The organism is Microbacterium sp. RURRCA19A, assembly GCF_900156455.1.
Lineage (GTDB): Bacteria > Actinomycetota > Actinomycetes > Actinomycetales > Microbacteriaceae > Microbacterium.
Genome location: NZ_FTNQ01000002.1, coordinates 400,246 through 456,765, shown reverse-complemented (window position 1 = coordinate 456,765; position 56,520 = coordinate 400,246). Strand labels below are relative to the sequence as shown.

Sequence of the window (56,520 nt, the reverse complement as noted above, 5' to 3'; positions counted from 1 at the left end):
GGACTTCATCTGGTTGTCAGCTTTGACTTCGACGATCCAGCGTTGGTCACGTGCGACGCTCACCAGGAAGTCAGGATTGTAACCTCCCCCTGTACGCCAACTGATCGGTAGATCTCCGGTCTGCAGTCGGACCCACCAGTCGACCGCGACATCGTCCTCCAGTAATAGCGCTACGTCTCGTTCTGGGGATGAATCGAACCAGTCCGCGGTCATCAACGATTTGTGGAAGCCGCGGTACGCGGTGTCTCGACCGAACACCCCTCGCGGGTCGTCGCTCTGCTGCGCGCGCGTATTCTGTCTCTGCGGCCTGAACGGACGACCAACCGCCACCTGCTCAGTTTCCGCAACGGTCGACAGTCGATGTTGTTCGTCGTTAACAAGACGGATAAGCCTCGCGGCAGCGCGCTCGAGATACGCCGACAACAGCTCCTCTGCGCCGCCGTTCAGTCCATCGAAGAAGGCGTCCAGTAATGGTTCGGCTGCAAGTCGTTCCGCGTCACGGTGCTCTCTGCGTGCGCTCACCGCGGGCGCCGCGAGCATCGCCTGCAGCAACTGTCCGCGGAGTTCAGACGAGGTCATGTGAATCGCGGTCTGAGTGACCACGCGGTCCTGAGCGGTGGCTCGAACGAGTTGGATTCGCTCGACCCCATCGATACCACGAACCTTCTTCGCGGACACGATCATACGGCGCAGCTCAGAGTCCGGGTTAACTCTAAGTCGGCGGCCCATCTCACGGAAGGGCGACTCGTCAGTGATATCTCGTAGAGAGAAGCTCGCACCGACTTTTGTGGCGCGCAAGATTGGAAGCTCTACGGCCGGCGCGTCATGACGGAGTTCGACCGGAGGTCGCTCGAAAGCCGCCGTTGTGCTGGCGCCCGTAGCAATACGAGTATCGACGTCGCCAATTTGAATTGCGGCAGAATCATCCGCATAGCCTTCGATATGCGTTGAAGCCGATTCGAGAACGCTTTGACTCACCTCTTCTTCGTCGCGAAAGAGGTAGTCCTGGCCTTGCTCGTCAGTGCGGATAGTGGCCCGCGTGCGGTAGGAAACTAGCTCCTCATTGAGGATTCCCGCACGATCCAGCAACTGACGGAACCGATCGTGAGCAATCACTTCGAGGGTGTCAAGCATTTGGACCCCCGTGTACTTTCCGAATGCTAGTCGAAGTCCGCGCCCCAGCACCTGCTCAGTCAGGACATCAGACAATGAAGGCTGCGTGGATAGAAGCACATACACGTTCTTGACATCCCAGCCCTCCTTCAACATCCGAACAGAAACGATCACGCGGATCGGCGAGTTAGGTTCCTCCACCCGAGAAAGTCGTTCCCACATTGCAGGCTCATTTTTCTCCGTGACCGACGAGTCGACTTGAATGACGGCGTTAGAGTACAGCCCGCCCCTGAAAGACGAGTCGCGCAGCAGCCCCGTGATCTTGTCGGCTTCGCCGGTGTCTCTTGCCAACACGAGCATCACCGGGTTAACGATCGCGGCGTCGCGTACTCGTGCGCGGTAGGCTCCGACGGCCCGCTCCTTTGCTTCGAGGAGGGTCGTGGCGTCGACCAGCTTGGTGAGCAGGTCCTTTCGGTCGTCTTTCCGACCGACGATGACGGGGGTCTTCACGAGCTTCGCACCGATCGCCGCTGCGAGTGGGTAGCGATAGATGACGTCTTCTTCTCTGGTCGCGCGGTGGGGCGTCGCGGTAAGACCCAGCAGCACCTTTGGATTCAAACCTCTAACTGCTTCCGAGAACCGAGGACCGTAGTAGAGGTGATGTTCATCCGCGAGTACGACCAAGTCCTGGCGACCCGCCAAGAGTCCATACAATCGACCGCCGAGCCCTTCGGTGTATTGATGCGTGCGGCGACCAATGCCCTCGTTCGGCTGAAGTAGCACCTGAACCGTCAGCACGTAAACCTTGACCGTACTCGGGTCGTTGATAGCCTGCACCATCGCGGGTGTGTTGTAGTTGTCGGCCGTGATCAAAACGGTACGTACGCCAAGCATCTTGGTGAGCGATTTCGCTGCGCCGGGGGTGAAGTTCTCGACCGTCTTCTGCCGGATCGTGGCCCCCGGCACTACTACGACAAAATCCGTCCAGCCGCGATGTTGCGCGAGATAGTCGATAACCGCGCCCATGACGTATGTTTTCCCTACACCGGTTGCCGAGACGACCACTCCTTCGAATGGCGAGGGTTCGTCCCGCACGTCGTAGTGATCTGAGACGTACGCTGCGACCGTCTCCAATGCTTGCTTGTTTGGCTCACGCAGACCCATCCGCCTACTGATCTGCTCGATCAGGGCATCGTCAATGTCAAAAATGCCGATCATGCTATTGCCTGACTGGACTCGAGAAAGTCGGATGCCCAATTCAAACCCGCCGACCGCCGACCGACTTGTCGATAGTTGGAAATGATGGCCTCCGGTATCTTCTCCAGCGACGAGCCACGGCGCATCTCGGCGAGACGCTCCTGGGCGTAGGGGTCGATTCCCGTTCCGTAAACGACGAGAAGCTGGCCTTGCGGGAGCCAGTCCAGAAGAAAATCGACGACGGCGTCGTTGACCAGACCGTCAATCACTGCGAGCCTCTCATCGCCTCGGCGGCCACAGAACGGAGTGTCCAAAGCAAAGTCGAAGTTGTACTGCGCGGCGACAGCCTCAGCGAGGCGATCACCTGCGGCCCAACTGGCAAGGAAGATCTGTCCGTCCTCCTCCTCAAACATCGATGGCCCAACGTCGAGCACGCGGAAGCCTCCGCCGCCCTTCCAATGTGAGGTTGTCCTGGTCGATGTTCGGGATAGGCGTTTCGCGGCCTTCGCGAGGATTGCAAGTTGAGCGGAAGACATCCCGAGTTCCTCGGGTGCGTCGTCCGCCCAAGCTGAAAGGAGACGCGCCGCCGCGGCTGCGTCCGATATCGTCGCTTGACCCGGGAGCTCACTCACCGGAACGGACTCTTCTGTGACGCCAACGCCGCCGGGGTCAGTACCTTCAACGACACGACAAAGTCGAGGGAGGACGAAGGCCTCGACCGTCGCACGCGACCATTCGGCAGCCAGCCACCGACGACCAAGCTTGTGCGCCACCGCCGCTGTAGTTCCCGATCCCACGAAACAATCAAGGACAATCTCGCCCGGACTCGAAGCCATCTCGATGATCCGCGCGAGAAGCTGTTCCGGCTTTGGAGTCGCGAACGGAGTCACTCCGGGAAAGAGCGCCGTGAGGTGAGCCTTGGCCTGGCGTGTAGTGGGCAAGTCCGTCCAAATGGTGGGCCAGGGCCGTACGGGGTTGATCGGAGCCCACTCGCGCGTGTAAGGCACCCATTTGCTACCGGTTGTGCCAGCGTGACGTTGTTTCCAGATGAGTTCGCCTGAACGCTCGAGCTCAGCGACCCGTCGACGGCCCAGCGACCAGTTGGCTTCGCGCCCGTCGTCGTGAATGGGCCATATCTCGACGCCGTCCGGGCCAGAAATTGGGTACCACATCGTGGGACGGTCCGCACGAAGACTGTTCTTTCCATTCTTTTTCAGAAGACGATCGCGGTACCGTCGGCCATCCGGCGCAGCGCTTCCATATGCGTTCAGGATCGATTCGTCCAGCTTGCGCGCGAACGCTGCGCCTCCTCCGGGCGCCTTGGTGTAGCACAGGATTGTCTCGTGGTCGGGTGTAACAGAGACTTTGTTGTCGTTAGGACTGTCCACTTTTCGCCACACAAATGACGTGACAAAGGACGCAGGGCCGAAAACCTCGTCAAGGACCAGCCGCGCCCGATGCACTTCGACATCATCTAGGTGCACCCATACGGATCCTTCCGGGGCCAGCAGATCGCGGATCTGCTCCAACCGATCACGCATCATCGTTAGCCAGATGGAGTGTTCTAGGTTGTCGTCGTACTGCGTGAAAGCCTGGCCGGTGTTGAACGGGGGATCGATGTAAGCGAGACGCACTTTTCCGAGGTACTCGTCCGAAAACTCCGGGATCTTCGCCACCGAAGTCAGGGCATGAAGGGCGTCGCCTCTGATGAGTAGGTTGTCGCGGGCCCTCGAAGTTCCGACTTCGCCGACCGCGGTGACGTCATGAAGGAGACGGACTTCGCTGACCCGGTAGTCGCCGCGGTCGGCCCACTGAAACGATCCGTCCTCAAACGAAAGCAGACGGCGATCCTTGTCGGTCCAGGTCAGTTCGAGACGACCAGTGTGCTGAGGTCTACCGTCCGTCGGCATGAATGCTCTCCTTAACGAAGCGTGTACCGCGACAGCCTATGGCCAGGCCCAGACATCGGACGTCACCGCGTTCCGGTCGGTCCATTACCGACGAGGGCGACGGGTCCAGACGTTCACCCAGTATGTCCAGCCGTTCGACCGCGAACCGCCTGCGTCATCTGCCCGTACGCTCGGCGCCGCTCCGGGCCGCACCGGCGCGCCCGGCACCTCCGAAGACCTGCGGCTGATGCTCGGCGCGGTCCAATACAGGGCGTTCGATCGCCCGGCCGGGGGAAGCGCGCCAATAGAGTGGGCCTTGACGGATGGGGGCGCCATGACACTCGGAGTTGCGTGGATCAGATCTACTGGCGGCGTCCGCGAGATGGTTTTCGCATCGGACAGCCGTCTCAGCGGAGGTTCTCCGGAACGCTGGGATGCATGCCCAAAGATACTCACCCTTCCGCGGTCTGACGCGCTGATCTCGTTTGCAGGGGTCACCGAGCTCGCGTACCCGGCGATGCTCCAGGTGGCCCGCGCTATCGAGGTGCATCCGGGCTTGGTGAACCGGCTGTTCGACATCACCACCCTGTCGAGCCTCGTCGAGGACGTCTTGAATCAGATGGTCAAGCTCGTGAAGACCGGATCCCGCGATTCGCTTCTGGACAGCCTCCGGCAAACGGAATTCTTACTAGGCGGATTCTCCTGGCAGTTAGGTCGCTTCAAATTGTGGCGGTTTGCCTGGAAGAATTCTGAGTCGCGGTATGTCAAGCGCCGCTGCCTTCCCACAAGACAGCTTGGCGCAGACAGGGTTTGCAAGTTCATCGGCGGTCCGTCTGGACCAGCTCGAGAGAAACTACGCGAGCTTCTCGAGTCCCGGCCTCGTGGAGAAATTGGCATGGAGCCCGTAGAGGTCCTTCAGTTGTTTATCGACGCGCCTGAGTACGACGATGTTGGCGGCGCCCCGCAAATTGTAAAGACCTATCGGCACTTGAACTCGGAGCCGTTCTCCGTCCTGTGGCCTCCGAACGGTGACGGTCAGGCGACTTTTGCTGGCCGCCCGCTTCTTCGTTATGAGAAGTCATTCACGCCTCCTCTCGACCTGCGGAAACCTGATGCTCACTCCGCGAGGTTGCAGGCAGACGAGGCCGCGATCATCATCGAGGGCCTGCCAGTTGACTCCACCACCTGACCCGAAGGCGCGATCCTACCAAGGCAAGAAAGGGGCTGACACGCCGTCCTGTCTTGGCTTCAACCTGCTGCTGGAACGAACACACATGCAGACAACAACGGCGGCCAAGGGGTTCAGGTCTTAATCTGGGCGACTCGGAACAGGTAATCGAACCGCTCTTCAATGTCCCCAGGTGCCAACATCCCTCGCTGCTTCTACGCCCGTCCGCAGTCGCCCGGACCGCCGTCGAAGAACTCCCAGCTCCCCTCGGAGACCACCCGCACGTCGGTGCCGACCACCGCGAGGGCCGTCTGGTCGTCGATCGCGTACGCCGGCCCGGCGATCTCGGCCGCCCACCGCCGTGCGTTCTCGCTCGTGTTGAACGACCACCCCGGATAGTCCAGGTGCGGAAAGATCGAGAAGTCGACGAGGTCGAGGGTCTCGTCGGTGCCGTCCGGTTGCGAGTCGACGAACTCCGGACCGATGCGGCGAGCTTCCACGCCCAGGGTAGTCGCTTGAGAATCCAAATTCGGGCTGTGCCCGCTGAGCGGGTCGCTGCGTGGAGGCCAGGTTTAGCTGTCACTTACTCGTGCAGCGGTCCCCTACGCGAGCGTCGCAGGGTCGATTGATGTTGCTGCACACATGCGGTCAGATGCTCGCCGTCGATCGCGCGCAGGAACTAGCCGGGGCTTCGGGTAGCGCGGATGTAGCGATCCGTTAGCACGGGCGCGGCGAGCCCCGTGCGGGCAGTGACACGGGCGCGTTCGCGCACGGCGCTTTGGGTCTGAGAGTGTGTCTGCGCTCCCCCGAGTTGGGGCGCACCCGAGCATTCCAGCAAGCTGCGCTACTTCGCGAACTGTAGCGCCCTCCACGTGTCCCCGTGCTGGCCAGCTGTTCCCTCGGCCGCGATGAAGTCGTCGAGGCTGACAGCCAGTGTCCACGCCTGGTGATTTCCCGATCCACGCCACTTTCGCTTCTCGACTACGCCGTGCTCGACGAGTAGTGGCATGAGTTGGCCCTCCACTGCCGTGAAGTCCCCACCGAATCGTGACCGGAGATTCTCATCGGACACGATCGTCGTGCGGTGGAACATGCGGAGTAGTTTTCGGAGCAGGCGGATGTTACTTGAGTCACTCACTTCGTCGGAATTATTGATCGGCAGTTCTTCCTCGACGAAACTGAAGCCGAACTCCTCCAGCGCGCGCTTGATTCTGGCTGGTGCGTACTCCCGAGTCTCTTCGCCATCCGCACCCTCAATACGCACGCCTTCGATTCGGCACCGCGAGATGGCAACGTTGGTGAACTTAGACTCCTGGTCGAGCAGCAACTCGCCCATGGCCATGCTCTCGAGGAGGACGTCTCGCCAGTCAACGCCGCGGAGCGACGCGTTGACGAAGGTGCCATCCCGCAAGGTGAAGTCGCTGACGGCCGAGTTCTCGAATGCAAGGCTCGAGTAGATGGCACGTCCCGTGAAGCTGGCCGGTGATGAGAAGCTCACGCCATCAACGAGGAAGGGGATGAGTGTCCCAAGGTTTTGCTGAAGGAAGGTGGGCTTCCATTCGTCAACGAGAGCCTGTTCCATCGTGGAGAGAAAGGTTTCGACCGCACCCGCGTTCCGCTCAAGCATCGAGCATACGTAGCGCGCAGTTGAGTCACTCAATTGAGAGATGCTGAGGAATCGAACAAGCTCATTTGGGCCCGCTCCGGTCATTACAGAGGCAATGCGTTCCCTGAGGGCGTAGGCGATAAAGTAGTCGCGAAACTCCGGGTGATCGAACGTCCGTTGGGTCTGGTTGCTTCCAGGCGGGGCAACCAAGAGGACGTGCATCCTCACCATCTCTATAATCTGTTGCCGGAGCCCGGTGTCTATGGACCATTGATCGAGCAGCAGCGTCGCGATCGTCTCGATGATCTCGATGTGCAGGCGATCCTTCTGGCTGCGGTGCATCTCCTCGGCGACGTCTGCGAGGAAGGCGAGGTGCTGGTCTTCGGTGAGGTAGGGCTCTCCCGTCTCTCGGACCTTCCATTTCTCAGCGACCTCGCGCTTCACAAAAGCCGAGACAACGGAGGCGACGCCGCTGTATGGGTCGTCAGGAGCTCGGAGAAAGTCCTTTGGCGCCGCCTCGTAGAGGACTGAAGCGCGAGCTATCTGGGTGACGAGGTAAGGCCGGGTAATTAGCGGGTGCGTCCTGTCGCCGCCCAAAACGCTGACGATTTCGTCGTACATCTCGCGCGGAGCTACGACGCGGGACCCTTCGAACTCGGCGCGCTCGAAGTAGGTGAGTACGTCGCTCTCCGTCCACGCATTCAGTTCCATCTGATCGAACTGGCAGGGATCTGGGACGCCGCGACGAATCATGCCACCGCGCCGAAGGTAGTCGTCGGTGTTAAAGAATGTCCGCCTGGATGCCGCAACGACCACTCCTTGACCGCCCAACTGTGACACGAGGGATGCAAGGGCTCCCAGCGCATCCGCGCCACCTTGCTCCGCAGCAAGTTCGTCAAAGCCGTCGACGCCTACGACGAGCGCTCCGCGCCGCATGAGACGAATCACCGCGGGCATCCAGAGACCGGAGAGACGCAGATCAGCAAGGTCACCCATTAGCGCCTCTGACAACCGCAACAGTTGGCGCCCCTGCAGATCCAAATGCCAGAAGAGATAGGGGGATTCGCCACGAATGAACCGACCCGCCTGCTGGATCTGATGTTGGCGCAGAAGTGCCGTCTTCCCATGACCAGCATCGGCGGTCACGAACAGCACCCGCGAGGAGAAGGGCGATGCTGTCGCGCACCGATCATCGAGAAGCGTCAGGCCGTCGCCCTGGACCACATCCTCGGCAGCCCTTTGTAGGGTGACATCCGCATTCACGAAGCCGGGGACTGCAAGTCGTCGCTCGACCAATCGTTGGGCGAGGACGTCTAGTCTCGCGAGATTGTGCGTGAGGAATCGGAGATAAGGAATCCGCGATTCATCGACGTTCACGAGCAGCTGGCCGTCCGCCCGCCGGGTGAGTACGCCAACGAGCTCCTCGCCGTTCCGTTGCAGAATGAAGCTTCCATCCGGATCGACCGCAGCCCCCGACTCGTCGTCCGCGAACGCCGACAGGTCTTCGATCACTTCTTCGAACTCGCTCATGCGCTCACCTCAACGATCTCGATACCGGCGGCAGAGAGGACCCCGGTCGCGTACTGAGACGCCTCCTCCGCACGTGGCACCAGCTGCACGAAACGCACATCGTTGGTCAGTTTCGCGGCGAGGAGCGGGGGTACGAAGTCGCTGTCTCCCGAGACGACGACGACGGCCGAGTAGGCCGTTGGGAGATGCCCAACTGTGAGGATGTCAGTTGCCAGCAAAGTATCGACCATCTTCTGCTCATGAACGACGAACGCGTCGCTTGCGACCAGTGTGCAGGACTCTACCGGGCACGCTCTGCCGGAGTGCTTCGTGAACGACTTGAGGATAGCCGCCGGGCAGGTTGCATCGATCTTGGCGCACGCGTCAGGGTATGGCTGACGACTCAACCGAATCCGCGGGAGTGATCCGCGCTGTCGATAAGTGCCCAGGAGTGGCGAAGTGTGTCCAGCAGCGAGTGGGCTGACTGCCAGTGTGATGTCTCCGCGAAGAATCCTTCCGTCGCGAAGCACGGTCGGAAACTGTGGCATCGCGGTCATAACGCGCGCTACCTCGCTTCCATGCCGACTCAGATCGCTCGCGTCATACCACCCGCCGTAGAGGCGGATATCGAACCTGCCCACTGTTTCGTGTCGCGCCGACAAGTCCCGCAGCCAACGCGAAACCTCGAGTGCGATCTCTTCGTCCGAGAGTGCGCTGCTCGGAGGGAACGCATTGTCATAGTCCACAAGAACCAAGCACGCATCACTATCGCCGTCGCCCACGGAGGAGTTCACACCTCACGATATCGAGACGAGAGCGACAGACCCGAAGATTCCGCCGACGCGCCGCAAGTCGTACCGGGCGGTTGTCTGGTCACCGCACACGTTCACGACGAGGCCGAAGCGAAGAACTGCACCGAGCGACGGAAGCCGCCCGCAAGCAGTAACCGCTGTTCCACCGCAAGGTTTGGCCTGGGTCGGAGTTTTGGTTCGATTCCAGCCGAGCGACACCTGCGACATTCTTGTTCTCGACGTTGACGATCGCGAGATTGCCCGCACTCACCCCAACAGCGCCAACGCATCCGCCGCCGCGCTCCAGACCGCCGCCGTATGCGCCAGCAACCGCTGACCGTTGCTGTCGGGCAGGTGCAGCGCCTCGTCATGCAGGTCGAGGTCGCCCACCTGCGGGTGGTGCAGCCGCTTCGTTCCGCTCGAACACAACCGCACGTCGTCCTTCGCCCACAGGCGCGCGAACTCCCGACTGTTCATCGACACCTCCCCACGAGCTCGGCGAGCGCGCGATCGTCCGGATACTGCCGCGCCACATACCGCAACGACGCGACAGCCTCCGCCGCCTCGTCCGCCCAGTCGCGGTGCAGCTCACGCGTGTGCCGGTCGAGGAACACCAGCCACCACGAGCATCCGGACCGCGGCTGCTGCCACCGTGTCAGCGAGCAGACCTGCCGTCGACTTCTCTCGGAGATCGGTCGATCACCCATGGAATGTGAGGTTCCCCCCGCACAATTCCCAGGTCGGTAGGCGCGAATGCCCCCCGACGGAGGTTGCTGATGTTGCCGCTGAGACGCAATGCAAGTTTCCGGTTCAACGCGTGTGCTGGCTCGTCCCCTGCGGCAGTGGCGCCGGCGATGTTCATGCCAGGCACTTCGTTGGCGGCTGCCGATAGCAAGGCGATTCCGGCTCCTCGACGACGGGCCGGCGGGACGACGCCGACGCGCTGAATGAACAGGTGCTCCGAGTTGTACCGTCCTACCGAGGAGACGCACAGCCCGACAGGGCAGTCATCTACTTCTGCCAGGAACACGAGGCGGTTCGCGATCTGCCGGGCATTCTCCGTGACCGACTGAATGAACAGCTCCTCGCACTCTGCCTGTATCCACCGCATGATCTGCGCGTCCCGGTCCGTCTGCTTAGCCCTGCGAACACGCAGTCCAGTTGGTGGCAGGGAGGCCAGCCGATTCCGCCACACGTCAAACCCGTCGTCCGTGTACGGCGAGAACCCTGGCATCATCCTCGAACCCTAGCGATGGACCGTGCCAGGCACATCGCGCATCCAGCTCTTGGCACACGCACGACCGCTTAGCCAGCGACGATTGCGATAACCATCGCTGATGAAGCCGCCAGTCGCCCCGGTTCGAGAGCCCACGTCAACGCTGAGCGCCTACCCCACCGGCATCCCCCATCTCGACGCCACGTCGCGACAACGCACGCGACCGCAATGCTCGGCGCGACCACATGTCGCGCATGGCGAAGTTGACAGCCGAAGGGGGTGAGTTCGAGGGTGCTTCGAGAATGGTGGCCCGCTCAGGCATAACCGTCGGCCAGCCCGGGGGCGAGAGATTGCTAGCGAGATCCCGCGTAGATGCGGCGCGTGGGAGTTCGTCGGACTGGCCGGTGCGAGCTTCACCACCAGGGCCGGACTCGCGATCACGGCCCGGCGTTCATCGGGTGATTCGGAGAATCGACCGTTACCGGTCATCTCAGCAACGACCTCACCCGAAAGGCACCGCCATGTCTCAGACACCCGACAACACCTCAGCCCTTACCCCCCCCCTGATCTGAATCGCCGCACGATCCTGCAGGGCGCCGCCTGGACCATCCCCGCCATCGCGGTCGCCACCGTCGCCCCCGCGGCATCCGCCTCCACCACCGCCGTTCTCGCCTTCAACCAGGCCAGCTACTCCGGCACCGCCTGCAGCACCATCACCGGCGCATACGTCACCGTCACCGTCGGCGGAACGCCCGCCGCCGGCCGCTCCGTCACCACGACGTTGAGCGACGGGTACACGTTTGCGGATGGAACGACCACGAACACTCAGGTCAGCGACGGCAGCGGGCGCGTGAATCTGCCTGCGATGAACGTGCCGTCGCAAGGTGGCAGCGGGGTTCTGTCCGCGAGCACAGCATCGGCGACTACCGCATCCGCTTCCACGAGTGCGGCACCGTCCTCGAGCAAGCTCGTTGGCGCCAGCTGGGGCAACACTGCCCTCCCCGCCCTCCCCGCGGGCATCACCGCAAGCGAGGTCACCATCGGTGCCCAAGGCCCCACCCTCTACTGCTACTTCGTAGGAAGCGACGGCTACCTCTACCAATCCAAGGACAAGGGCGCCTGGACCAAAGTCTCCCCCGCCGGCGTCACCCACATCAGCACCGCCTTCGAAGGCGGAGTGCTCTACAGCACCGGCACCACGGTCGGCGCCAGCTGGGGCAACACCGCATTCCCCGCCCTCCCCGCCGGCGTCACCGCAACCGACGTCACCATCGGCGCCCAAGATCCCACCCTCTACGCCTACTTCCTTGGAAGCGACGGCTACCTCTACCAATCCACCAACATGGGCGCCTGGACCAAAGTCTCCCCCGCAGGAGTCACACACATCAGCACCGCCTTCAGCGGCGGCGTTCTGTTCGCCCTCGCATCAGCCTGTTAGAGATCACCAGACACGAACACGCGGCACCCGGCGCGTTACACCGCGCCGGGTGCCGCCTAGTTCGGCCAGCCATTGCCATCTGCCTAACTCTCGGCAGCGACGCGACGGCCCACGCATACTCAAAACCGTAGGTGCCGCACGAAGACCGGCCCGGCATCCTCCCCCGCGAACGCCGGAACGCCCGTGTGCCCGCCCATGTTGGCGACGAGCGTCTTCTCGGTCGAGGCGAACGCGTCGAACAGGTCAAGGGCCGCTTGCCGATCCTTGCCCTCGTCGTCCCACTGCGGAAGGACATGGATCGGAATGCCGATCCGCCGCGCCTCGTCCATCGTTGAGCGGGGGACGTAGCTTCCGGCGAAGAGCCCCCCGGCCGCGACCCGCGGATCGACGCCCGCCAGCCGCACGCCAACGGCGATGACCCCACCGGAGAAGCCGACGCGGTCGCCTATATCAGGCAGCGCGAGCACGGCATCCATCGTCGTCTGCCAGTGCGGGGGAGCTCGATCGTCACCGACGCGAAGCCCTCGGCCGCGGCGGCTCTCGCGCGGGCGAGGAGACGCGGGTACATCCGGCGCGTGTCGAAGCCGCCGGGTTGGTTGAGGAGCGATAGCGGCACCGACGAGGACGGGGTGGCGGTGGGTGGCATCCAGAGAATGTCGGTGAAACCGGCGAGCGTGAACTCGCACTCAAGGACGCCGTCGTCGAGCAGGGTGTGAGAGGTGATGCCGTCAGAGGCCCCGCCACCAGCTCGCCCCCGAACGGATTCCACGCCAGCACGGCACTGCGCCGCCCGAGCAGTGAAAGCCAGCATCGACGCAAAGCATGCCAACACCCACGTGGGCGGGGGCCGGGTCAGCGACCCGACCCCCGGAGAGTGGCTACTTGCCCTCGGCTTCGCGGGAGACGGGCGCCCACTCGGCCCACTCGGCCAGGCGCTGCTGGTAGATGTGCGGGGCGATCTGCGTGGGCAGTTCACCGAAGAAGACACGCAGCGGCGCCTTCTCGGCGTCGACGACCTTGAGGATCGCGGATCCGAAGCCGGTCGGCGAAGGCTGCGGTCCGCCAGAGCGCTGCTTCATGGCGTCGTGCAGGTCGGCGTACTGCGGCTGCGCCTCGGCCGTCACGGCCGAGGCCGAGCTCCAGTCGGTGTCGAACCCGCCGGGCTCGACGAGGGTGACCTTGATTCCGAAGCCGGCGACCTCCTGCGCCAGGGATTCGGTGAGACCCTCCAGCGCCCACTTGGAGGCGTGGTACCCGCCGAGGGTCGGGAACGCGGCGATGCCTCCGATGGTGGAGATCTGAATGATGTGGCCCGAGCCCTGTTCACGCATGATCGGCAGAGCCGCCTGCGTGACATGGAATACGCCGAACAGGTTCGTCTCGAGCTGGTCGCGCAGCTGCTGCTCCGTGATCTCCTCGACGGTGCCGAACAGGCCATAGCCGGCGTTGTTGATCACGACATCCAACGAACCGAACGACTCGTGCGCGGTCTTGACCGCCGCGAACGCCTGGTCGCGATCGGTGACGTCGAGCTGGATCGGCAGGACGGAGTCGCCGTACTTCTCCACCAGATCGCTCAGGGTGTCGATGTTGCGAGCGGTCGCCGCAACTCTGTCTCCGCGCTCGAGGGCGGCGAGGACGAACTCGCGGCCGAAGCCCTTGGACGAACCAGTGACGAACCAAACGTTGCTCATGAATGCTCCTCGAATCAGTGTGCGCCTATCGCAGGCGTGACAGCAACTTTATGCCTAACCTGACACCCGGTGTCACCTTTTGCACGCTCGGCATATGATGGACGCATGAGCGAAGCGATGCCGGTGCCGATCAGAGAGCGCACGCGTCGCCTGGTTCAGACCGAGCTGACCTCGGTGGCTCAAGATCTCTTCGTCGCCCACGGCTACGAGAACACGACCGTGGATCAGATCGCCGCGGCAGCGGGGATGTCCAAACGCACGTTCTTCCGGTACTTCCCCTCCAAAGACGACCTGGTCATCGGCAAGTACGACCTCTTCGCCGATCGCATGGCAGAGGCACTTGATGACCGACCCATGGACGAGCCGGTCTGGGACTCCCTGCGCCGCGTGTTCGACATCACGCTCGATTACGTCCAAGACGACCGCCAGCGCGCCCGAAACGACGCCATGGACGAAATCGTTCAGAGCAGCCCCCAGCTGAAGGCGCGCTACCTCGAGAAGATGCAGCGCGTTCAAGAGCTCCTCATCGGCCGAGTCGCCACCCGCATCGCCGGCCGAGACGCCGACCCATCAGACCCCACCGCGGCCGCCATCGTCGGCGCCGCGTTCGCGTGCATGCAGGCAGCCCGGCACGCCTGGTTCGCCTCCGACCAGAGCGAGCCTTTCGGCAGCTACCTCGACAAAGCGATGGCGACCTTCCAGCTCCGGTGAGCCGCCCCGGCGGAAGGGGAGCACAGGAGATGCGGTGCCCCGGGGGGGCATGTTCGATGTCGGCGCCCGGGAGTACGGTCGGCGCCATGAACGCAGACGAGCTCTTCCTCCACGCCGATGCCGCCATTCGCGAGGTCATCGACAAGATCGATCCCGCCGACTTCTCGGCGCCCGTGCCGAAGGAGTGGAGCCAGCTCGAATCGCCGACGCTGCTCGGCATCATCGGGCGGCACGCGTACGACGAAGCGTGGATCCCCGACGTGATCGCCGGACGCGCAGCCGCCGACGGCGACCAGTACGCCGACGCCGACCTCCTCGGCGACGATCCGATCGCCTCGTACGACGCGCTCAACGACAGGGCCACGGTCGCGGTGCGCGCGGGCGATTTCGCCGAGACCTTCCGGTTCACGTACGGCGACTACCCCGCGGCCGAGGGCTTCGCGCACATGGCGACCTACCGCGCGTTCCAGGCGTACTCGATCGCGAAGCATCTCGGCATCCCGTTCCACCTCTCCCCCGAACTCATCGACGGGCTGAACGAGCACGTCACGCCGCACGCCGACGAGTGGCGGCAGTGGGGCGTGTTCCCTCCCGCGATCGAGGCGCCGGCGGATGCCGACGACGAGACGCGGCTGCTGTGCGCGGCGGGGTTCTGGGTGAAGTAGGTCCGCCTCGACCGGGAGCGGCGAGCGGTCGACGTGACAGGCGCAACCTCTCCGTCACACCGTCGCGCGCTGCACCGCCATCCGTCTCTCGATCAGATACATGACCGCGATCGAGATCAGTGCGACGGCGGCGAGCAGCATCGTCAGGATCGCCAGCCCCTCGAACAGGCGCCACTCGGCAAAGACACCGCCCAGGATGTTGCCGAGCAGATAGCCCGCACCGACCACGACCGAGTACGCACCCATGATGAGGCCGCGATTGTCTCGATACTCGGCCGAGATGTCACTGAGATGGCTGAGCGCGGCGGGGGTGAACCCCGCCTCGAGGAACACCCCGACGAGCACCAGGGGAATCGCGACGCCGAGCGGCAGCCCACGATTCGCCAGCAACAAACCGACCGAGGCGAGGACGGCGCCGAACACCGTCACGAACAGCGTGGGGACGGTCGGCAGCTTGCCGATGAAGAACGCCCAGGCGACGATGCAGAGGCTGAAGACGAGCACGTAGATTCCGAGCACGGCCGAGAGACCCGCCTCGTTGCCCGCGAACGCACCCGGGAAGAGCTGGTCGGGATCGGTCCGGTCACCGGCCAGCACGAAGGTGATCTGCGACGTGACCCACGTGCCGAGGATCGCGTTCACCGCGACCCAGGCCGGCAGGAACGCCAACAGTCGCGGTTGCGTGAGCACGCGAATGCGATCGCGCACCGAAGCCGAGCGCGCGGCGGACGGGGCGCCGACAGTCGCAGGCGCTGACCTCGGCGAGCGCACGAACAGCAACACGATCAACGCCGCGATGACGTAGACGACGGCGAGCGCGACGAAAGACCACAGGCCCAAAGCCCCGTACAGCAGGGGTCCGGCGACCGCGCCGAGCGCGATACCCCCGGAGGACGAGAGCTCGTAGAGACTCGTCACCCGCCCCCGCCGCATCCGATCGTCGTCGCTCGCGTCGGCGAGCAGACCGAGCGTCGCGGGAGCCGCGATCGCCGCGCCGGCTCCGTCCAACAACCGCGACGTTCCGACGACGACCACGACGAGAACGATCGAGGGTGCCGCCGCCACCAGCGACGCTCCCGGGGTGATCAGGATGCCCGCTGCCGCCAGCAGGGGCGCGGCGATGAGGAACACGCGCCGCCCGCGCCGATCGCTGGCCGAGCCGGCAATCGGTGCCAGGATCAGCTCGGCCAAGAAGCTCAGCCCCGAAAGCGCACCGAGCAAGAGGGCACCCACCGGCGCACCGTCGCGCGCCAGGTCGACGAAGTACGCGCCCAGCACGAGAGCTCCCGCGGCCGACGCCGTGCGCAGCAGGAGTTGCGCGACGATGACGGCGCCGGCACCGCGCCCCTGCGGTGACGACGACGAAGCGGAAGACATGGATACAGCCTGACGGATCATCTGCCGCGGAGGCCCGGATTCGCGAGAGGCTTTCCGGCATCCCGAGGGTCGGGTAGTCGAACCTCTCTCGGCTCAGTCCCGCACGACGATCTGCTGCAGCACCTCGATCGCCACGGCCACGACGAGCGCGTTGTAGAGGAACGACACCACCGAGTGCACCAGCACGATCCAACGGACATCTCGCGTGCGCACCTCGGCATCCGAGTGGGCGAAGGTGCCCAGACCGAACGAGAAGTACAGGAAGTCACCGAAATCGGGGGCACCGGTGCGCGAGAACCGCAACCCGTCGCCGTGTCGCGCCTGCGTCGCCTCGTAGACCCGGGCGAATCCGGTCTGCAGCAGCACCCACGACAGGATGATGCCCACGGCACCGACCGCGACCTGCCAGAGCCCCGCACCGCCGCTCTCGCGCGCGATGAGCACCGACACCGCGGCGCTGACACCCACCACGCTCGACACCAGGGGCAGCACCCACGACAGAGTGTCGAGCAGACCGGTGCGGCCCGAGTGCGAGCGCTCGCGCAGCGAGGCGCAGCGGGTGACGACGAAGCCCACCACGAGGTAGGTGAGTGCGACGCCCTCCCACACCAGGAGCGCGATCGTAGTGCCGGTGATGGCGTACGCCACAGCGAGCGCCACGATCGCCGCCTCCACCACCGTCACCGCCACATCGCCCGGCGAGAAACGCCGCGGTACGGCGAGCCCGCTCACGAGCCGCCGTCGATCCGTGCCAGATACGCCCGGTGACCGCGACGACCGAGACGATCCAGCAGGGGGAGCAACCTGTTGCCGAGCTGCGGGGCGAAGGCCAGGGCTCGCGCGCCGATGCTGTCGGCGAACGGCAGGTAGATCTCCAGCCGGCGCGACGACATCGCCCGTTCGTAGGCGCGCACGACGTCGTCGACCGTGAAGATCCGCCCGACGAAGTTGAGCATGCTTCCGCCGTCTCGCGCCTCGTGACGCAGCATCGCGGTGTCGACGCCGCTTGGATAGATCCCTGTCACCGTCACCCCCGTCCCCCGCATCTCGGCCGACAGCGCGGTCAAGAACGCCCGCAACCCCGCCTTCGCGGCCGAGTACACCGCCGACCCGGGAAGCGCCAGGATGCCACCCATCGACACCGTCGCGAGGATCCGCCCGCGTCCGCGCGCGGCCATCACCGACGCCGCCGCCGCGATCAGCTGCACCGGCGAGTCGAGCATGACGGCGAGCTGGTCACGCAGGTCGGCGGGAGCGGCATCCGCCACCTCGTCGGTGGAGATGAGGCCGGCGTTGCAGACGATCACCTCGAGACGTTCCGCCCACTCGCCCCGGATGCGGGCGGCCAGCGCCGACACCGCCTCGGGGTCGGCGGCGTCGCTGACGACGCCGATGCTGCCCGGCCCGAGGGTCGCGGTCACCCGGTCGACGATCGGCGCGGTGAGGTCGACGGCGATGACGTCGTAGCCGCGACGCTCGAGCATGCGCGAGACGCCCGCACCGATGCCGCCTCCGGCGCCCGTGACCAGGGCGAGCGGTCGCTGCCCGGTCACCGGAGTGCTCCCGCCGTCGCCACCGGCGACTCCGCCAGCGTCCCCGGGGTCAGCTGCTCCCATCCCATCCGCCGGGCGACGCGACGCAGCTCGCGCTTGTACGCGCGGACCTCCACGTAGGTCGCGTGCCGATCGCTGCCCACGAACCGGATGCCGCCGGTCAGATCGGGTTTCTCGGTACGGACCATCCGCCGGAAGCGCCGAGCCCGCGACGGTCGCCGACGCACGTCGTCGAGGTGCGAGGCGATCAGGTGCGCGATGCGGTCGAAGAGCGTGTACGCGCTGGAGTTCACCTCGATGTAGCTGATACCGAACAGGCCGGGCCGGGCGGCGATCGCGTTGAGATACATCGCGGGGCGTCCGCCCTTCCACTCCAGATAATCCTGGGGCACGTACGGGATCGACATGTTGTAGCCGGTCGCGAAGAGCACGAGATCGAGGTCTTCGTGGCTGCCGTCGGTGAAGAACACCCCGTTCTCGTCGAAGCGCGAGATGCCGGGCTTGGCGGTGATGTCACCGTGCTGCAGGTGATGCAGGAGCTGGGTGTTGATGAGCGGGTGCGTCTCGAACAGCTTGTGGTCGGGCTTGGGCAGCCCCCACCGGCGCACGTCGCCGATCACCAGCGGCGCCAGGGCCGAGTACAGCAGCCGCTCCCCCCAGATCGGCAGCCACTCGGTCTGATCCGAGGGGGTGCCCAGCAGGTGCTTCGGCACGAAGTGGTAGCCGCGGCGCGTGCTGATGAACGCCCGGTCGGCGTTCTGCGCGGCGTCGCACGCGATGTCGGCGCCGGAGTTGCCGAGCCCCACGATCAGCACCCGCTTGCCGCGGAACTCCGAGGCGTCGCGGTAGGTCACACTGTGCCGGATCTCGCCGTCGAACGTCCCCTCGACCTCGGGAACCTGCGGATCCCACGTCACGCCGGTGCAGCAGATCACCGCGGATGCCGCGATCTCCCCTCGATCCGTCGTGACAGTCCACTCCCCCGACCGCTCGTCCTGCGTCACGCTCTGCACGGTGGTCTCGAACCGGATGCCATCGCGCAGCCCGTAGTGCTCGGCGAAGGACCGTGTGTACGTCAGGATCTGCTCGCGGCTCGGGTAATCCGCGAAGTGCGACGGCATCGGGTAGTCGAAGAACCCCGACTTGTCGCGCGACGAGATGAAATGCGCCGACCGGTACATGGGACTGCCGGGGTTGTCCATGTCCCAGATCCCGCCGACGTCGGAGTGCCGTTCGATCTGGACGTACGGGATGCCACGAGCCGACAGGGCACGGGCGGCGGCGAGACCCGCGGGGCCGGCGCCGATGACGACGACGGGGCGCTGAGCGGTGGGAGCGAGCAGGGGAACGGACATGGGCGGCCTCCTTGTGATGTCACACACTGTATCTGGTCAACTGTCCAAGTCAAGTGACCAGATGTGTGAAAGGATCGTGATCATGCCGGATCGAGGAAAGAGACAGCGCGGCCCCGAGACACGCACCGCTCTGCTGCGCGCCGCCACGACGGTGGTCGAGCGTGACGGAATCGCCGCCGCTACCACCCGAAGGATCGCCGAGGAAGCGGGTCTCCCCCTCGGCACCGTGCACTACTGGTTCGCCGACAAGTCGGACCTGCTCGAGGGCGTGATCGACCTCCTCCTCGAGGACGTCCGCGCGGGCGTGGCCGAGGAGCGCGACACCGCTTCGGTGCGCGAACTGCTCGCTCGTCTCCACGAGAGGTACACGACCCTGTCGATCGGCCGCCAGCTCGCGCTGTTCGAGATCACGACGCACGCGCTCCGCACCGAGGGCATGCACAACCTCGCCCGCGACCAGTACCGCGCGTACACCGAAGCGGCACGCGAGGGCATCACCCCGTGGGCCGATCAGGCCGATCGGACGCTTCCCGGCGGCGCCCCCGCCCTGGCCGCTCTGGCGGTCGCCGTCATGGACGGCCTCACCCTGTCGTCACTCGCCGCACCGGGCGATCCCGATCGCGCCGCAGCCCTCGACCTCTTCGCCCATCTGCTCGATAGGGCGGGCCTGGGGGCGGAAGCGGAACCCACGCGGCCCGCGCACGAGTAACCGCTCGCACGAGCGGCCGGTGGCGCGACGCCGCGTGGGGCTCAGTCGAAGAACTCCCACTTCCCCTCAGACACCACCCGCACCGCCTCGCCGTCGACCAGGAGGGCCGTCTGGTCGTCGATCGCGTAGGCCGATCCGCCGATTCTCCCTGCCCACCGCCGCGCACTCTCCGTCGTGTTCGACGACCAGCCCGGATAGTCCAGGTGCGGAAAGATCGAGAAGTCGACGAGGCCGAGGGTCTCGTCGGTGCCGTCCGGTCGCCACTCGACGAACTCCGGGCCGATGCACGGCGTCAGCACCATGCTGCCGCCGCTCACACCGACCCAGACCGTGTCGCGCAGCGACGGCAGGAGCGCCGCGAGGCCGGACTCGCGCATCCAGTGCGCCAGGTAGACCGCCTCGCCGCCGTCGACCAACAGCACGTCGGCTTCGCGGACCCACGGCATCCAGCGCTCCTCACCGATAGTGGGCAGCGCCGTGAGCTCGAGAACGCCGACCGACTTCCAGCCCAGGTTGACGAGACCGGCCTGCCCGCCCCACTGACCCGCGACCGTCCGCCAGACGCTCTCGGGCGTGCACATCGGGTGGCCCCACTGCGCGGTCGGAATGATGAGCGCGCGAGAGTCCTCGATCGGCTTGCCGAGCAGCTCGACGAGTGCCGCACGAATGCTGTCGTTCGTGATCCCGCCGGAGGTCAGGAGGAGCTTCACGATTCACTCGATTCGGTCGACGAGCGGATACATTCCGCGTGTAGATGTCCGAGTAAGGCTAGTTTCCGGGGATCAATGCCCCAAGAACAGACACCGAACTTCGTGGTCGAGACCGTCCCGAGAGCGGGTGCGCCGCCACTCTCGACGATCTCCGATCCGATCGGACCGCGATAGTCGGGTGCGGATCGTGGCGACCGGGAAACGTGGGTGCAGAAGGAGGCGGCATGATCGCGGAGCTGAACAGGCTGATTGAACTGGTCGAAGCTCGTCTGGACGACGACATCGACGTCGCATCGTTGGCGAGGGAACTCGGCACGACGGAGTACCACCTCCGTCGGATGTTCTCGTCGCTGGCCGGGATGCCGCTGTCGGAGTACATCCGGCGTCGACGCATGTCGGTCGCGGCAGCCGACGTTCTCGGAACCGACGACCTGCTGAGCATCGCGGTGCGCTATGGCTACGGATCGACCGAGGCCTTCGGCCGAGCATTCCGATCGGTGCACAACGTCAGCGTCGGTGACGTCAAGCGAAACGGCGGCCCCCTTCGAACACAACCGCAACTCAGGTTCCGCCTGACCGTCGAAGGGAACATCACCATGGACACCCGCATCAGCGATCGACCGGCCTTCCGCCTCGTCGGTCACGCCACCCGCGTGCCCCTCATCCACGAGGGAGTCAACCCGCACATTCAGGCCCACATCGCCTCTCTGCCGGCGGCAGAACATGCACGACTCAAAGCGCTGAGCGACAGCGAGCCGGCCGGCCTGCTCCAGGTCAGCGCAGACGTCGACCCGGACTACACCGAGGGAAGCGAACTGACCTACCTGCACGGCGTCGCCGTCACGGTCACGGCCCCGATCCCGGACGACCTGGATGCCATCGAGGTCCCGGCCGGAACGTGGGCCGTGTTCCGCACCGACGGCGAGTACCCGGCTGCGCTGCAAGAGGCGTGGGCGGCGACAGCGACGGACTGGTTCCCGTCGAACCCCTGGCGGCTCCGCCCGGGGCCGTCCATCGTCGCCGTGCTCGACCGCGCCGCCGACTTCCGTACAGCCACCTGCGAGCTGTGGCTCCCCGTGGAACGCGCCTGATCGCGCGGGCCCGAGCGTGAGCGGCATCCACCGGCTGACGCCGCTCACTGCGGGGCTGCTCCTCCTCGAACCGGACGGCGCCGCTCAGCGGCGACGCGCCGCGGGCTGCAGCTCATGGGCGCCGTAGCTGTTGTCGTCCGGGTTGAGGGTCACGCCCGGGGCGACGAGTGCGTCGATCTGGTCGAGGACCTCGGTCGACAGAGTGAGCTCGGCGGCAGGAAGGTACGACTCGAGCTGCTCCATCGTGCGCGGGCCGACGATCGCGGCGGTGACGCCGGGGTGGGTGATGGCGAAGGCGATGGCCATCTCGATCAACGTCATGTCGTTCTTCTCGGCGAGCTGGGCGAGCTTCTCGACGATGTCCAGCTTTCGCTGGTTGGCCGGGCTGCTCATGTCGAAGCGGGCGCTCGGGCGCGCCGAGGATGCCGGGCTGCCCGCGGCATCCTTTCGCCATTTCCCGGACAACCACCCGCCGGACAGGGGGCTGTAGGTCAGCGTGCCCATCCCGTATCGCCGGGTCGTGGGCAGGACGTCCTCTTCGATGCCGCGCACGAGGATCGAGTACGGCGGCTGCTCCGTCACGAAACGCTCGAGACGGCGGTCGCGGGACGCCCACTGCGCTTCGACGATCTGCGATCCCGAGAACGACGAGGAGCCGATGTAGCGGATCTTCCCCTGGTGCACGAGGTCGCTGAGCGCGCCGAGCGTCTCCTCGATGTCGACCGCCGGGTCGGGGCGGTGCACCTGGTAGAGGTCGATCCAGTCGGTGCGGAGGCGGCGGAGCGAGTTGTCGACCTCCTGGATGATCCACCGGCGCGACCCACCGCGATGGTGGGGACTGTCGTCCATGGGCATGAAGAACTTCGTCGCCAGGAACACGTCGTCGCGGCGACCGACGAGCGCCTTGCCGGTGATCTCTTCGGAGACACCGGCCGAGTAGACGTCGGCGGTGTCGACGAAGTCGATACCCGCGTCGAGGGCGCGGTGGATGATGCGGATGCTGTCGGCTTCGTCCTGGTTCCCCCACGGGCCGAACATCATTGTGCCGAGGCACAGCGGGCTGACCTGGACGCCGGTGCGTCCGAGCGGACGGTGTTCCATCAGAGGGTCTCTCTCGGTCTCGGGGATCAGGCTTCGGGGATCTCGCGGGCGAAGAACGCCTCGCGCGGCTCATCCGGATCCGGACCGCCACGGACGCCCGTGTCGAGAGCGTCGATGCGAGCCACCTGCTCGCCGTCGAGTTCGAAGTCGAAGACGTCGAAGTTCTCGGCGATGCGGGCCGGGTTGGTGGACTTGGGGATCACGGATCGACCCGCTTGGATTCCCCAGCGGAGCATGACCTGCGCGGGGGTCTTCCCGTGGGCCCGAGCGATCTCGGTGAGGGTGGTGTCGTCCATGACGCTGCGACGCTCGTCACCCCACGGGCCGGGATAGAACGTGATCCCGCCGATCGGCGACCACGCCTGGGTGAGGATGCCATGCGCGGCATCCGCGCGTCGCACCTCGGGCTGCGTGAAGTAGGGGTGCAGTTCGACCTGGTTCACGGCGGGGATCACATCCGTCTCCTGGAGCAGCCGGTCGAGGTGATGCGGCAGGAAGTTGCTCACGCCGATGGCGCGCACCTTCCCGTCGGACAGGAGCGTCTCCAGCGCCTTGTAGGCCGCGATGGTGGTCTCGAACCGGCTGGGGATGGGCTGGTGCAGGATCAGCAGGTCGAGGGTGGAGACACCGAGCTTGCCGGTGGCTTTGTCGAACGCGTGCAGGGTCTGGTCGTAGCCGTAGTCGGTGACCCACACCTTGGTCTCGAGGAACACGTCGTCGCGGTCGACGCCCGAGCGGCGCAAGCCCTCGCCGACCTCCCGTTCGTTGCCGTACGCGGCGGCGGTGTCGATGTGGCGGTACCCGACACGGAGAGCGGAGTCGACGGCGGCGGCCGTCTCCTCGGGCGGACTCTGGAAGACGCCGAGCCCGATGGTGGGGAGGGTGACGCCGTTGTTGAGCGTGAGATCGATCATCGGTGCTTCCTTCTGGATCGTCGCGAGGAGGGATGACTCCATAAGACCGCGATCGGCGAAGGGGCGGGAGTTCCCGGCATCCCCGGTACTGACAGACCCTCCCAGAGCGGCGGGCCGGCGCGTACCGTCGAGGGAATGGACCACCGCAGCGAAGTGCGCGAGTTCCTCTCCACGCGCAGAGACCGGATCACCCCCGACCAGGCCGGGCTCCCCGCCTACGGCGGCAACCGGCGCGTGCCCGGCCTCCGCCGAGAGGAAGTCGCGCTGCTCTCCGGCGTCAGCGTCGACTACTACACCCGCCTTGAGCGGGGCGACCTCTCCGGCGCATCGGACAGTGTCCTGGAGTCACTCGCCCGCGCCCTGCAGCTCGACGACGCCGAGACCGCGCACCTGTTCGATCTCGCCCGCACCGCCAACGCCTCACCCGGGGCGAAGAAGCCGCGCAAGCGAACGGACAGCCTGCGACCCAGCATCCTCAGGATCCTGGATGCGATGACAGAGGCTCCGGCGATGATCCGCAACAACTACTTCGACTACGTCGCCGCCAACCCGCTCGCCCGCGCCCTGTACTCGCCCCTCTTCGCCGAACCCGCCCCCAACAGCGCCCGGTTCGCCTTCCTCAACCCCGCAGCGCCGGACTTCTACGTCGACTGGGACAAGAACACCCAGGAGCTCGTCGCCACCATGCGCGGAGAAGCCGGACGCAACCCGTACGACAAGCGCCTGACCGACCTGGTCGGCGAGTTGTCCACCCGCTCCGAACGGTTCCGCACGCTCTGGGCAGCGCACAACGTCCGCTACCACCGCAGCGGCGTGAAGCGCCTCCACCACCCCGTCGTCGGCGACCTCGAGCTCGCCTACGAAGCGTTCGAGCTCCCCGCCGATCCCGGCCTGACGGTCTCCACGTACACCGCCGAGCCCGGTTCGCCCTCCGCCGACGCGCTCCGCGTGCTCGCCAGCTGGGGCGCCACCACTGCCCCACCCGCGCCGCGGCACACGCCGTCGGAACGATGAGCGGGCAGGAGGAGGACCGCGGGACATGAAGCCGGACGAGGTCTTCGTCCACGCCGATGCCGCCGTTCGCGAGGTCATCGACAAGATCGATCCCGCCGAACTCTCGGCGGCCGCGCCGAAGGAGTGGAGCCAGCCCGGATCGCCGAAGCTGCGCGGTCGTTGAGTGCGTCGCACGAGGGCGATCGGGTCGTCGCCGAGCACGTACGGCGACTACCCGGCGGCCGAGGGCTTCGCACACATGGCCACGTACCGCGCGTTCCAGGCGTACTCGATCGCGAAGCACTTCGGCATCCCCTTCCACCGATTCCCCGAACTCATCGACGGCCTCAACGAACACGTCGTGCCGCGCGCTGACGACGGGCGACAGTGGGCGGCGATCCCGCCCACGATCGAGGCGTCGGCGGATGCCGACGACGAGACGCAGTTGCTGTGCGCGGCGGGGTTTCTGGGTGGCGGAGGTCAGAGACCTCGACGGCGATTGCGCGGCTTCGTCACATGGCACCGATTGCGCAGCCACTCGTCGAACGTGCTGCGCTCAACCATCGACGGGGCGGCACCGCGAAGCCTTCCAGATGCCAGGATTTCCCACCACGCACCCGGAAACCGCACCTCGCGCACACGGCCATGCGCCGTCGTGCGCGTACGTGCAGCGCACCACTTGCACGAGAGACTAGATGCGGGGTCAAGGCGGTCGACCGCACGGCCCCGCTCCTCGCCCTCCGCGAGGGTGATCGTGAGCACAGGTGATCGAGGAGTCCACCTCGTGCCCACCTATGGCGCGCAGTCAAACATGAGTCAAACAAAAACCTCCCCCTCTGATCTGGAAAAATACCTGATCAAGAGAATTTTTGGCATGGAATCGAGGCGAACGTGCCATTCAGTCGCCGTTGCGGATCAAACAACGGCTATCCGCCTGTGTCCTCCTGCGCCCAGAACGGCAGGTAGCGTCGACTCTTGGCACCCACCGTCGGGTCCTCGATCACCAGGAGGCCGGCGGCGAGCGCGTCACGTAGAACCCGCGAGATCTGCGCACTGTTCGCATCCGGGATCCGGAAACGCTCGCGAGCGGATGAGTTAGTGGTGGGCTCGCCCGACGCGTGCCGAAGCTGTGCGTGCAGGTAGATGGCATCTACTCGCTCGTCCCGCGTCATTTCCGCGAAGCTTCGCGGGCCGAACACCGTCACCTTGGTGTGACCAGCCTCGACGGTGATCTTCGGCGCGGGCAGCTGGTGCAATTCGACCTCGGTGGCGATTTTCTCCCAACCAGAACCGCGCTCCTCTGAGATGCGCGCTCGGGTCATGAATGAAGCGAGAGCTTCGTTACGAGAGGGGGGCCGCCCCCCGAGGAACCTGCGGACGCTGATGAGCGGTTCGCCAGGATTTGTGAACTCTATTCGGTTGGGGAAGACCTCGATCATCGGGCCACTACCCGTGACCGTCAAATCCTGGTGGATGAGCATGTTCACTACGAGCTCACGGATCACCAGATCCGGATACCGAGGAATCTCCTGTCGAAGCCCACCAACGGTGATCTCCTCACGAGGCAGCAGAGCCGACATGTAATCGATCAGCCCCTCGAACCCTGCGGCATATCCCCGCTGGCCGTCCTGGCTTCGCACGGCCGCAGCACGGGAGGCTGTCCGATACTGGGTCAGCCGTGTCGCCTTCCTCGACACGGAAGAGAACACTCCGAGGTCTCGAGCAAAGAGCAACGCGCCGAGGTTGGTTACCGAGGTTCCCGCTTCAGATCGCACCAAGAAGCCCTCAGCTCCAAGCTGATCAGCCACCCGTCGTCGAGTTTCAGGCAAAGGAAGACGCAGGAGGTCGAAGTAGGCGCTATGGGCGAGTAGCTCGATAGCCTCCTCGTCACTCAGCCCTGACTTGGCGGACCCCGTCTCGAAGGTGGTCTCTCGGAACGCTTCCCACAACCGCGCTTCATGTTCTGGATAATCGCGAAGGTTCTTCTTGTAGCTACCGATCCGAACGTAGCGCTCTGAGCGGAAGGCAACGGGTCGCGAGCGAGCTGCATCAATCTCGAGCAGGACAGCCGCGATATTCCCACCGGTATCTATCCGTCGGAACTGGAAGTAGACCTGGGGATCCAGGCCCCGGGAAAGCCACGGCACGAGATCCTCACTGCCAGCACCCTTCGAGGACCAAGGATCGAATGTGGTCCCGACGACAGCGTGATCTGCATCCCGGACACCCCAGACCATGTATGCATGGGTTCGGTGGGCCAGGACAGCAGAATTAGCGAGTGCGGAGATGTACTCGCCGACCTCCTGAGGTTCGGCCTTGTTCTCCTTGAACTCAAGCCAAGGCGCCTCGGCCGGTGCCGCACACAGTTTTGCCAAGAGGCTTTGATCAGCGGTAAGTCCGGGCATCCATCCGTCCTCTGAGAGACGCTCGTGCAGCCACGCCCACCCCCACTACATCCCCGGCGCCATGTCGGCGAACCGCGAATAATGCCCCTGGAACGCCACCGTGATCGTGTCAGTGGGCCCGTTGCGGTGCTTCGCCACGATCAGATCCGCCTCACCCGCACGCGGGCTGTCCTTCTCGTACGCGGCCTCTCGGTGGAGGAGCACGACCATGTCGGCATCCTGCTCGATCGAGCCCGACTCACGCAGGTCGGACAGGGCGGGCTTCTTGTCGGCGCGCTGCTCGGCACCACGGTTCAGCTGCGACAGGGCGATGACGGGAACCTGCAGCTCCTTCGCCATCAGCTTCAGCGCACGCGAGAACTCACTGACCTCCTGCTGACGCGACTCGACGCGCTTACCGCTCGTGAGCAGCTGCAGGTAGTCGATGACGACCATCTTCAGACCCTCGCGCTGCTTCAGGCGACGGCACTTGGCGCGGATCTCGACCAGCGTCATGTTGGGGCTGTCGTCGATGTAGAGGGGGGCGTCGTTGATGCGACCGCGGGTGGACGCCACCGTCGTCCAGTCGCGCGAGTCGAGCGTTCCCTTGCGCATGCTCTGCAGCGGGATCGACCCCTCGGCGCTCAGCAGGCGCATCGCGATCTCGCTGCGCCCCATCTCGAGCGAGAAGAAGATGCAGGGTGCGTTCGACTTGATCGCGGCGGCGCGGGCGAAGTCGAGCGCGAGCGTCGACTTACCCATCGCGGGACGCGCGGCGAGCACGATCATCTGACCCGGGTGCAGACCGTTCGTCAGCTGGTCGAGGCCGGCGAACCCGGTCGGGATGCCGGTCATCGACCCGTCGCGACCGCGAGCGGCCTCGATCTCTTCGACCGCGGCATCCACCGCCATGGTCAGGGGGATGTAGTCTTCGGCGCTGTCGTCGCCCGAAACGTTGTAAATCTCGGCCTGCGCGCTGTTGACGAGCTCTGTCGGGTCACCCTCGCCCGCGTAACCCATCTGCACGATGCGCGTGCCGGCCTCGACCAGGCGCCGCAGCAGAGCCCGCTCGGCGACGATCGACGCGTAGTACCCCGCGTTGGCAGCCGTCGGCACGATCGAGGTGAGCGTGTGCAGGTAGTCGGCACCGCCGGCGCGCTGCAGCTCACCCGTCTTGATCAGCTCGTCGGTGACCGCGACGACGTCGGTCGGCTCACCGTGCGAGTACAGCGTGAGGATCGCCTCGAAGATCAGCTCGTGCTTCGGCACGTAGAAATCGCCGCCGCGCAGAGTCTCGATCACATCGGCGACAGCGTCTTTCGACAGCAGCATGCCACCCAGTGCGCTCTGCTCGGCCAAAATGTCGTGCGGCGGAGTGCGCTCCTGCCGCTGGGGTCCTCCGAGACGCTCGTTGGCGATGTCGGTGATCGACACAGGCACTCCTTCTCAGTTTTCGGACGCACGCACTCCACCAACGATGTCCGGCAACGGATCACGTCGGGTGGGGCGAGGCGACGCCCTCGAGCAGCATCGAATCACCGACCTCCGACATGGACGCGCGGGTGGTGACGGGGTGTGCCCGATGGGATGCACCCACGCTAAGGACGACCCCTCCTCCACGCAAACAGGCCTGTGGATAACTCTGTGGACAGCTTGCGAGAAACGCCGCGATTGCTGTGCACAACTCCTGTGGAGAACTCGGTGGATGATGTGGAAACAGTTTCTCGAAGTACCATCTGATCTGGTTTTTATCTGTCCACAGGAAAGCTGTGGGAATCCTGGTTGAAGCATGGGTTGAAGGTTGCTCGACTTGACAAAAGTGTGTGGACAACACGGGGGATAACTCCAGCGAGCAGCTACTGACAACCGCGTCCGCTGTCAAGTTATGTTCACGTGCGGCGTGTCGGTCGGTTCCCCCGCCGACACCGCGTGGTAACTGGGCGTTCCCTGAGTCTCTGGCCTTCTCGGCGCGAGAGGCGTAAAGTCGCGGCCCATAGACACGTCATAGGCGAGTGTCTACCGACTTTGGGGAGTCAGACATGGATGCCGCGACCCGGCGAAGCGCGATCCCAGCGCTTCGCGTGCTCGGGTGGGCGTTCGTCGCGGCCCTGGCGTGGGTCTTCCTCTCCCTCACTTTCTCGTCGTCGTCGGCGTCCGCAAACGACGACTCCGGCTCGGGTCTTCTCGGTCTCGTCACCGACACCGTGAACAGCACCACCGGAGCGGTCGGCGACACCGTGGCATCCGTGGTCCAGACGGTCGAGCCCGTGACGGCTCCCGTCGCAGCCGTCGTCCCCGCGCCCGTGAGCGAGCCGGTCCGCGCGGTCACCGAGACCACGGTCGACACCGTGAACGCCGTCGTCGACACGGTCAACGACACCGCGACGAGCACCGTCGAAACCGTCACCGACACCGTGTCGGACGTCGCCTCCTCCGGGGTCGTCGGCAGCGTCGTCACCCCCGTGGTCGACACCGTCGTGTCGGTCCCGGTCGTGGGCGGAATCGTCTCGGGCATCGGCCTCGACGACGTCGTGACCGGCGTGGTCGACACGGTCGACGAGACTCTGCCCGCCGTCGTCGGAACGGCGCCGTCCACCGACCCGATCGTCCCCACCCTCCCGGGCGGCGGCACGCTTCCCGGCGGCAGCGTCGACCCCACGACTCCCGCGCAGCCCGACCGGCCGGCCGCGAGCGCGGAGTCGACGGATGCCGCGGCACCCGCGGCCGCACCCGCGGCTGCGGCGAGCGCCGCCGTGCCCACGGCCGTCACCGCGCGCGCGGAGGCCGCAGCGAAAGCGTTCGCCGCCACCGCGACGGACTCCCCGGGCCACACGTCTGCCCACGGCACCACCCCGCCCGCAGAGACGCCCGTCGGCTACGGGCTGGGTGATGGCATCCCGGGTTCGTCTTCGGCATCCCTCTCGTCGGGTGCCGGCGGACCCGTCGCCGCGCGTCTCGACGACCGCGCCGGCGCGCCGACCTTCGTTCTTCTCTTCCGCAGCGCACTCGTCGACGACGATCTCCCCGGCGCCCCGGTCTTCTCCACCGACGTCTCCCCTGACTGAGGCGGGCCGCGTCGTGCTCCGGCACGACAGACGGTCCCGCGCGTTTCCGCGCACCCTCATTCACCACTCAGGAGAGAACTCTCATGCGCAAGATCTACTCGCGTGCCATCCTCGGCACGCTGATCGGCGGCGGCCTGGCCGTCGTCGGAGCCGGCATGGCCAATGCCGCGGAGACGTCGGGCACCGACGGCCTCCTCTCGGGCGACCAGGCGATCATCTCGGTCGACCTGCCCGTCACCATCGGCGGCAACGCCGTGTCCGTCCTCGGCGACAGCCACAGCGAGGATGCCACCACCTCGGCACCCGCGTCGCAGCCGGCGCCCGAGGCCACCACCGACGGAAGCGACAGCCTCCTCGGCGGTAACCAGGGCCTCATCTCGGTGGACGTCCCCGTGACCATCGGCGGCAACGCCGTGTCGGTCATCGGTGACAGCCACACCTCGGATGCCGAGACCTCGGCGCCCGCGGAAGAGACCGCCCCGCCCGCGGAGGAACCCGCTGCCGCTCCGGTCGTCGAGACCGACGGCACCGACAGCGTCGGCGGCGGCAACCAGGCCGTCCTCCCCGTCTCGGTGCCTGTGACCATCGGCGGCAACGCCGTCTCGGTCGTCGGCGACAGCCACACCGAGGACGCCACCACCACCGGCGGCTCCACCTCGGGCAGCGTCAGCGACGTCGAGACGGACGGCACCGACAGCCTCGGCGGCGGCAACCAGCTGATCGCTCCGATCAGCCTGCCGGTCACCATCGGCGGGAACGCCGTGTCCGGCATAGGAGACAGCCACACCGAGGACGCCACCACCACCGGCGGCACCACCACGAGCGGCACCGGCGACGTCACCACAGACGGCACCGACAGCCTCCTCGGCGGCAACCAGGCGATCCTCCCGATCAGCCTCCCCGTCACCATCGGCGGCAACGCCGTGTCGATCATCGGCGATAGCACCACGACGGGTTCGGAGACCGGAACCCCGGGAACCCCGGGAACCCCGGGCACGCCGGGCACGCCCGGAACCCCGGGAACCCCCGGAACCCCCGGAACCCCCGGAACCCCCGGAACCCCCGGCACCCCGGGCACGCCCGGCACCCCCGGCACCCCCGGCACCCCCGGAACCCCCGGCACGCCCGGCACCCCCGGCGTGACCGGCTCGGTCGCCTCGGTGTCGGCTTCGGCGGTGTCGTCGATGGCCGCGCCCCAGGGCGCGCTGGCCGTCACCGGAGTCAGCGGCGGCATGATGTGGGGCCTGCTCAACGCAGCTCTGATCCTGCTCGCCCTCGGAGGGGCGCTGGTCATCCGCCGCCGCCTCACCGTCTGACACCCGTTCGGGAGGGGCTTCGGCCTCTCCCGACGGGGCACCGGATGCCGCGACTCATTGGGGGCATGGCATCCGGTGTTCGGCATGTCCGGGGTCGGTCGCCCTCACTGCCCCCCGCCGCGACCACGGCGGGAGGAGATTCGGCCGGCGGAGGACCGAACGTGCCCGCGGCGTCCTCCCTCCGCCGAATCTCCTCCGCTCGCCGGGCGCCGCGCGCCACCGCCGCCCGCCCGCCGCTCGCCGCGCGCAACCGACACCGCAGCGCCGCGCGTCGACCTCAGTCGGCCAGGCGCCAGTCCTCGAAGCTGAACCCGGGCGACACGAGGCAGCTCACCACCGCTTCGGCACCGTCGACGAGACGCGCCGACTGCCAGACGCCGGCGGGGACGGTGGCCTGCAGCCGCTCCCCCGCGGCCAGGTCGGTGCCGAGCACCACCGTCTCCGTCAGCTCGGGGGAAGGCCCGTCGCCGCCGAACGACAGAGCGAGGCGGCCCGGACCGTGCCACAGCCACACCTCGTCGCTCGTCACGACGTGCCACGCGCTGTGCTCGCCGGGGGTCAGCAGGTAGTGGATCAGCGTCGCCGCGGGACGCGCGCCCGCGGGGGTGTCGACCGCGTACGTCCCCGTCCACATGCGCCGGAACCAGCCGCCCTCGGGGTGCTGCTCGAGGTCGAGCAGTCGGGCGGTGGTGGGACGGTCGTCAGTCACGGGACACTCCGGTCTCTCGGGCGAAGACGGCGGATGCGAAGCGCACCTCGCCGTCGATGAGGGTCGCTGCCGCGCGCCCGGCGCCGTCGACCACGAGGTGCTCGATCATGTCATCGGCCGCGGCCACGTCGATGTCGAAGAACGCGAGGTCGGCCACGGCGCCGACGGCGAGGTATCCCGTGCGCTGTGGCCCGGTGTCGAGCCCCATCGCGTGGGCGCCCCCGAGCGTCGCCGCGCGCAGCAGCAGCGCCGACAGGTCGCGGTGGGCGTAGCCCTGCGCCCGCGCGAGGCGGTGCAGCGCCGCCACATCGGACAGCAGATCCAGCGACGGTGACGACGACAGCGAGTCGGTGCCGACGGCGAGCGCATTGCCCTCGACGAGGTACGCGGCCACGGGCGGTTCGTCGAGACCGATCACGGCGTTCGACCGCGGGCACAGAGCCACGGTGGTCCCCCGCTGCCGCAGGATCGACCGGTCGCGGGCCGTCATGTACACGCCGTGGGCGATGTGGCAGTCGGGTCCGAGCACGCCGAGCTCGTCGACGAACTCCGTCGCCCCCGTGCCGAAGCCCTCGTCGCGCAGCGCCTGGAAGCTCGCGGGCCGCCGCTCCCGCCACGGCAACGCCTCGCCGTGCTCGCGCTCGAACGCCGCCTCGCCGAGGTGGATGTGCAGCCGACTCCCCCGCTCCCGCACGATGTCGGGGATCTCCAGCAGCGGCTCGACGTCGAGCGAATACGGGGCGTGCGGCGAGAGGCCGGTGCCCGGCGGCGACGGCAGCGCATCCAGCCGCGCCTCGACCTCGGCCCTCCCCCGCTCGGCCCACGCGGCGTTGGTCCAGCTCATCACCTCCCAATAGGTGATGCCGTGCAGCCGCGCGTCGTGCAGCGCCGAGGCGGCCTCGACGTCGGTGACGATGTCGGCCACCGCGGTCGTGCCGGCGGCGATCATCTGCGCCGCGCCCGCCCTGGCATCCGCGGCCCAATCCAACCCCGACTCGTAGACCGGCTCGAACGCCGCGGCCCACTCCTCGAACCCGGCGTACGACCCGCGCCCGACCTCGGCCATGCCCGTGTACTGGAGATGCGAGTGCGCGTTCACGAGGCCCGGGGTCAGGATGCCGGGCCAGTGCACCTCGTCGAACTCGACGCCGCGCTGGCGCAGCTCGTGCCGCACCCACTCGCGGTCGCCGACGTGGCGGATGCGGCCGCCCGCGACGGCGATCGCCCCGTCGACGATGGGCGGAGCGGTGATCGGGACGACGAGGGATGCCGAATACAGCACGACCCGCGGGCGCTCGGGTGCGCGATCGACGGTCATACCGTTCAGCCTAGGGACGCGGTGTGACGGCCGCGTGTCGTGAGGACCCGGGCGATGCCCCGGTCTCTGACGGTTTGAGGCGGATTCCGTGCTCTGGGGCGCGAGCTTCAGGCCCCACAGCACAGAACGCGCCCCGAACCGGAACCGCAGCCCCCGCCCGCGCACGCAGAACGGCCCCGGTCCGCCGAAGCGGGACCGGGGCCGTTCTCAGACGCGGATTACTTCGCGGCGACCACCTGGAGGGTGATCACGGCGGTGAGGTCGTCGCGGAGACGAACGGTCGCCTCGTGCTCGCCCACCGACTTGATCGCCGAGGTGATCTGGATCTTGCGCTTGTCGAGCTCACCGAGACCGGCGGCCTTGACCGCGTCGGCGACGTCGCCCGTCTTGACGGAACCGAAGAGACGACCCTCGGCACCGGCCTTGACGGCCAGCTTGACGGTGTTCGACTCGAGCGTGTTCTTCAGGGCCACGGCCTCTTCGTGGTCGTGGATCGCGCGGGACTCGCGAGCGGCGCGAATCGACGCGACCTGCTTCTCGCCACCGCGGCTCCAAGCCACGGCGAAGCCCTGCGGGATGAGGTAGTTGCGGGCGTACCCGTTCTTGACCTCGACAACGTCACCGGCGCTACCGAGCCCGGTGACCTCATTCGTGAGAATCAGCTTTGCCATCGGGTGCTCCTTAGCGGCCGGCGCCGGCGTAGGGCAGGAGAGCCATCTCGCGCGCGTTCTTGATGGCGCGGGCGATCAGGCGCTGCTCCTGCACGGAGACACCGGTGATACGACGGGCGCGGATCTTCCCGCGCTCCGAGATGAACTTGCGGAGGGTTGCGACGTCCTTGTAGTCGATGACGCCGACGCGGATCGCCTTCGCGGGGGCGGCGTTCTTCGCGCCCTTCCGCGGCTTGCGGCGGTCGCCAGTGGCCTTTCCAGCCATGCTTCCTTCTTTCGTGTGGATTCGGATGCCGGGGGCTTTCGCGTCGCCCGGGCTCGGCATCCGGAATGTTGGGGTTCGTCACGCCGTGAGGCGTAGCGAGATCAGAACGGGGTGTCGTCTCCGTAGGAACCGGGAGTGCTCCACGCGTCGGCGCCGCCGCCCTGGTTCGACCCGGGGGTCGACCACGGCTCGTCGTTCGACTGCTGCACCTGCGGGCGTCCGCCGCCGCCACCGCCGCCGCCCGAAGAGGCAGCACGGGTGACCTGAGCGGTCGCGTAGCGGAGCGAGGGGCCGATCTCGTCGACCTCCAGCTCGATCGAGGTGCGGTTGTTGCCCTCGCGGTCCTGGTACGAGCGCTGCTTCAGGCGACCGGTCGCGATGACGCGGGACCCCTTCGTCAGCGATCCGGCGACGTGCTCGGCGAATTCGCGCCACACCGAGGCGCGCAGGAAGAGCGCCTCGCCGTCCTTCCACTCGTTCGCCTGACGGTCGAACGTGCGGGGGGTCGACGCGATGGTGAAGTTCGCCACGGGCAGACCGTTCTGCGTGTACCGCAGCTCCGGGTCGGCCGTGAGGTTCCCCACGACGGTGATGACGGTTTCGCCGGCCATCGTCGTTACTTCGCTGCCTTCTCGGCGGACTCGACCTTGCGGGGAGCGGCAGCCTTGCGAGCGGCCTTCTCCTCGGAGCGCTTCGCCTCGGCGGCGACCTGCGCGATGGCCTCTTCCGCACGGAGGACCTTGGTGCGCATGATCTGCTCGCTCAGCTTCAGCTGGCGGTCGAGCTCCTGCGTGGCCTCGCTCGTGGCGGTGAAGTCGACGACGGCGTAGATGCCCTCGTTCTTCTTCTTGATCTCGTAGGCCAGACGGCGGCGTCCCCAGACATCCACCTTCTCGATGGTTCCCCCATCGTTGGTGATGACCTTGAGGAACCCGTCGAGCTTCGGAGCGACCTGGCGCTCGTCGATCTCGGGGTCGAAGATGACCATGAGTTCGTACTGGTGCGTCACTAACCCACCTCCTTCGGACTAGAACGGCTGACGGGCATTTCCCGGCAGCAGGAGGGTGTGGTGCACGTCGTCTCGGGCTTACACGCGCATGGGCGTCGCCAGACAACCTTCGTAGTCTAACGGATGCCACCCCGCAGCGGGAATCGAGGTTCGGCGCCGCGCTCGGTAGCGTGGGGCCATGAGCGGCACGACGCTGGACACCTCCGCCCTGACGCAACCGGTCTCGCGCGCGGAGGTGCGGCAGTTCACCGCGCAGCTGCGCCGCGAGGGGAAGCTCACCAGCGTGGTCGTCACCACCATCGGATTCGTCGTCGTCGGTGGCATCCTGCTCGTCTCCGCCTCGCTCATGGCGGCCGTCGTGAGCTTCGGGCTGTTCGCCGACGACGGGCGTCCGAGCCCGATCGGCATCGGCTTCCTCCTCTTCTTCGTCGCCGTGATCGCGCTGATCGCGTACACGCTGATCGTGATGTTCCGCGGGCGGGCGACGCGCCGCTACCGAATCGCGCACTTCGCCCAGGCGAACGGGATGACGTGGTTCCCCACCGTCCCGAACCCCGCCCTGCCCGGCATGATCTTCAGCGAGGGCCACTCCCGCGAGGCCACCGACGTGGTCCACGGCCCGCGTCCTCGCTGGGTCGAGGTCGGCAACTACACGTACAAGACCGGGTCGGGGAAGAACGAGCAGACGCACAAGTGGGCGTACGTCGAGCTGCGGCTCGACACCCCGCTCCCCCACATCGTCCTGGATGCCGTGGGCAACAACGGACTGTTCGGGGTGTCGAACCTCCCGGCGGTGTTCTCCCGCGACCAGCGCCTGAGCCTCGAGGGCGACTTCGACCAGCACTTCGCGCTGTACTGCCCGAAGGGCTACGAGCGCGACGCCCTGTACCTCTTCACGCCCGACGTGATGGCGCGGTTCATCGACAACGCCGCGGCCCTCGACGTCGAGATCGTCGACGACCGCCTCTTCCTCTACGCGCGGCGCGAGCTGTCGACCACCGACCCGGCGACGTGGGAGTGGATCTTCGGAACGGTGGATGCCATCGACGAGAAGCTCGGCCAGTGGGCGCGGTGGCGCGACGAACGGTTGCCCGCGGCCGCCGCCCCCGTGGCATCCGGGGTTCCGCTGCTCACTCCCCCGCCCGCCGGCGTCGCGCCCGAGGGCCGCCGGCTGCGCCGTGGCTTCTCGTGGATCGGCGGCGTGATCGCCGTGCTGGCGATCGGATGGTGGCTGTTCTCCGTGGTGTCGGACATCTTCCTGCGCTGAGCGGCGGTTCCGCGCTCCGGAGTTTCGGGCCGTGATCGGCGCCGTGGCCGCCGGTCGGCGGCGCCCAGCGGCCAGCGGTCCGGAGCGCGGGACGCGCGAAACTCCTGACTTTCGTCACCGCACCGCGCCGAACCGCCCAGAACCGCGGGCGTACCCGCCGAAACTCAGGAGTTCGGCCCGGAATACCGAGGCGTCACACCCCGCGCGTCGACCGCCACAGCTCGCGGCGGGACTCCTGCGCGACCGGGTCCGGCACCGGGAGGGATGCCAGCAGCCGCTTCGTGTAGTCGTCGCGGGGCTCCGTGAGCACCTGCACGGTCGTGCCCTGCTCGCGGATCACGCCCTGCCGCAGCACGACGATGCGGTCGGCCACCTCGTCGACGACCGCGAGGTCGTGGCTGATGAAGAGGCACGCGAAGCCGAACTCGCGCTGCAGCTCGGCGAAGAGCTGCAGCACGCGCGCCTGCACCGACACGTCCAGCGCCGAGGTCGGCTCGTCCGCGATCAGCAGCTTCGGGTCGAGCGCGAGCGCGCGGGCCAGCGAGGCACGCTGGCGCTGACCGCCCGACAGCTCGTGCGGGTAGCGATCCCCGAACGCGGTCGGCAGCTGCACGGCATCCAGGAGCTCGTCCACGCGTGCCCGCGCGGCGCGCGCGCCGGCGGCCCGGTGATGCACGAGGAGTGGTTCGGCGATGCACTCGGCGATGGTGAGGAGCGGGTTGAAGCTGGTCGCCGGGTCCTGGAAGACGAAACCGATGTCGGGGCGGGTCTTCGCCAGCGTGCGGGGCTTCGCACCGCGCATCTCGGTGCCCAGCACCTTCAGCGACCCGCCGACGACCGAGGTGAGACCGACCATCGCGCGGCCGATCGTCGTCTTGCCCGACCCCGACTCGCCCACGAGGCCCAGCACTTCGCCGGGGCCGATCCAGAAGTCGACGCCCTTCACGGCGATGACGCCGGGCGACCCGAAGCGCCCCGGATATCCGATCTCGACCTTCTCGGCGACGACCAGGCTGCCCTCGGGCGGCGCGGTCGGGGCCGGGGTGTCGAGCGACTGCTGCGCGCTCTTCCCGCGGCCGACGTGCGGTACGGCGGCGAGCAGCTCGCGCGTGTACTGCTGCTGCGGAGCGGCGAACAGCTCGCGCACGGGCGCCTGCTCGACGATGTCGCCGCGGTACATCACCACGACGCGGTCGGCGAGGTCGGCGACCACACCCATGTTGTGGGTGATGAGCACGATCGTCGCGCCGAACTCGTCGCGGCACGTGCGCAGCAGGTCGAGGATCTCGGCCTGCACGGTGACGTCGAGCGCCGTGGTCGGCTCGTCGGCGATGATGAGCCCGGCGTCGAGCACCAGCGCCATGGCGATCACCACGCGCTGCTTCTGTCCGCCCGAGAACTGGTGCGGATAGTCGTCGACGCGGCTCTCGGGATCGGGGATGCCGACCCGACGCAGGATGTCGACGGCCTTGGCCTTCGCCTCGGACTTCGACAGCTTCTCGTGCGCGCGGAGGCCCTCGGCGATCTGCCAACCGACGGTGTAGACGGGGTTCAACGCCGTGGACGGCTCCTGGAACACCATCGCCGCGTCGCGACCGCGCATCGCCCGCAGCTGCGCGTGCGTCGCGTGCACGATGTCAGTCTCCTCACCCTCGCGGCCGCGGACGATCACGGCGCCCGACAGGGTCGCGGTCTCGGGCAGCAGGCCCAGCAGCGTGTTGGCGGTCACGGTCTTGCCCGACCCAGACTCGCCCACGATGGCGAGGACCTCGCCGGCGTGGGCTTCGAGCGAGATGCCGTTGATGGCGGCGACGGGCTCGCCGTCGGTGGCGAACGCGACCCGGAGATCGTCGATGCGGGCGACGGACTCGGCGGTGCCGGTCATGCGGGACTCCCGTCGGAAGGGGTGGATGCCGGGGACCCGGCGGGGGCGACGGGCGCCGGGGCCGCGGGTGCGAGCGGCGCGGGAGCGTTTCGCGCCCGGCGGCGCGTGCGCAACCGCGGGTCGCTGAGGTCGTTGAGGCTCTCGCCGACCAGCGTGATGCCGAGCACGGCGAGCACGATCGCGACGCCCGGTGGGATGGCGGTCCACCAGATGCCGCTGGTGACGTCGCTGACCGAGCGGTTGAGGTCGTAGCCCCACTCGGCCGCCGCGGTGGCCTCGATGCCGAAGCCGAGGAAGCCGAGGCCCGCGAGGGTCAGCAGCGCCTCCGAGGCGTTGAGCGTCACGACGACCGGGAGCGACCGCGTGGAGTTGCGCAGCACGTGACGCAGCAGGATGCGCGCGGTCGGCACACCGATCACGCGGGCCGACTCGACGAACGGTTCGGCCTTCACGCGCACCACCTCGGCGCGGATCACGCGGAAGTACTGCGGCACGAACACCACCGTGATCGAGATGGCGGTGGCGAGGATGCCGCCCCACAGCGTCGACTGTCCCTTCGTGATCGCGATCGACATGACGATGGCGAGCAGCAGCGACGGGAACGCGTAGATCGCGTCGCAGAGGACCACCAAGACGCGGTCGATCCAGCCGCCGAAGTAGCCGCTGACCAGCCCCAAGAAGATGCCGAGGAAGATCGAGAACGCGATCGCGCACAGGATCACCAGCAGCGCCGTCTGCGCACCCCAGATCACGCGGGAGAGCACGTCGTACCCGCCGACCGTCGTGCCGAGGATGTTCATGGCGTTCGGAGCGTGCTGCGTGCCGAACTTCGTGCCGCCCGCCTCCTGCTGCGAGAAGCCGTAGGGCGCGAGGACCGGCGCGAGCACGGCCGTCAGCACGAACACGGAGGTGATCACGAGACCGATCACGAGCATGGTGCGCTGGAGGCCGACGCTGCGGCGCAGGTGCGAGATGACCGGCAGGCGGTCGCGCAGCGGAACCTTGCGCGCGGTCAGGGCCGCGGGGGCCGTGGCATCCGTCATGTCAGTACCTCACTCGCGGGTCGATGATCGCCGCGATGACGTCGACCAGGAAGTTCGTGAAGGCCACCAGCACGGCGATCATGACGACGATGCCCTGCACGGCGACGAAATCGCGCGCCTTCAGGTACTCGCTGAGCATGAAGCCGAGACCCTTCCACTCGAACGTGGTCTCGGTCAGCACCGCGCCCGAGAGCAGCAGGGCGATCTGCAGACCGATGACCGTGATGATCGGGATGAGCGCCGGGCGATAGGCGTGCTTGGTGACCAGGCGGTACTCCCCCACGCCGCGCGACCGCGCCGACGTGACGTACTGCGCGCCGAGCGTGCCGATGACGTTGGTGCGGACGAGCCGCAGGAAGATCCCCGCGGTCAGGATGCCGAGCGCCAGGCCCGGCAGGATCGCGTGGGTCAGCACATCCCCCACCGCGGCGCCGTCGCCGAGGCGGATGGCATCCATGAGATAGATGCCGCTGGGGTTGTCGAGAGCCTGGAGCTTCAGCTCGGTGCGCGTGCTCGCGCGACCGGCGACGGGCAGCACGCTCAGCCACACCGAGAAAACGAGCTTGAGCAGGAGGCCGACGAAGAAGATCGGGGTGGCATAGCCGAGGATCGCGCCGATGCGCAGCACCGCGTCGGGCCAGCGGTCGCGGCGGTAGGCGGCGAGCAGACCGAACGGGATGCCGATCAGCAGGGCCACGATCAGCGCGTAGATCGCCAGCTCGAGGGTGGCCGAGCCGTACTGCAGCAGGATGCCGAGAACCGGACGGTTGTCGGTGATCGTCGTGCCGAAGTCCCCGCGCAGGATGCCGCCGATGTACTCGAAGTACTGGATGTACAGCGGACGGTCGTAACCGGCCTCGGCGATGCGCTGCGCCAGCTGCTCGGGCGGGAGGCGTCCGCCGAGGGCGGCGGTGATCGGGTCGCCCGTGACCCGCATGAGCAGGAACACGACGGTCACGAGGATGAAGACCGTCGGGATGATCAGCAGGAGTCGGATGAGGATGTAGCGCCAGAGGCCGCCGCCCCTCGGGGCGACGGGCGCGGCGATGACGGGGGCGTCGACGGCGGTGGCCATGGGTACCTAACGAGGAGGAACGCGGCGGGTGCCCGGCCCCGCGAGGGACCGGGCACCCGCCCGTCGATTACTTGTGCAGCGGGGCGTAGCGGAACTTGAAGGATCCGTCGAGGACGGCGCCCTCCACGCTCGAGCCGACGACCGCGACCTGCTTGCCCTGGAGCAGCGGCAGCGTGGACAGGTCGGCCGCCACCGCGTCCTGGATGTCGCCGATCTCCTGCTCACGCGTGGCCTTGTCGGTCTGCGTGGCCTGGTCGGCGAGCATCTTCTGGACGTCGGCGTTGTCGTAGTGGTTGCCGAGGAAGTTGTCCGCCGTGAAGAACGGGGTCAGGTAGTTGTCGGCATCCGAGTAGTCCGGGAACCAGCCGAGCTGGTAGGCGGGGTACACGTCGGCGACGCGGTCCTTGGTGTACTGCACCCACTCGGTCTGCGCGAGGTTGACGGTGAACAGGCCGTCCTTCTCGAGCTGCGCCTTCACCGCGGCGTACTCGTCACCCGATGAGGGGCCGTAGTGGTCGCCGTTGTACTGCAGGTTCAGCGTGACCGGCGTCTGGACGCCCGCGGCCTCGAGGGTCGCCTTGGCCTTCGCCGCGTCGGGCTTGCCGCTGCCGTCGCCGTAGAGACCCTTCAGCGCCTCGTTGGCGCCGGCGAGACCCTGCGGAACGTAGGAGTACAGCGGCGAGTAGGTGTCCTTGTACACGTCGGTCGCGATCGCCTGGCGGTCGACGAGGTCGGCCGCGGCCTGACGCACGGCGAGCGACTTGGCGGCGTCGGCCTCGGGGGTCTTCGCGCCGAAGGGCATGGTGTCGAAGTTGAAGACGATGTAGCGGATCTCGCCGCCGGGGCCGTCGACGACCTTCACCGCGTCGTTCGACGACAGGTCGGCGATGTCGGTGGCGCTCAGGCTGCGGAACGCGACGTCGATCGCACCCGACTGCACGTCGAGCTTGAGGTTCGAGGCGTCGGCGTAGTACTTCGCCGAGATGCCGCTGTTCTCGGGCTTGGGCAGCGAGCCCTGGTAGTCGGCGTAGGGCGCGTACGAGATGAGCTCGTTCAGCTTGTACGACTCGATCGTGTACTGACCGGCGAAGGCCTTGCCCTCGACGATCGTGTCGTCGGGCGTCACGGCGTCGGCCGAGAAGACCTCTTCATCGACGATGGGAGCTGCGGGGCTCGACAGGATCTGCGGCCAGATCTGGTCGTTGCCGTTCTTCAGCGTGAAGACGACAGTGGTGTCGTCGGGCGTCGCGACGCTGTCGAGGTTGCCGAGCAGCGACGAGGGGCCGTTGGGGTCGGCGATCTTCACCTGGCGGTCGAACGAGAACTTCACGTCCGAGGAGGTGAGGTCGTGACCGTTGGCGAACTTCAGGCCCGACTTCAGCTTGACCGTGTACTCGGTCGGCGAGGTGAACTCGGCCGACTCGGCGATGTCGGGCGTGACGTCCGACGTGCCGTACTGGCTGTTGAGGAGGAACGGGTAGACCTGGTTCATCACGGCGAACGAGCCGTTGTCGTACGAGCCGGCCGGGTCGATGGAGCTGATCTTGTCGGTCGTGCCGACGACCAGCGGGTCGCCGGAGCCGCTGTCCGAGCCGGTGTCTCCCCCGCCGGCCGAGCAGCCTGTGAGGACGAGTGCCGAGACGCCGAAGGCGCCGAGAGCGAGGCCCAGACGGCCCCGACCACTGTTGTGCAGTGTCATTGAGTTACCTCTGCTGTGAAGTGTCGATCGCGACAGATGCCGCAGTCCTTCGGACATCTTTGTCGTCGGCAGGCCAGTCGCCAACTATTGGCCTGTCTTTTTACGATAACGAAACTTCGAAGATTCTCCGGTCCGCGTGATTCGACGTCGGATATGTTCCGGGCGAGAGCGCTCCCGGCGGGGTTGTCCGGGGGTGGTGCCGGGTGGGGGTTGCGGCCGGGTGTGCGGCGGGGTCGTGCCGGGCTCCGGAGCCCCCACCTGATCGCGCGAGAAGCACGAACCGGCTGGCCGCGGACCGCGTGGTTCATCCGGAGCCCGGCACACGCCCCCGGCCGATTCGGTCAGTGCGCCGACCAGCCGCCGTCCATGACGTAGCTCGTGCCGGTGACCATCGCGGCATCCGGACCCGCGAGCCACAGCGCGAGCGACGCGACCTCGGACGGCTCGACGAGCCGCTTGATCGCGGCATCCTTCAGCAGGACCGTCTCGAGCACCTCGGACTCCGGGATGCCATGCGCCCGCGCCTGGTCCGCAAGCTGCTTCTCGACGAGCGGCGACCGCACGTACCCGGGGTCGATGCACACGCTCGTCACCCCACGCGGGCCGCCCTCGAGCGCCGTGGTCTTCGACAGACCCTCGAGTCCATGCTTCGCGGTGACATACGCCGACTTATATGCCGATGCGCGTATACCATGCACGCTGGACACGTTGAGCACGCGGCCGAATCCACGCTCGTACATCCCCGGCAGCGCCGCGCGGATGAGCAGGAAAGGGGCCTCGAGCATCAGCCGCAGCATGAACGAGAACCGCTCGGGAGCGAATTCCTCGATCGGGCTCACGTGCTGGATGCCGGCGTTGTTGACGAGGATGTCGACGTCGAGGCTCAGGTCGGCCAGTTCCGCGGTGTCGGACAGATCGACCGCCCACGCGCGGCCGCCGATCTCGGCGGCGAGGGCGTCCGCGCCCTCGGCGTTGAGATCGGCGACCGTCACCGTGGCCCCGGCCTCGGCGAACGCCCGCGCGATCGCCGCACCGATGCCGCTGGCACCGCCGGTGACGAGGGCGCGGCGCCCGCTGAGGTCGATACTCATGGTTCCTACTTCCCCCGCGCGGCGCGCTCTGCGTCTGCGGCGTCGATGTCGCGGAGCGAGATGCCCCGCGTCTCTTTGAGCGACAGTACGGCGATCGAGGTCAGCACGCAGGCCGCGACGATGTACAGCGCGATCGGCAGCCACGACCCGAAGTCCTTCAGCCACTGCGTCGCCAGGATGGGTGCGAGCGAACCCGCGAGGATCGCGGTGACCTGGGCTCCGAGCGAGACGCCCGAGTAGCGCATGCGCGTCGGGAACAACTCGGCCATGACCGCCGGCTGCGGCGCGTACATGCCGGCGTGGAACACGAGGCCCAGCGCCACGGCGGCGACGATGACGACGGGGTTCAGCGTGTCGAACATCGGGAAGGCGAAGAACGCCCAGGTCGCGCTGAGGATCGCGCCGGTGAGGTAGACGGGCTTCCGGCCGATGCGGTCGGCGAGGCGCCCGATCGGGGGGATCACGGCGAAATGGATGATGTGCGCGATCAGCAGCGCGAGGAGCAGCTGGCTCGTGTCGTACGAGTGCACCACCTTGAGGTACACGATCGAGAAGCTGACGACGATGTAGTAGACGATGTTCTCGGCAAAGCGGACGCCCATCGCCTGGACGACGCCCTTCGGGTAGCGGCGCAGCACCTCGACGACCCCGAACGACGTCGCCTTCTCCTGCTCGACCTGCTTCTTCGCCTCGAGGAAGATCGGCGCCTCCTCGACGTGCGTGCGGATGTAGAAGCCGACCAGCACGATCACGGCCGAGAGCCAGAAGGCGACACGCCAGCCCCAGTCGAGGAACGCGGCGGGGGACAGGACGAACGACATCACCAGCAGGACGGTCGTGGCCAGCAGGTTGCCCACGGGCACGGCGGCCTGCGGCCAGCTCGCCCAGAACGCGCGCGAGCGGTTCGGGCTCTGCTCCGCGACGAGCAGGACGGCGCCGCCCCACTCACCGCCGACCGCGAAGCCCTGGATGAAGCGGAGGGCCACGAGCATCGCGGGCGCCCAGTAGCCGACGGAGGCGAAACCGGGGAGGCATCCCATCAGGAACGTCGCGGCACCGACGATGATGATCGTCGCCTGCAGGGTGGGCTTGCGGCCGAACCGGTCGCCGATCTGGCCGAAGACGATGCCGCCCAGGGGGCGGGCGACGAAGCCGACGGCGTAGGTGACGAACGCGGCGATGATCCCGTCGAGGGGGGAACCCGACGACGGGAAGAAGAACGTGCCGAACACCAGGCTCGCGGCCGTGGCGTAGAGGAAGAACTCGTACCACTCGACGACGGTGCCGGCCATCGAGGCGGCGACGACGCGGCGGATCTTGCTCGTGGAGATTTCGGGGGAGGCGCTGCGTTGCGCGGTGGCGGGGGATTCCATGCTGCTCCTTCGGTGTCGACGGTGACATCCGGCAACGAGTCTGCGGTGCGGTCCGTTTTGCGGCAATGCCCAGACGTGCGGGTCGGGTGTGCAGAATTGCACACATGGATGCCACGAACGTCCGCGCCGACGACCTGCTGATGCTGCTCGCAGTCGCCCGCACCGGCCGCTACACCGCTGCCGCGCAGGTGCGCGGGGTCGACCACACCACCGTGGCCCGCCGCATCGCGGCGCTCGAGGACGCGCTGGGCGGGAGAGTCGTGGCCGCCTCGGGCCGCGGGTGGGAGCTCACGGCGCTCGGAAAGCACGCGGTCGAGACGGCCGGACGCATCGAGGCGGCGATGTCACGGCTCTCCGGCGGGGGAGAGGAGCCGGATCCCGTATCGGGTGTCGTGCGCATGTCGGCCACCGACGGCTTCAGCGCCTACGTCGCGGCTCCCGCGATCGCCGCGCTGCGTCAGCGGCATCCGGAACTCACCGTCGAGATCGTGGCGACGCAGCGGAGGGCGGCGCTGCACCGTCCGGGACTCGACCTCGAGGTCGTGGTCGGGGAGCCGCCGTCGTCGCGCGGGACCGCGACCCGCCTCGGCACCTACACGCTCGGCATGTACGCCTCCCGCGCGTACCTCGAGCGCGAGGGCACCCCGCGCGACCTCGCCGAACTCGAGCAGCATCGGCTCGTGTACTTCGTCGACTCGATGCTGCAGGTGGAGGCGCTCGACCTGCCCCGACGGCTCGTCCCGCGCATGCGCGACGGCGTCACCTCGACCAACGTGTTCGTCCACGTGGAGGCGACACGCGTAGGTGCCGGAATCGGCATGCTTCCCTGTTTCGCCGCCGACCGGCATCCGGATCTCGTACGCCTGCTGCCCTCGCTCGTGGCGGAGAGGCTTTCGTACTGGATGATCGTCCGCGCGGATTCCCTACGGATCCCCGCGGTGACGGCGTTGGCAGAGGCGCTGCGCGCCCAGACCGCTCGCGCCCAGTCCATGCTCGACGGGGCATAGACGCCTCGCTCACGGCCGAGTGTCCAAGACACGCCGTATGGCGCGGGGCCGATACGGCGTGTTCTGGACACTCGACCGGGAGAGCGTCAGCCCCGTGCGACGGGGGAGCGTCAGCCCCGCGCGACGCCGATCGGGTCGCCGGTGCGGGCGAGGTCGGCCTCGAGTTCGCGCACGATCGGGATGACGGTCTCGCCGAACCGCTCCAGCTCCTCCTGGAAGTGCAGGAACCCCAGGAGGAAGAGGTCGACGCCGCGCTTCTTGTACTCGATGATGCGTTCCGCGATCTGCTCGGCATCCCCGAAGAGCTGCGTGCGGAAGCCGTCGTTGTACTGAACGAGGTCGTCGAAGGTCGAATCGGCCCACATGCCCTTCTTGTCGGCGGTGGCGTTACCGGCCTCCTGCACGCTCTTGCGGAAGCCCTCGACCGCGCCGTCGTCGGCGTGCGCGATGATCTCGCGGAGCTGCTCCTCCGCCTCGGCGCGGCTGTCACGCTGGATCACGAAGCCGTTGAGGCCGAAGCGCGTGCGGCGGCCGTGTTCAGCCGCGATCCGGGTGACCTCGTCATACTGCTCGGTGAAGCCGTCGAAGTCCTTGCCGTTGGAGAAGTACCAGTCGGCGTACGCGCCGCCGTTGAACCGCGCAGCGGTGGAGTTGCCGCCCTGGAAGATGTCGGGATGCGCACGGCCCGGCACCTCGTACGGGAACGGGCGCAGCGTGAAGTCGGTGATGTCGTAGTACTTGCCGTGGAACGAGAACTGCTCCTGCGTCCACAGTCCGCGCAGGACCTGGATGAACTCCGCCGCGCGTTCGTACCGCTCGTCGTGCTCGAGCCATTCGAGTCCGAGGTCGGTGTACTCGTCTTTGAACCAGCCGCTGACGACGTTCACGGCGGCGCGGCCGTGCGAGAACTGGTCGGCGGTGTTGATGAACTTCGCGAGGACGGCCGGATGCCAGATGCCGGGGTGGATGGCCGAGATGACCTTGAGCTTCTCGGTGGCCAGCAGCAGCGCCAGGCTGATCGACGTCGACTCGTGCTGCTGCGCGGCGCCGTAGCTGGAGGCGTACCGCACCTGGCTCAGGGCGTACGCGAATCCGACGCGCTCAGCCGTGCGGGCGAGTTCGACGTTGTAGTCGAGGCCCCAGTCGGTGCGCTGCTCGATGGAGCTGATCACCAGGCCGCCGCTGACATTGGGGACCCAATAGGCGAACTTCAGGGGCTCGTGCGTGGCGGCGATGTCGGTCATGGGCTTCTCCTCGCGGATCGGAACCCGGCTACGGTCGCACCCCCGTCGGCGGGGGTCAACGGCGTGTGACGGACCGTGTCCTCGCGTGACGACACACATCGTTCAACCGGGTGAGGATGGATGCCATGACCTCCCCCCAGCGCGTGCGTTTCGGCTACTGGACTCCGATCTTCGGCGGCTGGCTGCGCAACGTCGACGACGAGCGGACGCCGGTGTCGTTCGCGCACATCGCGGAGATCGCGCGGGCCGCCGAAGAAGGGGGCTTCGACCTGACCCTCATCCCCGAGCTGAACCTGAACGACATCAAGGGCGTCGACGCGCCGTCGCTCGACGCGTGGGCGGTGACGGCGGGTCTCGCGGCGGTGACGTCGAAGCTGGAGCTGCTCGCGGCGGTGCGCCCGGGCTTCCACAACCCGTTCCACACGGCGAAGCAGGCCGCGACCATCGACGAGATCAGCGGGGGACGCTTCACCCTCAACGTCGTGTCGGCCTGGTGGGCCGAGGAGGCGAAGCAGTACGACGGGCTGTTCAGCGCCCATGACGACCGCTACGCGCGGACGATCGAGTGGGTCGAGGTGCTCCGCGGCCTGTGGACGCAGACGCCGTTCGCGTACGAGGGGGAGTACTACCGCACCGAGGGGACGTTCCTCGAGCCGAAGCCGCGCGTGATCCCGCGGCTGTACGCCGGTGGCGAGAGCGAGGCCGGACGCACCGCGATCACGCGCTTCGCGGACGCGTACCTCACGCACGGCGGCACCCTCGACGAGCTCGAGGTGAAGGTCGCCGACATGCGGCGGCGCCGCGCGGAAGCCGGAGCCCCGCCGTTCGAGGCCTTCGGCATGGCGGCGTACGGGATCGTGCGCGACACCGAGGAAGAGGCGCAGGCTGAGGTCGACCGCATCACCGATGTGCGCGGGGGAGCGGCGTACGGCTCGTACCAGGAGTTCGTGAGCAAGTCGAAGCTCGACACCCAGGTCGACCTCAAGGAGTACTCCGTCTCGAACCGAGGCCTGCGCCCGAACCTCGTCGGCACGCCCGACCAGGTGGCCGAGCGCATCGTCGCGTTCGCGAACGTGGGTGTGTCGACGCTGCTGCTGCAGTTCTCGCCGCACCTGCCCGAGCTGCAGCGGTTCGCCGCCGAGGTCATCCCGCGCGTGCGCCGGCTCGAGGCTCTGCGCGACGCCTGAGGCGGTGCTCCCCAGGGTGCGCTGGGGTTGAGTGTCCAGAACACGCGGACCGGATGCAATGGCATCCGCGTGTCGTGGACACTCAACGTCCGAGCGCCGCCCCGCCGCCCGCCGCGCGGAGCCGCAGACCTACGCCGCCGCGCGGAGCGCCTGGTCGAGGTCGGCGATGAGGTCGGCGGCATCCTCGAGTCCGATCGACAGGCGGATGAGCCCGTCGTGGATGCCGAGGCGGTCGCGCACGTCTTGAGTGAAGCCGAGGTGGGTCGTGGTCGCGGGGTGCAGCGCCATCGAGCGCGTGTCGCCGATATTCGTCATGCGGCTGAACAGGCGGAGCGCGTCGAAGAACCGCTCGGCGCCGTCGCGCCCGCCCCGGACGGTGAACGAGAACACCGAGCCGGTGAGCCCGCCGTAGTCGCGCACGGCGAGCGCGTGCTGCGGGTGCGAGGGGAGCCCCGCGAAGTCGACGCTCTCGACGAGTTCGTGGCTGTCGAGCCACTCGGCGATCTCGCGGGCGGATGCCAGGTGCTGACGCATCCGCACGGACAGGGTCTCCATGCCCTGCTGCAGCAGGAAGCCATTGAGCGGCGAGAGCGCGGGGCCGGTGTCGTTGGCGATTCCGAAGCGCAGGTAGAACTCGAACGCACGACGGCCGAAGGCCTCGACGTACGAAGGATGGCCGGCGATCGCGGTGTCGGTGATCCCGGGATACGGCCGGGAGGCTCCGGCCCAGTCGAACGTCCCGCCGTCGACGATGGCACCGGCGAGGTTCGCTCCGTGACCCGACAGGAACTTCGTCGCCGAGTGCACGACGACGTGCGCGCCGTGCTCGATCGGTCGGAGGAGGAACGGCGTCGCGATCGTGTTGTCGACGACGAGCGGCAGACCGTGGCGCTCGGCGATCCGGGCCACGCGCGCGATGTCGACGACGTCGTTCTTCGGGTTGGGGAGCGTCTCGGTGAAGATCGCCTTGGTCTCGGGCCGGATCAGGGCATCCCACTCGGCATCGTCGTCGGGGTTCCAGACATACTCGACCGTGACGCCCAGGCGCGCGAACGTGCGATCGAAGAGCACGCGCGTTCCGCTGTAGATGCTGGCCGTCGACACGATGTGCTCGCCCGCGCCCGCGAGCCCGAGCAAGGTGGCGGTGATCGCGGCCTGTCCCGACCCGACGACGAGCGCACCCGTTCCGCCCTCGAGCGACGCGAGACGCGCCTCGGCGACCTGGTTCGTCGGGTTGAGGTTGCGCGAGTACAGGTGCCCCAGGTCGGTGCCGGCGAAGCGATCGGTCGCCTCCTGGAACGACGCGAAGCGATACCCCGCCGAGAGGTGCACGGGCGTCACGCGCGAACCGTGCGTGAGGTCTTCGACCTCGCCGGCATGCACCTGGCGGGTCGCGAACCCGAAGCCGTCCCAGTCGCGGTGGGGTTCAGCCACGCACACCCACCGCCTGGTGCGGCAGCAGAGCGCCGAGCCAGCGTGCGATCTGGCGCGGACCGGAACGCGGAGCGGATGCCTCGACGTCGGGGTTGTAGTTCGTGTTGGTGTTCACGTCGTAGGTGACGGTGCGTCCGTCACGCGTCTCGATGAACTCGATGCCGGCGACGCCGATGCCCTCGGCCGCGAGGAACGCCAGGTAGCGGTCGATGAGCGCGGGGTCGACGTCGTCGCGAAGACGGAACAGCGGCTCGGGCTCCACGCCGTCGGCACCGGGGATCGCGCACGCCTCGGCCGGGCAGAGCTCGAAGCTGCCCGCGCTCGTGTCCACGCGCACGGCGTAGACGAACTCGCCCCCGACGAACTCGGCGCGCGTGATGAACGGCGCGCGGGCGACGAGGAGCTCTTGCAGCAGGGTGATGCCGTCGGGCGAGGGCTCGAAGTCGGGGCCGTCGACCCACGCCGCGAACTCGGCGTGGGACTCCCATCGGCGCACGCCCAGGCCCTTGCCGCCCTGGTTGTGCTTGCTGATGAACGGCGCCTCGAACTCGCGGGCCTTCGCGGGCAGCCCAGCGCGCCCGAACACCGCCGACGTGCGCGGCACCTCGACACCCGCGTGGCGCAGCGCCGCGTGCTGCGCGACCTTGCTGACCTCGAGCTCGAGCACGTCCGCGCCGTTGACGACCGTGCGGCCCCACGACGAGAGCCACCGCAGCACGGCGCGACCGTACTCTTTGCTCGCCGCGTGATCGCGGGTGTGGGCGGACGCGCTCAGCCGCGACCAGAACACGCCCTCGGGGGGCTCGACGGAGAGATCGATGGACCCATCGGTCAGCAGCCACTCCTCCAGCGGCACCCCTTCCGCCTCGAAGGCCGCCTGGAACGGCGGAAGCCACTGGGGGTTCTCATGGATCACGTACACACTGCCCGACATGCCCGTCAGGCTAACCCGGACCCCGGACACGACGGGCGGGTGTCGTCATCCGGCGCCACGCAAGTTCTTCGTGTCGTCCCGTCATGATCCGAACCCGATCGGGTCCTGTTTATAGGGAGGTCCCCCACTCCGCTGGTGTCATCGCCACGGAGCCCTCCCGCATTGCGCCGACGGACTTTCCGGCATCGTCGGCGCCCGGTGCTGGCGGTGGCCGTTCGGGTTTGCCGCCGCCAGCACCTTCTCCTGGGCCGGCACTTCGGCCTGGTGACCTGGCATCCGGATGTGTATCGTCGCAAGGCTGTGCCGTCGGAAGGGATGCCATGACCACCGAGTACCTCGATGCGAACCGCGCCAACTGGAACGAGCGCGCCACCCTTCACGCCGCCCGCGACGGATCGGGCTACGGCGTGCTGCGCTACGTGGAGGACCGAGACGCGCTGAGCGATGTCGTGCGGTTCGATCAAGCGCTCCTCGGCGACCTGACCGGCAAGCGCGCCGTGCACCTCCAATGCCACATCGGCACCGACACGCTGTCGCTCGCGCGCCTCGGCGCCCGGGTCACGGGCCTGGACTTCTCGGAGAACGCCATCGTCGAAGCTCGGCGGCTCGTGGCCGAGACCGGGGATGCCGTCGATTTCGTCCAATCGGACGTTTCTCACGCCACCGATGTCTTGCCCGCGGCGGAGTTCGACCTCGTCTACACGGGTATCGGGGCCCTTTGCTGGCTGCCGTCGATCACGGAATGGGCCGGAGTCGTCGCGGAGCTGCTCGCTCCGGGCGGCACGCTGCACATCCGCGAGGGCCACCCGGTGCTGTGGTCGATGAACGAGACGCTCCCGGGACTCACGCTGACGTTCCCGTACTTCGAGCAACCCGCACCGCTGGAATGGGATGACGACAGCACCTACGTCGAGGTGTCGGCGCCGCTGCAATCCACCCGGACGTACGAGTGGAACCGCAGCCTCGGCGAGATCGTCACGGCGCTGCTCGACCGTGGGCTGCGGCTCGACGCGCTCATCGAGCACGACAGCGTGCCGTGGGAGGCGCTACCCGGCCGCATGACGCTGCGCCCCGACGGCGAATACGCCCTCACCGAGCAGCCGTCGGTCATGCCGCTGAGCTACACAATTCGGGCGTCGAAGCCGGCCTGACCGGGACTTCTCCCGGTCGGAGATGAGAGCAGGATGAGATTGTCCACAACCCTCCGAATGCGCGCGGCGACCCCGGTTAGGTTGGGACGATGCGGTACTCGGTGGATGCCACGGCTGTGACGGCGCTCGTCACCGACGTCGCGTCCTGCCTGGACGACGCGACGACGGCCGCCGCACAGGCTGTCACAGCCGTCGATGATGCGACCGCCGCTCTGAAGAACGATGCAGCCGGGGTCCGGGACGCACTCGAGGCGGTGTTCGCCTCTCGCCGACAGAGCGGCCCATCCCTGACCGCACACGCAGCCGAGATGATCGCAGGACTTGAAGCGGATCGGCGATCCCGCCGTCACTCTGCCGGCGGCGGCACCCGCCGCGTCCGACCCTCTGAAGGAGCGTGCGACGGCGTTCGCGGACACCGTGTCGATGTCCGTCCTCCACCGGTTGGCATCCGCACCACCCGGCAACGTGGAAAACCTTCTGTCAGAGCACCCCGACTGGAGCGCGCTTGTGCGTGACCATCCGCCCGCACCGAACGTCGTGGTCGAGTGGTGGAAGGGCCTGGATGCCGCAACCATTGCAGCGCTCATCTCGGGCGCTTCGCCCCTCATCGGCAACCTGGAGGGCATCTCGTACGTTTCCCGTGACCAGGCAAACCGGAAAACGCTCGAGCGAGAAATTGCGAACCTGCGCGCGCAGTTGAAAGCAATAGAGGAGAGACCTGCATCCGCATGGGAGCCCGGTTACGGTGTGGGCGGAGGTAGCCGCGTCCAAACCGAAGTGGTCATGCACCGACTCGAGAACCTGCTCAACATCGAGAAAGCTCTGCTCTCTCCCCCTGACGCCCCGCGCCGCAGCCTTGTGTCGATGTCCGACAGCTGGCCACCGCTCGCAGCGGTAGCGATCGACGACCTAGATTCGGCCGATCAGGTTTCTTTCGCCGTTCCGGGTATGGGCACCACCACTAGTGACATGGTTGGCTGGACCACCGTCGCGCAGAGACTCTACGACCAACAGAACTTGGAAGACCCAGGCAGCAAACGAGCCACAATCGCCTGGATCGGGTACGAAACACCTCCCGTGCCCGTCCTGCAAGGCGGCTTTGACGTGATGGGCGACGAGCGAGCTCAGGTAGGCGCGCAGAAGCTCAGCCGGGCTTTGGCAGGGGTCGAGAGCACCGTCAGCCCGAGTGCGGGCTTGGATGTCATCGGTCATTCGTACGGCACGACAACCGCATCGCTCGCCTTGACTCTGCCGGAAACGCCGCGCGTCGACACGTTCGTCAGCGTGGGGTCGGCGGGTCTGCCTCCCGCAATCGATGCTGCCGAGGATCTGAACGCGGAGCGTGTCTACGCAGGCCAGGCACGGAATACTCTCCCTCTGATCTCACCGCAGGCGGGCGATCAGTGGGCTTGGACTGGTCGAATGAGCGACCGTCACCCCGTGGACCCGAGCACAGCCGGATTCGGCGCTCAGGTCTTTGGGACCGACGGAGATAACGGCATGTACCCCGTGACCGATCACAGCGCCCTGATGCAAAGCGGCGATGGATTGGGATATTTCGACCGCGGTACTGAGTCGTTGCAGAACATCGCGAGGGCCACAACTCAGACAGGCGGAATTTCGCGTCCTCAACATACATCTGACGGAAACCCTCTTCGCTCGTACTGGGAAGAGGTCATCCAGAACCCGGGGTTCAGCCTGTGAAGAAAGTCCTTGTCCTACTTGCCGTCGCCATCACGTTGGCATTGTCGGCATGCGCGCCCGGAGGAGACGTCATGACACCCATCGAAGCCCGTGATCAAACAAATAGCGTCCTGGATGGCACGATTGCAGCCGCGGGGGCGGCCGACTGGGTCCGGGATCGAAATGGGAGCCCCATTCCCGAAGAGTGCACAGTCGATGGCGCGGGAGGGGTCACCTTCGGGCACGGCGCGTACGCAAGGGTGAGCGGCGATGATCCCAGCGCCGACGCGCAACGCGTTGCCGACTACTGGACCTCGATCGGCATCGAGACTCGAATCGTCAACGATCCCACGCCCACCGTGTTCGGTCGGGGCGGTCCCGTCAACGCCATCTCCTTCGGCACTGCGCCGGGATACACGATCAGCCTCGGCGGAGTGTGCGTGCCGGGCGACCCGTTCGACTACTACGACGACATCCCCACGCCAGCGCCGAGTTCCTGACGCACTGCCTCGATCGCCGCGCAACGAGTCGCCCGACCGCCCGGAAGCGCATGGATGCCACCCGCCCCGCGCTCGCACTCCTCACGGCAGCCGCGCTGGCCCTCACCGGCTGCACACCGACCCCGCTGCCGACCTACGACACGGTGCGCGGCGAAGCGCAGGCGGCGATGCAGCGCGTCGTCGACGAACTCCCGGCCGGCCTCAGGGTCGACAAGAATCCCTCCGACAAGCCGTTCGGATGTTCGGGAGACGGGGTCTTCTATACGGGTCAGTGGACCATCGAGACGCCCGAGGGCTTCGACGGTCAGGCGTTCGTCGACGAACTCCCCGAAGCCCTCGGTGAGGACTTCCGCGTCGAGGAGACACGCCTCGAGCTGAGCTACCCGGCGGTCAGCTTCATCGGCACGGGCTACGCGAACAGCACTGTCGACGTCTCCGTGCTCACTCGCGAAGAGCGAGTCGTCGTCGATCTCCTGTCGACCTCACGATGCGCGCAACCTCCCGCGACCGAAGCGCCGTAGCACCCATGACGAACGTCACCCCCACAAGGTGACCCCCGCCCCGGGCACGGGGCCCGCGGCCGCGCCAGCATGAGGACATGACCTCCTCCACCCCCGCCCCCGCCGCGATCGACGCGCGGGGCGTCGTCAAGAGCTTCGGCTCCGTCCACGCCGTCCGCGGCGTCGATCTGCGCGTGCAGCCCGGCGAGATCGTGGCGTTCCTCGGCCCGAACGGCGCCGGCAAGACCACGACGATCGACATGATCCTCGGCCTCACGAACCCGGACGCGGGCTCCATCAGCGTCTTCGGGCACACCCCGCGCGGCGCCGTCTCGCGCGGCCTCGTCTCCGCCGTCCTGCAGACCGGGGGCCTGCTGAAAGACCTCACGGTCCGCGAGACGGTCGAGCTCACGGCATCCCTGTTCGCCGAGAAGCGTCCCGTGGACGAGGCGTTGGAGCGAGCTGGCATCCGGGATCTGGCGAACCGCCGCGTGGGCCTCTGCTCGGGCGGCGAGCAGCAGCGGCTGCGTTTCGCGATGGCGCTCGTGAGCGATCCGGCGCTGCTGATCCTCGACGAGCCGACCACGGGCATGGACGTCGAGGCGCGCCGCTCGTTCTGGAACGCGATCCGGACGGATGCCGCCCGCGGCCGCACCGTGATGTTCGCGACGCACTACCTCGAAGAGGCCGACGAGTACGCCGACCGCATCGTGCTGATGAGCCGCGGGCAGATCGTCGCCGACGGCACGACCGCCGAGATCAAGAACCTCGTGTCGGGTCGGGTGGTGCAGGCGACGATCCCGGATGCCGACATCACGGCGCTCGCGTCGCTCCCCGGCGTCGATTCGGTCGAGGCCGCGGGCGAGCGCGTGACGCTGCACACGCGGGACTCCGACGCCCTCGCGCGTCACCTGCTGACCACCACCGCCGCGCGGGATCTGCAGATCACCGCGCAGAACCTCGAGAGCGTGTTCGTCGCTCTCACCATCGACTCCCCGGCATCCGCCGACGCCTCGAACGGAGCAACCCGATGACCACCATCAGCCTCGACCGTCCCGTCCCCGTCCTGGGCGGCTTCACGCTCACGTATCTGCGGATCGAGCTGGTGCGGAAGCTCCGCAACCCGCGCGCGCTGTTCTTCACGGTGGCGTTCCCGGTGCTGATGTTCTTCATCATCGGCTACCAGATGCTCGATACGCCGCTCACGCAGGTGCCGATCGCCGATGGGGGAGTGTCGGTGGCCGCGTACATCATGGTGTCGATGGCGATGTACGGCGCGATGATGTCGGCCACGCAGACCGGCGCGGCCGTCGCCGTCGAACGCGCACAGGGATGGACGCGCCAGCTGCGCCTCACGCCACTGAATCCCTTGGTCAACGTGATCATCAAGCTGTTGGCCGGCATGGTGTTCGGACTCCTCGCCGTGGTCGCGACGTACGTCGTGGCATCCCTCGTCGGGGTCGAGCTGTCGGCGGTCCAGTGGATCGTCACGGGTGTCGCCGCGTGGCTGCTGGCGAGCGCGGTGTTCACGACGCTCGGGCTCATGGTCGGGTACATGGTGCCGGGCGAGAACGTCGCGCAGATCACGAGCCTCGCGGTGGTGCTGCTGTCGTTCCTCGGCGGGCTGTTCTACCCGCTTTCGTCGATGCCCGACTTCCTGCAGACGATCGGCAAGCTGACGCCCGTGTACGGCATCGCCGAGCTGGCGCGGGCGCCGCTGACGGGGGATGCCTTCGACCTCGGCGCCCTGATCAACGCGCTGGTGTGGCTCGCGGTGTTCATCGCCGGCACCGTGTACTTCTTCCGTCGGGACACGCGGCGTTCGTGAGCCGCTCTATCGTGAACGACATGAGCGAGACGACCGGCCCGGGGCGCGTGCGCGCTTCGGGCCGCCGCTCGTTCACGCGGGG

52 protein-coding genes and 2 pseudogenes (2 of these 54 cut by a window edge) are annotated in these 56,520 nt (G+C 67.2%); 20 read left to right on the top strand and 34 right to left on the bottom strand.

The window, feature by feature from the left end:
- A protein-coding gene (locus BW982_RS10070; protein ID WP_076492855.1) for a DEAD/DEAH box helicase family protein crosses the window boundary here: on the bottom strand, window positions 1–2,331 show its 5' portion. Its footprint begins 168 nt before the window's first position; the window shows 2,331 of its 2,499 coding nt (coding positions 1–2,331); the start codon lies at window positions 2,329–2,331; the stop codon falls past the left edge of the window.
- Complete coding sequence (locus BW982_RS10065; RefSeq protein WP_076492853.1) at window positions 2,328–4,220, bottom strand: site-specific DNA-methyltransferase; 1,893 nt, start codon at window positions 4,218–4,220, stop codon at window positions 2,328–2,330. The genes BW982_RS10070 and BW982_RS10065 overlap by 4 nt, the downstream gene beginning before the upstream one ends.
- On the opposite strand from BW982_RS10065, the gene BW982_RS17775 reads away from it, so the two are divergent.
- A complete protein-coding gene (locus BW982_RS17775; RefSeq protein ID WP_139327400.1) occupies window positions 4,219–5,388 on the top strand; it encodes a hypothetical protein in 1,170 nt (389 codons plus the stop codon). The two genes, BW982_RS10065 and BW982_RS17775, sit on opposite strands and share 2 nt — an antisense overlap.
- 194 nt (window positions 5,389–5,582) lie before the next feature.
- On the opposite strand, the pseudogene BW982_RS10055 reads toward BW982_RS17775, so the two are convergent.
- The 6 genes and pseudogenes from BW982_RS10055 to BW982_RS18595 form a co-directional block, all read right to left on the bottom strand.
- A pseudogene (locus BW982_RS10055) lies at window positions 5,583–5,855 on the bottom strand (peptidase E); the annotation flags it as partial.
- A 356-nt stretch (window positions 5,856–6,211) separates the two neighbouring features.
- Window positions 6,212–8,503 carry an NACHT domain-containing protein gene (locus BW982_RS10050; protein WP_076492849.1) on the bottom strand — a complete coding sequence of 764 codons (2,292 nt, stop codon included), beginning with the start codon at window positions 8,501–8,503 and terminating at the stop codon, window positions 6,212–6,214.
- On the bottom strand, window positions 8,500–9,276 hold the full coding sequence (locus BW982_RS17490) for an NYN domain-containing protein (RefSeq protein ID WP_083696627.1): 777 nt from the start codon (window positions 9,274–9,276) through the stop codon (window positions 8,500–8,502). Before BW982_RS17490 ends, BW982_RS10050 begins: the two co-directional genes overlap by 4 nt.
- Before the next feature lie 264 nt (window positions 9,277–9,540).
- Window positions 9,541–9,980, bottom strand: a pseudogene (locus BW982_RS10040) (hypothetical protein).
- Window positions 9,929–10,384: a GNAT family N-acetyltransferase gene (locus tag BW982_RS18660; protein ID WP_368483029.1), complete on the bottom strand. Its 456-nt coding sequence runs from the start codon at window positions 10,382–10,384 to the stop codon at window positions 9,929–9,931. The pseudogene BW982_RS10040 and the gene BW982_RS18660 overlap by 52 nt, the downstream one beginning before the upstream one ends.
- A gap of 792 nt (window positions 10,385–11,176) precedes the next feature.
- On the bottom strand, window positions 11,177–11,308 hold the full coding sequence (locus BW982_RS18595; protein WP_303046683.1) for a hypothetical protein: 132 nt from the start codon (window positions 11,306–11,308) through the stop codon (window positions 11,177–11,179).
- Between the two features lie 46 nt (window positions 11,309–11,354).
- Here BW982_RS18595 and BW982_RS17770 point away from each other — a divergent pair, with 46 nt between their 5' ends.
- The gene (locus BW982_RS17770) at window positions 11,355–11,927 is read left to right on the top strand and encodes a hypothetical protein (RefSeq protein ID WP_139327399.1); all 573 of its coding nucleotides are present in this window, start codon (window positions 11,355–11,357) and stop codon (window positions 11,925–11,927) included.
- A 119-nt stretch (window positions 11,928–12,046) separates the two neighbouring features.
- On the opposite strand, the gene BW982_RS18530 is transcribed toward BW982_RS17770, so the two are convergent.
- Window positions 12,047–12,403 carry a hypothetical protein gene (locus BW982_RS18530; protein WP_254845570.1) on the bottom strand — a complete coding sequence of 119 codons (357 nt, stop codon included), beginning with the start codon at window positions 12,401–12,403 and terminating at the stop codon, window positions 12,047–12,049.
- A 402-nt stretch (window positions 12,404–12,805) separates the two neighbouring features.
- Entirely contained in the window at window positions 12,806–13,621 is an 816-nt protein-coding gene (locus tag BW982_RS10015) for an SDR family oxidoreductase (protein WP_076492839.1), read from the bottom strand.
- Window positions 13,622–13,726: 105 nt separating this feature from the next.
- Between BW982_RS10015 and BW982_RS10010 the strand changes: the two genes are divergently transcribed.
- Both BW982_RS10010 and BW982_RS10005 read left to right on the top strand, forming a co-directional pair.
- Window positions 13,727–14,332: a TetR family transcriptional regulator gene (locus tag BW982_RS10010; RefSeq protein WP_139327398.1), complete on the top strand. Its 606-nt coding sequence runs from the start codon at window positions 13,727–13,729 to the stop codon at window positions 14,330–14,332.
- 86 nt (window positions 14,333–14,418) lie between these two features.
- Window positions 14,419–14,997, top strand: a complete 579-nt coding sequence (locus BW982_RS10005) for a DinB family protein (protein ID WP_076492836.1) — start codon at window positions 14,419–14,421, stop codon at window positions 14,995–14,997.
- Window positions 14,998–15,051: 54 nt separating this feature from the next.
- Here the strand turns inward: BW982_RS10005 and BW982_RS10000 are convergent, their stop codons facing one another.
- The 4 genes from BW982_RS10000 to BW982_RS09985 form a co-directional block, all read right to left on the bottom strand.
- The gene (locus BW982_RS10000) at window positions 15,052–16,374 is read right to left on the bottom strand and encodes an MFS transporter (RefSeq protein ID WP_076492834.1); all 1,323 of its coding nucleotides are present in this window, start codon (window positions 16,372–16,374) and stop codon (window positions 15,052–15,054) included.
- A gap of 93 nt (window positions 16,375–16,467) precedes the next feature.
- The gene (locus BW982_RS09995) at window positions 16,468–17,106 is read right to left on the bottom strand and encodes a DUF1345 domain-containing protein (RefSeq protein ID WP_076492831.1); all 639 of its coding nucleotides are present in this window, start codon (window positions 17,104–17,106) and stop codon (window positions 16,468–16,470) included.
- Window positions 17,103–17,927: an SDR family NAD(P)-dependent oxidoreductase gene (locus tag BW982_RS09990; RefSeq protein WP_076492829.1), complete on the bottom strand. Its 825-nt coding sequence runs from the start codon at window positions 17,925–17,927 to the stop codon at window positions 17,103–17,105. Before BW982_RS09990 ends, BW982_RS09995 begins: the two co-directional genes overlap by 4 nt.
- Window positions 17,924–19,282 (bottom strand): flavin-containing monooxygenase, encoded by a 1,359-nt coding sequence (locus tag BW982_RS09985; protein WP_076492827.1) that lies wholly within the window; start codon window positions 19,280–19,282, stop codon window positions 17,924–17,926. Before BW982_RS09985 ends, BW982_RS09990 begins: the two co-directional genes overlap by 4 nt.
- An 82-nt stretch (window positions 19,283–19,364) precedes the next feature.
- On the opposite strand from BW982_RS09985, the gene BW982_RS09980 reads away from it, so the two are divergent.
- Window positions 19,365–19,991: a TetR/AcrR family transcriptional regulator gene (locus BW982_RS09980; RefSeq protein WP_076492825.1), complete on the top strand. Its 627-nt coding sequence runs from the start codon at window positions 19,365–19,367 to the stop codon at window positions 19,989–19,991.
- 41 nt (window positions 19,992–20,032) lie between these two features.
- Here the strand turns inward: BW982_RS09980 and BW982_RS09975 are convergent, their stop codons facing one another.
- Window positions 20,033–20,701: a Type 1 glutamine amidotransferase-like domain-containing protein gene (locus tag BW982_RS09975; RefSeq protein WP_076492823.1), complete on the bottom strand. Its 669-nt coding sequence runs from the start codon at window positions 20,699–20,701 to the stop codon at window positions 20,033–20,035.
- Window positions 20,702–20,925: 224 nt separating this feature from the next.
- Between BW982_RS09975 and BW982_RS09970 the strand changes: the two genes are divergently transcribed.
- Window positions 20,926–21,792, top strand: coding sequence for an AraC family transcriptional regulator (locus BW982_RS09970; RefSeq protein WP_076492820.1), 867 nt, complete (start codon window positions 20,926–20,928; stop codon window positions 21,790–21,792).
- Between the two features lie 84 nt (window positions 21,793–21,876).
- On the opposite strand, the gene BW982_RS09965 is transcribed toward BW982_RS09970, so the two are convergent.
- On the bottom strand, window positions 21,877–22,893 hold the full coding sequence (locus BW982_RS09965; RefSeq protein WP_076492817.1) for an aldo/keto reductase: 1,017 nt from the start codon (window positions 22,891–22,893) through the stop codon (window positions 21,877–21,879).
- A gap of 26 nt (window positions 22,894–22,919) precedes the next feature.
- Window positions 22,920–23,807 (bottom strand): aldo/keto reductase, encoded by an 888-nt coding sequence (locus BW982_RS09960; protein WP_076493642.1) that lies wholly within the window; start codon window positions 23,805–23,807, stop codon window positions 22,920–22,922.
- A gap of 135 nt (window positions 23,808–23,942) precedes the next feature.
- Here BW982_RS09960 and BW982_RS09955 point away from each other — a divergent pair, with 135 nt between their 5' ends.
- Both BW982_RS09955 and BW982_RS18525 read left to right on the top strand, forming a co-directional pair.
- A complete protein-coding gene (locus BW982_RS09955; RefSeq protein WP_076492815.1) occupies window positions 23,943–24,821 on the top strand; it encodes a helix-turn-helix transcriptional regulator in 879 nt (292 codons plus the stop codon).
- A gap of 25 nt (window positions 24,822–24,846) precedes the next feature.
- Window positions 24,847–24,984: a hypothetical protein gene (locus tag BW982_RS18525; protein WP_254845569.1), complete on the top strand. Its 138-nt coding sequence runs from the start codon at window positions 24,847–24,849 to the stop codon at window positions 24,982–24,984.
- Window positions 24,985–25,726: 742 nt separating this feature from the next.
- Here BW982_RS18525 and BW982_RS09950 read toward each other — a convergent pair.
- Together BW982_RS09950 and dnaB are read right to left on the bottom strand one after the other, a co-directional pair.
- Window positions 25,727–27,205 (bottom strand): ATP-binding protein, encoded by a 1,479-nt coding sequence (locus BW982_RS09950; protein WP_076492812.1) that lies wholly within the window; start codon window positions 27,203–27,205, stop codon window positions 25,727–25,729.
- A gap of 45 nt (window positions 27,206–27,250) precedes the next feature.
- Window positions 27,251–28,618, bottom strand: a complete 1,368-nt coding sequence (dnaB, locus tag BW982_RS09945; RefSeq protein WP_083696623.1) for a replicative DNA helicase — start codon at window positions 28,616–28,618, stop codon at window positions 27,251–27,253.
- A 605-nt stretch (window positions 28,619–29,223) separates the two neighbouring features.
- Between dnaB and BW982_RS09940 the strand changes: the two genes are divergently transcribed.
- Window positions 29,224–30,249: a hypothetical protein gene (locus BW982_RS09940; RefSeq protein WP_139327397.1), complete on the top strand. Its 1,026-nt coding sequence runs from the start codon at window positions 29,224–29,226 to the stop codon at window positions 30,247–30,249.
- 83 nt (window positions 30,250–30,332) lie between these two features.
- Window positions 30,333–31,565 carry a chaplin family protein gene (locus BW982_RS17765; RefSeq protein ID WP_076492807.1) on the top strand — a complete coding sequence of 411 codons (1,233 nt, stop codon included), beginning with the start codon at window positions 30,333–30,335 and terminating at the stop codon, window positions 31,563–31,565.
- 277 nt (window positions 31,566–31,842) lie between these two features.
- On the opposite strand, the gene BW982_RS09930 is transcribed toward BW982_RS17765, so the two are convergent.
- The 6 genes from BW982_RS09930 to rpsF form a co-directional block, all read right to left on the bottom strand.
- Window positions 31,843–32,274, bottom strand: coding sequence for a cupin domain-containing protein (locus tag BW982_RS09930; RefSeq protein WP_076492805.1), 432 nt, complete (start codon window positions 32,272–32,274; stop codon window positions 31,843–31,845).
- Window positions 32,267–33,592, bottom strand: a complete 1,326-nt coding sequence (locus BW982_RS09925) for an amidohydrolase family protein (RefSeq protein WP_076492803.1) — start codon at window positions 33,590–33,592, stop codon at window positions 32,267–32,269. Before BW982_RS09925 ends, BW982_RS09930 begins: the two co-directional genes overlap by 8 nt.
- A gap of 218 nt (window positions 33,593–33,810) precedes the next feature.
- Window positions 33,811–34,263, bottom strand: coding sequence for a 50S ribosomal protein L9 (rplI, locus tag BW982_RS09920; protein WP_022879874.1), 453 nt, complete (start codon window positions 34,261–34,263; stop codon window positions 33,811–33,813).
- Window positions 34,264–34,273: 10 nt separating this feature from the next.
- Entirely contained in the window at window positions 34,274–34,528 is a 255-nt protein-coding gene (gene rpsR, locus BW982_RS09915) for a 30S ribosomal protein S18 (RefSeq protein ID WP_013584646.1), read from the bottom strand.
- A gap of 101 nt (window positions 34,529–34,629) precedes the next feature.
- The gene (locus BW982_RS09910; RefSeq protein WP_076492801.1) at window positions 34,630–35,139 is read right to left on the bottom strand and encodes a single-stranded DNA-binding protein; all 510 of its coding nucleotides are present in this window, start codon (window positions 35,137–35,139) and stop codon (window positions 34,630–34,632) included.
- A 5-nt stretch (window positions 35,140–35,144) separates the two neighbouring features.
- Window positions 35,145–35,537 carry a 30S ribosomal protein S6 gene (gene rpsF / locus BW982_RS09905; RefSeq protein ID WP_022879872.1) on the bottom strand — a complete coding sequence of 131 codons (393 nt, stop codon included), beginning with the start codon at window positions 35,535–35,537 and terminating at the stop codon, window positions 35,145–35,147.
- Between the two features lie 178 nt (window positions 35,538–35,715).
- Between rpsF and BW982_RS09900 the strand changes: the two genes are divergently transcribed.
- Window positions 35,716–36,804 (top strand): hypothetical protein, encoded by a 1,089-nt coding sequence (locus tag BW982_RS09900; protein WP_076492799.1) that lies wholly within the window; start codon window positions 35,716–35,718, stop codon window positions 36,802–36,804.
- A 193-nt stretch (window positions 36,805–36,997) separates the two neighbouring features.
- Here the strand turns inward: BW982_RS09900 and BW982_RS09895 are convergent, their stop codons facing one another.
- From BW982_RS09895 to BW982_RS09870, 6 genes are all read right to left on the bottom strand, one after another.
- Window positions 36,998–38,689, bottom strand: coding sequence for a dipeptide ABC transporter ATP-binding protein (locus tag BW982_RS09895; protein WP_076492797.1), 1,692 nt, complete (start codon window positions 38,687–38,689; stop codon window positions 36,998–37,000).
- The gene (locus BW982_RS09890; RefSeq protein WP_076492795.1) at window positions 38,686–39,732 is read right to left on the bottom strand and encodes an ABC transporter permease; all 1,047 of its coding nucleotides are present in this window, start codon (window positions 39,730–39,732) and stop codon (window positions 38,686–38,688) included. The genes BW982_RS09895 and BW982_RS09890 overlap by 4 nt, the downstream gene beginning before the upstream one ends.
- Before the next feature lies 1 nt (window position 39,733).
- The gene (locus BW982_RS09885) at window positions 39,734–40,807 is read right to left on the bottom strand and encodes an ABC transporter permease (RefSeq protein ID WP_076492793.1); all 1,074 of its coding nucleotides are present in this window, start codon (window positions 40,805–40,807) and stop codon (window positions 39,734–39,736) included.
- A gap of 67 nt (window positions 40,808–40,874) precedes the next feature.
- The gene (locus BW982_RS09880) at window positions 40,875–42,506 is read right to left on the bottom strand and encodes an ABC transporter substrate-binding protein (protein WP_076492791.1); all 1,632 of its coding nucleotides are present in this window, start codon (window positions 42,504–42,506) and stop codon (window positions 40,875–40,877) included.
- A gap of 341 nt (window positions 42,507–42,847) precedes the next feature.
- On the bottom strand, window positions 42,848–43,597 hold the full coding sequence (locus BW982_RS09875; RefSeq protein ID WP_076492789.1) for a 3-hydroxybutyrate dehydrogenase: 750 nt from the start codon (window positions 43,595–43,597) through the stop codon (window positions 42,848–42,850).
- A 5-nt stretch (window positions 43,598–43,602) separates the two neighbouring features.
- The gene (locus BW982_RS09870; RefSeq protein WP_076492786.1) at window positions 43,603–44,970 is read right to left on the bottom strand and encodes an MFS transporter; all 1,368 of its coding nucleotides are present in this window, start codon (window positions 44,968–44,970) and stop codon (window positions 43,603–43,605) included.
- 104 nt (window positions 44,971–45,074) lie between these two features.
- Between BW982_RS09870 and BW982_RS09865 the strand changes: the two genes are divergently transcribed.
- The gene (locus tag BW982_RS09865) at window positions 45,075–45,977 is read left to right on the top strand and encodes a LysR family transcriptional regulator (RefSeq protein WP_076492784.1); all 903 of its coding nucleotides are present in this window, start codon (window positions 45,075–45,077) and stop codon (window positions 45,975–45,977) included.
- 110 nt (window positions 45,978–46,087) lie between these two features.
- On the opposite strand, the gene sfnG is transcribed toward BW982_RS09865, so the two are convergent.
- On the bottom strand, window positions 46,088–47,221 hold the full coding sequence (sfnG, locus tag BW982_RS09860; RefSeq protein ID WP_076492782.1) for a dimethylsulfone monooxygenase SfnG: 1,134 nt from the start codon (window positions 47,219–47,221) through the stop codon (window positions 46,088–46,090).
- 125 nt (window positions 47,222–47,346) lie between these two features.
- On the opposite strand from sfnG, the gene BW982_RS09855 reads away from it, so the two are divergent.
- Complete coding sequence (locus tag BW982_RS09855; RefSeq protein ID WP_217693677.1) at window positions 47,347–48,408, top strand: LLM class flavin-dependent oxidoreductase; 1,062 nt, start codon at window positions 47,347–47,349, stop codon at window positions 48,406–48,408.
- A 129-nt stretch (window positions 48,409–48,537) separates the two neighbouring features.
- Here the strand turns inward: BW982_RS09855 and BW982_RS09850 are convergent, their stop codons facing one another.
- Both BW982_RS09850 and BW982_RS09845 read right to left on the bottom strand, forming a co-directional pair.
- Complete coding sequence (locus BW982_RS09850) at window positions 48,538–49,842, bottom strand: O-acetylhomoserine aminocarboxypropyltransferase/cysteine synthase family protein (RefSeq protein WP_076492780.1); 1,305 nt, start codon at window positions 49,840–49,842, stop codon at window positions 48,538–48,540.
- Window positions 49,835–50,776 (bottom strand): ATP-grasp domain-containing protein, encoded by a 942-nt coding sequence (locus BW982_RS09845; RefSeq protein WP_076492778.1) that lies wholly within the window; start codon window positions 50,774–50,776, stop codon window positions 49,835–49,837. The genes BW982_RS09850 and BW982_RS09845 overlap by 8 nt, the downstream gene beginning before the upstream one ends.
- 320 nt (window positions 50,777–51,096) lie before the next feature.
- Here BW982_RS09845 and BW982_RS09840 point away from each other — a divergent pair, with 320 nt between their 5' ends.
- From BW982_RS09840 to BW982_RS09810, 7 genes are all read left to right on the top strand, one after another.
- A complete protein-coding gene (locus tag BW982_RS09840; protein ID WP_076492776.1) occupies window positions 51,097–51,927 on the top strand; it encodes a class I SAM-dependent methyltransferase in 831 nt (276 codons plus the stop codon).
- Between the two features lie 321 nt (window positions 51,928–52,248).
- A complete protein-coding gene (locus BW982_RS09835; RefSeq protein ID WP_083696619.1) occupies window positions 52,249–53,631 on the top strand; it encodes an alpha/beta hydrolase in 1,383 nt (460 codons plus the stop codon).
- Window positions 53,632–53,702: 71 nt separating this feature from the next.
- Window positions 53,703–54,110, top strand: a complete 408-nt coding sequence (locus tag BW982_RS17760; protein ID WP_139327396.1) for a hypothetical protein — start codon at window positions 53,703–53,705, stop codon at window positions 54,108–54,110.
- Window positions 54,111–54,160: 50 nt separating this feature from the next.
- Entirely contained in the window at window positions 54,161–54,631 is a 471-nt protein-coding gene (locus tag BW982_RS09825; RefSeq protein ID WP_076492770.1) for a hypothetical protein, read from the top strand.
- Between the two features lie 77 nt (window positions 54,632–54,708).
- Window positions 54,709–55,644 carry an ABC transporter ATP-binding protein gene (locus BW982_RS09820; RefSeq protein ID WP_076492768.1) on the top strand — a complete coding sequence of 312 codons (936 nt, stop codon included), beginning with the start codon at window positions 54,709–54,711 and terminating at the stop codon, window positions 55,642–55,644.
- Window positions 55,641–56,438, top strand: coding sequence for an ABC transporter permease (locus tag BW982_RS09815; RefSeq protein WP_076492766.1), 798 nt, complete (start codon window positions 55,641–55,643; stop codon window positions 56,436–56,438). The genes BW982_RS09820 and BW982_RS09815 overlap by 4 nt, the downstream gene beginning before the upstream one ends.
- A gap of 20 nt (window positions 56,439–56,458) precedes the next feature.
- Window positions 56,459–56,520: the start of a sensor histidine kinase gene (locus BW982_RS09810; RefSeq protein WP_076492764.1), read on the top strand. 1,048 nt of this gene lie beyond the right edge of the window; 62 of the gene's 1,110 nt are visible here — the first part of the coding sequence; it begins with the start codon at window positions 56,459–56,461; its stop codon lies off the right edge, out of view.

What these genes read in the sequence shown, in the direction of transcription:
- BW982_RS09955 (WP_076492815.1), top strand. Translation starts at nt 23,943, where the DNA reads ATGGACCACCGCAGCGAAGTGCGCGAGTTCCTCTCCACGCGCAGAGAC.
- BW982_RS09825 (WP_076492770.1), top strand. Translation starts at nt 54,161, where the DNA reads ATGGATGCCACCCGCCCCGCGCTCGCACTCCTCACGGCAGCCGCGCTG.
- BW982_RS18530 (WP_254845570.1), bottom strand. Translation starts at nt 12,403, where the DNA reads ATGGATGCCGTGCTCGCGCTGCCTGATATAGGCGACCGCGTCGGCTTC.
- BW982_RS17775 (WP_139327400.1), top strand. Translation starts at nt 4,219, where the DNA reads ATGAATGCTCTCCTTAACGAAGCGTGTACCGCGACAGCCTATGGCCAG.
- BW982_RS09940 (WP_139327397.1), top strand. Translation starts at nt 29,224, where the DNA reads ATGGATGCCGCGACCCGGCGAAGCGCGATCCCAGCGCTTCGCGTGCTC.
- BW982_RS09815 (WP_076492766.1), top strand. Translation starts at nt 55,641, where the DNA reads ATGACCACCATCAGCCTCGACCGTCCCGTCCCCGTCCTGGGCGGCTTC.
- BW982_RS10015 (WP_076492839.1), bottom strand. Translation starts at nt 13,621, where the DNA reads ATGAGCAACGTTTGGTTCGTCACTGGTTCGTCCAAGGGCTTCGGCCGC.
- BW982_RS09925 (WP_076492803.1), bottom strand. Translation starts at nt 33,592, where the DNA reads ATGACCGTCGATCGCGCACCCGAGCGCCCGCGGGTCGTGCTGTATTCG.
- BW982_RS09820 (WP_076492768.1), top strand. Translation starts at nt 54,709, where the DNA reads ATGACCTCCTCCACCCCCGCCCCCGCCGCGATCGACGCGCGGGGCGTC.
- BW982_RS09900 (WP_076492799.1), top strand. Translation starts at nt 35,716, where the DNA reads ATGAGCGGCACGACGCTGGACACCTCCGCCCTGACGCAACCGGTCTCG.
- BW982_RS09845 (WP_076492778.1), bottom strand. Translation starts at nt 50,776, where the DNA reads ATGTCGGGCAGTGTGTACGTGATCCATGAGAACCCCCAGTGGCTTCCG.
- BW982_RS10000 (WP_076492834.1), bottom strand. Translation starts at nt 16,374, where the DNA reads ATGTCTTCCGCTTCGTCGTCGTCACCGCAGGGGCGCGGTGCCGGCGCC.
- sfnG (WP_076492782.1), bottom strand. Translation starts at nt 47,221, where the DNA reads ATGACCGACATCGCCGCCACGCACGAGCCCCTGAAGTTCGCCTATTGG.
- BW982_RS18660 (WP_368483029.1), bottom strand. Translation starts at nt 10,384, where the DNA reads ATGCGGTGGATACAGGCAGAGTGCGAGGAGCTGTTCATTCAGTCGGTC.
- BW982_RS09855 (WP_217693677.1), top strand. Translation starts at nt 47,347, where the DNA reads ATGACCTCCCCCCAGCGCGTGCGTTTCGGCTACTGGACTCCGATCTTC.
- BW982_RS09910 (WP_076492801.1), bottom strand. Translation starts at nt 35,139, where the DNA reads ATGGCCGGCGAAACCGTCATCACCGTCGTGGGGAACCTCACGGCCGAC.
- BW982_RS09885 (WP_076492793.1), bottom strand. Translation starts at nt 40,807, where the DNA reads ATGGCCACCGCCGTCGACGCCCCCGTCATCGCCGCGCCCGTCGCCCCG.
- BW982_RS09985 (WP_076492827.1), bottom strand. Translation starts at nt 19,282, where the DNA reads ATGTCCGTTCCCCTGCTCGCTCCCACCGCTCAGCGCCCCGTCGTCGTC.
- BW982_RS10010 (WP_139327398.1), top strand. Translation starts at nt 13,727, where the DNA reads ATGAGCGAAGCGATGCCGGTGCCGATCAGAGAGCGCACGCGTCGCCTG.
- BW982_RS10005 (WP_076492836.1), top strand. Translation starts at nt 14,419, where the DNA reads ATGAACGCAGACGAGCTCTTCCTCCACGCCGATGCCGCCATTCGCGAG.
- BW982_RS09960 (WP_076493642.1), bottom strand. Translation starts at nt 23,807, where the DNA reads ATGATCGATCTCACGCTCAACAACGGCGTCACCCTCCCCACCATCGGG.
- BW982_RS09965 (WP_076492817.1), bottom strand. Translation starts at nt 22,893, where the DNA reads ATGGAACACCGTCCGCTCGGACGCACCGGCGTCCAGGTCAGCCCGCTG.
- BW982_RS09840 (WP_076492776.1), top strand. Translation starts at nt 51,097, where the DNA reads ATGACCACCGAGTACCTCGATGCGAACCGCGCCAACTGGAACGAGCGC.
- BW982_RS09875 (WP_076492789.1), bottom strand. Translation starts at nt 43,597, where the DNA reads ATGAGTATCGACCTCAGCGGGCGCCGCGCCCTCGTCACCGGCGGTGCC.
- BW982_RS18525 (WP_254845569.1), top strand. Translation starts at nt 24,847, where the DNA reads ATGAAGCCGGACGAGGTCTTCGTCCACGCCGATGCCGCCGTTCGCGAG.
- BW982_RS09970 (WP_076492820.1), top strand. Translation starts at nt 20,926, where the DNA reads ATGATCGCGGAGCTGAACAGGCTGATTGAACTGGTCGAAGCTCGTCTG.
- BW982_RS09890 (WP_076492795.1), bottom strand. Translation starts at nt 39,732, where the DNA reads ATGACGGATGCCACGGCCCCCGCGGCCCTGACCGCGCGCAAGGTTCCG.
- rplI (WP_022879874.1), bottom strand. Translation starts at nt 34,263, where the DNA reads ATGGCAAAGCTGATTCTCACGAATGAGGTCACCGGGCTCGGTAGCGCC.
- BW982_RS09870 (WP_076492786.1), bottom strand. Translation starts at nt 44,970, where the DNA reads ATGGAATCCCCCGCCACCGCGCAACGCAGCGCCTCCCCCGAAATCTCC.
- BW982_RS09980 (WP_076492825.1), top strand. Translation starts at nt 19,365, where the DNA reads ATGCCGGATCGAGGAAAGAGACAGCGCGGCCCCGAGACACGCACCGCT.
- BW982_RS10065 (WP_076492853.1), bottom strand. Translation starts at nt 4,220, where the DNA reads ATGCCGACGGACGGTAGACCTCAGCACACTGGTCGTCTCGAACTGACC.
- BW982_RS09950 (WP_076492812.1), bottom strand. Translation starts at nt 27,205, where the DNA reads ATGCCCGGACTTACCGCTGATCAAAGCCTCTTGGCAAAACTGTGTGCG.
- BW982_RS17760 (WP_139327396.1), top strand. Translation starts at nt 53,703, where the DNA reads ATGACACCCATCGAAGCCCGTGATCAAACAAATAGCGTCCTGGATGGC.
- BW982_RS09895 (WP_076492797.1), bottom strand. Translation starts at nt 38,689, where the DNA reads ATGACCGGCACCGCCGAGTCCGTCGCCCGCATCGACGATCTCCGGGTC.
- BW982_RS09880 (WP_076492791.1), bottom strand. Translation starts at nt 42,506, where the DNA reads ATGACACTGCACAACAGTGGTCGGGGCCGTCTGGGCCTCGCTCTCGGC.
- rpsR (WP_013584646.1), bottom strand. Translation starts at nt 34,528, where the DNA reads ATGGCTGGAAAGGCCACTGGCGACCGCCGCAAGCCGCGGAAGGGCGCG.
- BW982_RS17770 (WP_139327399.1), top strand. Translation starts at nt 11,355, where the DNA reads ATGAACGTGCCGTCGCAAGGTGGCAGCGGGGTTCTGTCCGCGAGCACA.
- BW982_RS10050 (WP_076492849.1), bottom strand. Translation starts at nt 8,503, where the DNA reads ATGAGCGAGTTCGAAGAAGTGATCGAAGACCTGTCGGCGTTCGCGGAC.
- BW982_RS17765 (WP_076492807.1), top strand. Translation starts at nt 30,333, where the DNA reads ATGCGCAAGATCTACTCGCGTGCCATCCTCGGCACGCTGATCGGCGGC.
- BW982_RS09865 (WP_076492784.1), top strand. Translation starts at nt 45,075, where the DNA reads ATGGATGCCACGAACGTCCGCGCCGACGACCTGCTGATGCTGCTCGCA.